This is a genomic window from Rhodophyticola sp. (genome assembly GCF_965284195.1).
Classification (GTDB): Bacteria; Pseudomonadota; Alphaproteobacteria; order Rhodobacterales; family Rhodobacteraceae; genus Rhodophyticola.
The window spans coordinates 2,855,615-2,910,764 of sequence record NZ_CBDIRM010000001.1; the positions used below are offsets into that span (position 1 = coordinate 2,855,615).

61 protein-coding genes and 2 pseudogenes (1 of these 63 only partly in view) are annotated in these 55,150 nt (G+C 59.2%); 21 read left to right on the plus strand and 42 right to left on the minus strand.

The annotated features are described in order from the left end of the window. The 4 genes in view from ACQ651_RS14310 to ACQ651_RS14325 are tightly spaced (each overlapping or abutting the next) and all read left to right on the plus strand, a layout consistent with a single transcriptional unit that may run on beyond the window. Positions 1-846, plus strand: partial view of a hypothetical protein gene (locus ACQ651_RS14310; RefSeq protein WP_430449625.1) — the 3' portion only. Its footprint begins 57 nt before the window's first position; only the last 846 of its 903 coding nucleotides appear in the window; its start codon lies off the left edge, out of view; it ends in the stop codon at positions 844-846. Next, on the plus strand, positions 834-1,487 hold the full coding sequence (locus tag ACQ651_RS14315; protein ID WP_430449626.1) for a PIG-L deacetylase family protein: 654 nt from the start codon (positions 834-836) through the stop codon (positions 1,485-1,487). Before ACQ651_RS14310 ends, ACQ651_RS14315 begins: the two co-directional genes overlap by 13 nt. Then, positions 1,487-2,089 (plus strand): class I SAM-dependent methyltransferase, encoded by a 603-nt coding sequence (locus ACQ651_RS14320; RefSeq protein WP_430450332.1) that lies wholly within the window; start codon positions 1,487-1,489, stop codon positions 2,087-2,089. The genes ACQ651_RS14315 and ACQ651_RS14320 overlap by 1 nt, the downstream gene beginning before the upstream one ends. Further along, entirely contained in the window at positions 2,086-2,625 is a 540-nt protein-coding gene (locus ACQ651_RS14325) for a DUF421 domain-containing protein (RefSeq protein WP_430449627.1), read from the plus strand. Before ACQ651_RS14320 ends, ACQ651_RS14325 begins: the two co-directional genes overlap by 4 nt. On the opposite strand, the gene ACQ651_RS14330 is transcribed toward ACQ651_RS14325, so the two are convergent. From ACQ651_RS14330 to ACQ651_RS14355, 6 genes are all read right to left on the minus strand, one after another. Further along, positions 2,622-3,239, minus strand: a complete 618-nt coding sequence (locus ACQ651_RS14330; protein ID WP_430449628.1) for a hypothetical protein — start codon at positions 3,237-3,239, stop codon at positions 2,622-2,624. The two genes, ACQ651_RS14325 and ACQ651_RS14330, sit on opposite strands and share 4 nt — an antisense overlap. 338 nt (positions 3,240-3,577) lie before the next feature. Then, on the minus strand, positions 3,578-4,585 hold the full coding sequence (locus ACQ651_RS14335) for a glycosyltransferase family 4 protein (protein WP_430449629.1): 1,008 nt from the start codon (positions 4,583-4,585) through the stop codon (positions 3,578-3,580). Between the two features lie 38 nt (positions 4,586-4,623). Then, the gene (locus tag ACQ651_RS14340; protein WP_430449630.1) at positions 4,624-5,118 is read right to left on the minus strand and encodes a ferritin-like domain-containing protein; all 495 of its coding nucleotides are present in this window, start codon (positions 5,116-5,118) and stop codon (positions 4,624-4,626) included. Beyond that, positions 5,115-5,579 carry a ferritin-like domain-containing protein gene (locus ACQ651_RS14345; RefSeq protein WP_430449631.1) on the minus strand — a complete coding sequence of 155 codons (465 nt, stop codon included), beginning with the start codon at positions 5,577-5,579 and terminating at the stop codon, positions 5,115-5,117. The genes ACQ651_RS14340 and ACQ651_RS14345 overlap by 4 nt, the downstream gene beginning before the upstream one ends. Before the next feature lie 25 nt (positions 5,580-5,604). Continuing rightward, a complete protein-coding gene (locus ACQ651_RS14350) occupies positions 5,605-6,096 on the minus strand; it encodes a DUF892 family protein (RefSeq protein WP_430449632.1) in 492 nt (163 codons plus the stop codon). 127 nt (positions 6,097-6,223) lie between these two features. Further along, positions 6,224-6,961 (minus strand): Crp/Fnr family transcriptional regulator, encoded by a 738-nt coding sequence (locus ACQ651_RS14355; RefSeq protein ID WP_430449633.1) that lies wholly within the window; start codon positions 6,959-6,961, stop codon positions 6,224-6,226. A gap of 190 nt (positions 6,962-7,151) precedes the next feature. On the opposite strand from ACQ651_RS14355, the gene ACQ651_RS14360 reads away from it, so the two are divergent. Together ACQ651_RS14360 and ACQ651_RS14365 are read left to right on the plus strand one after the other, a co-directional pair. After that, the gene (locus tag ACQ651_RS14360) at positions 7,152-9,227 is read left to right on the plus strand and encodes an HAD-IIB family hydrolase (RefSeq protein ID WP_430449634.1); all 2,076 of its coding nucleotides are present in this window, start codon (positions 7,152-7,154) and stop codon (positions 9,225-9,227) included. Beyond that, entirely contained in the window at positions 9,224-10,084 is an 861-nt protein-coding gene (locus tag ACQ651_RS14365; protein WP_430449635.1) for a glycosyltransferase family 2 protein, read from the plus strand. Before ACQ651_RS14360 ends, ACQ651_RS14365 begins: the two co-directional genes overlap by 4 nt. Here the strand turns inward: ACQ651_RS14365 and ACQ651_RS14370 are convergent. Continuing rightward, entirely contained in the window at positions 10,031-11,179 is a 1,149-nt protein-coding gene (locus ACQ651_RS14370) for a glycosyltransferase (protein WP_430449636.1), read from the minus strand. The genes ACQ651_RS14365 and ACQ651_RS14370 overlap by 54 nt on opposite strands. Positions 11,180-11,453: 274 nt before the next feature. Between ACQ651_RS14370 and ACQ651_RS14375 the strand changes: the two genes are divergently transcribed. Beyond that, positions 11,454-12,212: a PRC-barrel domain-containing protein gene (locus tag ACQ651_RS14375; RefSeq protein WP_430449637.1), complete on the plus strand. Its 759-nt coding sequence runs from the start codon at positions 11,454-11,456 to the stop codon at positions 12,210-12,212. A gap of 168 nt (positions 12,213-12,380) precedes the next feature. On the opposite strand, the gene ACQ651_RS14380 is transcribed toward ACQ651_RS14375, so the two are convergent. Together ACQ651_RS14380 and ACQ651_RS14385 are read right to left on the minus strand one after the other, a co-directional pair. Further along, positions 12,381-12,584, minus strand: coding sequence for a hypothetical protein (locus ACQ651_RS14380; RefSeq protein WP_430449638.1), 204 nt, complete (start codon positions 12,582-12,584; stop codon positions 12,381-12,383). Between the two features lie 152 nt (positions 12,585-12,736). Then, entirely contained in the window at positions 12,737-13,129 is a 393-nt protein-coding gene (locus tag ACQ651_RS14385) for an STAS/SEC14 domain-containing protein (RefSeq protein ID WP_430449639.1), read from the minus strand. Between the two features lie 228 nt (positions 13,130-13,357). Here ACQ651_RS14385 and ACQ651_RS14390 point away from each other — a divergent pair, with 228 nt between their 5' ends. Next, complete coding sequence (locus ACQ651_RS14390) at positions 13,358-14,893, plus strand: deoxyribodipyrimidine photo-lyase/cryptochrome family protein (RefSeq protein WP_430449640.1); 1,536 nt, start codon at positions 13,358-13,360, stop codon at positions 14,891-14,893. Further along, complete coding sequence (locus tag ACQ651_RS14395; protein ID WP_430449641.1) at positions 14,886-16,340, plus strand: deoxyribodipyrimidine photo-lyase; 1,455 nt, start codon at positions 14,886-14,888, stop codon at positions 16,338-16,340. The genes ACQ651_RS14390 and ACQ651_RS14395 overlap by 8 nt, the downstream gene beginning before the upstream one ends. Here the strand turns inward: ACQ651_RS14395 and ACQ651_RS14400 are convergent. Further along, on the minus strand, positions 16,300-17,271 hold the full coding sequence (locus ACQ651_RS14400) for an IS481 family transposase (RefSeq protein ID WP_430449642.1): 972 nt from the start codon (positions 17,269-17,271) through the stop codon (positions 16,300-16,302). The genes ACQ651_RS14395 and ACQ651_RS14400 overlap by 41 nt on opposite strands. Before the next feature lie 313 nt (positions 17,272-17,584). Between ACQ651_RS14400 and ACQ651_RS14405 the strand changes: the two genes are divergently transcribed. The 3 genes from ACQ651_RS14405 (at position 17,585) to ACQ651_RS14415 (ending at position 18,882) form a co-directional block, all read left to right on the plus strand. Then, complete coding sequence (locus tag ACQ651_RS14405; protein WP_430449643.1) at positions 17,585-17,782, plus strand: CsbD family protein; 198 nt, start codon at positions 17,585-17,587, stop codon at positions 17,780-17,782. Between the two features lie 128 nt (positions 17,783-17,910). Beyond that, entirely contained in the window at positions 17,911-18,522 is a 612-nt protein-coding gene (locus tag ACQ651_RS14410; RefSeq protein ID WP_430449644.1) for a LysE family translocator, read from the plus strand. A gap of 81 nt (positions 18,523-18,603) precedes the next feature. After that, complete coding sequence (locus ACQ651_RS14415) at positions 18,604-18,882, plus strand: DUF3253 domain-containing protein (protein ID WP_430449645.1); 279 nt, start codon at positions 18,604-18,606, stop codon at positions 18,880-18,882. Positions 18,883-18,894: 12 nt separating this feature from the next. On the opposite strand, the gene ACQ651_RS14420 is transcribed toward ACQ651_RS14415, so the two are convergent. The 5 genes from ACQ651_RS14420 to ACQ651_RS14440 form a co-directional block, all read right to left on the minus strand. Beyond that, positions 18,895-19,212, minus strand: a complete 318-nt coding sequence (locus tag ACQ651_RS14420; protein WP_430449646.1) for a hypothetical protein — start codon at positions 19,210-19,212, stop codon at positions 18,895-18,897. 66 nt (positions 19,213-19,278) lie between these two features. Further along, a complete protein-coding gene (locus tag ACQ651_RS14425; protein WP_430449647.1) occupies positions 19,279-20,268 on the minus strand; it encodes a YihY/virulence factor BrkB family protein in 990 nt (329 codons plus the stop codon). Positions 20,269-20,286: 18 nt separating this feature from the next. Then, positions 20,287-21,408: a DUF3618 domain-containing protein gene (locus ACQ651_RS14430; protein WP_430449648.1), complete on the minus strand. Its 1,122-nt coding sequence runs from the start codon at positions 21,406-21,408 to the stop codon at positions 20,287-20,289. Then, on the minus strand, positions 21,398-21,793 hold the full coding sequence (locus ACQ651_RS14435) for a phage holin family protein (protein ID WP_430449649.1): 396 nt from the start codon (positions 21,791-21,793) through the stop codon (positions 21,398-21,400). The genes ACQ651_RS14430 and ACQ651_RS14435 overlap by 11 nt, the downstream gene beginning before the upstream one ends. After that, complete coding sequence (locus ACQ651_RS14440) at positions 21,790-22,365, minus strand: hypothetical protein (RefSeq protein ID WP_430449650.1); 576 nt, start codon at positions 22,363-22,365, stop codon at positions 21,790-21,792. The genes ACQ651_RS14435 and ACQ651_RS14440 overlap by 4 nt, the downstream gene beginning before the upstream one ends. A gap of 273 nt (positions 22,366-22,638) precedes the next feature. Here ACQ651_RS14440 and ACQ651_RS14445 point away from each other — a divergent pair, with 273 nt between their 5' ends. Beyond that, entirely contained in the window at positions 22,639-23,895 is a 1,257-nt protein-coding gene (locus tag ACQ651_RS14445) for a cation:proton antiporter (protein ID WP_430449651.1), read from the plus strand. A 40-nt stretch (positions 23,896-23,935) separates the two neighbouring features. Here ACQ651_RS14445 and ACQ651_RS14450 read toward each other — a convergent pair whose 3' ends face one another. Continuing rightward, a complete protein-coding gene (locus tag ACQ651_RS14450; protein WP_430450333.1) occupies positions 23,936-25,990 on the minus strand; it encodes a catalase in 2,055 nt (684 codons plus the stop codon). 271 nt (positions 25,991-26,261) lie between these two features. Here ACQ651_RS14450 and ACQ651_RS14455 point away from each other — a divergent pair, with 271 nt between their 5' ends. After that, positions 26,262-27,053, plus strand: a complete 792-nt coding sequence (locus tag ACQ651_RS14455) for a hypothetical protein (RefSeq protein ID WP_430449652.1) — start codon at positions 26,262-26,264, stop codon at positions 27,051-27,053. A gap of 8 nt (positions 27,054-27,061) precedes the next feature. On the opposite strand, the gene ACQ651_RS14460 is transcribed toward ACQ651_RS14455, so the two are convergent. The 3 genes from ACQ651_RS14460 to ACQ651_RS14470 form a co-directional block, all read right to left on the minus strand. Further along, positions 27,062-28,417, minus strand: a complete 1,356-nt coding sequence (locus tag ACQ651_RS14460; RefSeq protein ID WP_430449653.1) for a Y-family DNA polymerase — start codon at positions 28,415-28,417, stop codon at positions 27,062-27,064. 107 nt (positions 28,418-28,524) lie between these two features. After that, positions 28,525-30,021 (minus strand): sensor histidine kinase, encoded by a 1,497-nt coding sequence (locus tag ACQ651_RS14465; protein WP_430449654.1) that lies wholly within the window; start codon positions 30,019-30,021, stop codon positions 28,525-28,527. Between the two features lie 141 nt (positions 30,022-30,162). Continuing rightward, positions 30,163-30,873 (minus strand): nucleotidyl transferase AbiEii/AbiGii toxin family protein, encoded by a 711-nt coding sequence (locus ACQ651_RS14470; RefSeq protein WP_430450334.1) that lies wholly within the window; start codon positions 30,871-30,873, stop codon positions 30,163-30,165. Positions 30,874-31,204: 331 nt separating this feature from the next. On the opposite strand from ACQ651_RS14470, the gene ACQ651_RS14475 reads away from it, so the two are divergent. Continuing rightward, positions 31,205-31,675 (plus strand): ETC complex I subunit, encoded by a 471-nt coding sequence (locus ACQ651_RS14475; protein ID WP_430449655.1) that lies wholly within the window; start codon positions 31,205-31,207, stop codon positions 31,673-31,675. Positions 31,676-32,608: 933 nt separating this feature from the next. Here ACQ651_RS14475 and ACQ651_RS14480 read toward each other — a convergent pair. The 12 genes and pseudogenes from ACQ651_RS14480 to ACQ651_RS14535 all read right to left on the minus strand — a co-directional run bounded on the left by ACQ651_RS14480 (position 32,609) and on the right by ACQ651_RS14535 (position 40,466). Then, entirely contained in the window at positions 32,609-32,872 is a 264-nt protein-coding gene (locus ACQ651_RS14480; protein ID WP_430449656.1) for a DUF2933 domain-containing protein, read from the minus strand. A 482-nt stretch (positions 32,873-33,354) separates the two neighbouring features. After that, complete coding sequence (locus tag ACQ651_RS14485) at positions 33,355-35,094, minus strand: relaxase/mobilization nuclease domain-containing protein (protein ID WP_430449657.1); 1,740 nt, start codon at positions 35,092-35,094, stop codon at positions 33,355-33,357. 244 nt (positions 35,095-35,338) lie between these two features. Then, complete coding sequence (locus ACQ651_RS14490) at positions 35,339-36,097, minus strand: lytic transglycosylase domain-containing protein (protein ID WP_430449658.1); 759 nt, start codon at positions 36,095-36,097, stop codon at positions 35,339-35,341. 4 nt (positions 36,098-36,101) lie between these two features. Continuing rightward, positions 36,102-36,440 carry a DUF736 domain-containing protein gene (locus ACQ651_RS14495; protein ID WP_430449659.1) on the minus strand — a complete coding sequence of 113 codons (339 nt, stop codon included), beginning with the start codon at positions 36,438-36,440 and terminating at the stop codon, positions 36,102-36,104. Continuing rightward, complete coding sequence (locus tag ACQ651_RS14500; protein ID WP_430449660.1) at positions 36,428-37,030, minus strand: S26 family signal peptidase; 603 nt, start codon at positions 37,028-37,030, stop codon at positions 36,428-36,430. The genes ACQ651_RS14495 and ACQ651_RS14500 overlap by 13 nt, the downstream gene beginning before the upstream one ends. Further along, complete coding sequence (locus ACQ651_RS14505; protein WP_430449661.1) at positions 37,027-37,548, minus strand: DUF2840 domain-containing protein; 522 nt, start codon at positions 37,546-37,548, stop codon at positions 37,027-37,029. The genes ACQ651_RS14500 and ACQ651_RS14505 overlap by 4 nt, the downstream gene beginning before the upstream one ends. Beyond that, on the minus strand, positions 37,545-37,709 hold the full coding sequence (locus tag ACQ651_RS14510; RefSeq protein WP_430449662.1) for a hypothetical protein: 165 nt from the start codon (positions 37,707-37,709) through the stop codon (positions 37,545-37,547). The genes ACQ651_RS14505 and ACQ651_RS14510 overlap by 4 nt, the downstream gene beginning before the upstream one ends. Then, positions 37,706-38,845 carry a replication initiator protein A gene (locus tag ACQ651_RS14515; RefSeq protein ID WP_430449663.1) on the minus strand — a complete coding sequence of 380 codons (1,140 nt, stop codon included), beginning with the start codon at positions 38,843-38,845 and terminating at the stop codon, positions 37,706-37,708. The genes ACQ651_RS14510 and ACQ651_RS14515 overlap by 4 nt, the downstream gene beginning before the upstream one ends. Positions 38,846-38,850: 5 nt before the next feature. Beyond that, positions 38,851-39,132, minus strand: coding sequence for a helix-turn-helix transcriptional regulator (locus ACQ651_RS14520; RefSeq protein WP_430449664.1), 282 nt, complete (start codon positions 39,130-39,132; stop codon positions 38,851-38,853). Positions 39,133-39,313: 181 nt separating this feature from the next. Beyond that, complete coding sequence (locus tag ACQ651_RS14525; protein ID WP_430449665.1) at positions 39,314-39,814, minus strand: DUF2285 domain-containing protein; 501 nt, start codon at positions 39,812-39,814, stop codon at positions 39,314-39,316. A 130-nt stretch (positions 39,815-39,944) separates the two neighbouring features. Then, positions 39,945-40,193 (minus strand): annotated as a pseudogene (locus ACQ651_RS14530) (transcriptional regulator domain-containing protein); the annotation flags it as partial. Positions 40,194-40,202: 9 nt separating this feature from the next. Next, positions 40,203-40,466 carry a DNA -binding domain-containing protein gene (locus ACQ651_RS14535; protein ID WP_430449666.1) on the minus strand — a complete coding sequence of 88 codons (264 nt, stop codon included), beginning with the start codon at positions 40,464-40,466 and terminating at the stop codon, positions 40,203-40,205. A 225-nt stretch (positions 40,467-40,691) separates the two neighbouring features. Between ACQ651_RS14535 and ACQ651_RS14540 the strand changes: the two genes are divergently transcribed. The 3 genes from ACQ651_RS14540 to ACQ651_RS14550 all read left to right on the plus strand — a co-directional run bounded on the left by ACQ651_RS14540 (position 40,692) and on the right by ACQ651_RS14550 (position 42,032). Further along, positions 40,692-40,904 carry a helix-turn-helix domain-containing protein gene (locus ACQ651_RS14540; RefSeq protein WP_430449667.1) on the plus strand — a complete coding sequence of 71 codons (213 nt, stop codon included), beginning with the start codon at positions 40,692-40,694 and terminating at the stop codon, positions 40,902-40,904. A 140-nt stretch (positions 40,905-41,044) separates the two neighbouring features. Further along, complete coding sequence (locus ACQ651_RS14545; protein WP_430449668.1) at positions 41,045-41,686, plus strand: LysE family translocator; 642 nt, start codon at positions 41,045-41,047, stop codon at positions 41,684-41,686. Between the two features lie 4 nt (positions 41,687-41,690). After that, complete coding sequence (locus tag ACQ651_RS14550) at positions 41,691-42,032, plus strand: putative quinol monooxygenase (RefSeq protein WP_430449669.1); 342 nt, start codon at positions 41,691-41,693, stop codon at positions 42,030-42,032. A gap of 111 nt (positions 42,033-42,143) precedes the next feature. Here ACQ651_RS14550 and ACQ651_RS14555 read toward each other — a convergent pair whose 3' ends face one another. The 6 genes from ACQ651_RS14555 to ACQ651_RS14580 form a co-directional block, all read right to left on the minus strand. Next, positions 42,144-42,464 (minus strand): DUF736 domain-containing protein, encoded by a 321-nt coding sequence (locus tag ACQ651_RS14555; protein WP_430449670.1) that lies wholly within the window; start codon positions 42,462-42,464, stop codon positions 42,144-42,146. Positions 42,465-43,168: 704 nt separating this feature from the next. After that, positions 43,169-43,942, minus strand: a complete 774-nt coding sequence (locus ACQ651_RS14560) for a VOC family protein (protein WP_430449671.1) — start codon at positions 43,940-43,942, stop codon at positions 43,169-43,171. 62 nt (positions 43,943-44,004) lie between these two features. Then, a complete protein-coding gene (locus tag ACQ651_RS14565; RefSeq protein ID WP_430449672.1) occupies positions 44,005-44,505 on the minus strand; it encodes a GNAT family N-acetyltransferase in 501 nt (166 codons plus the stop codon). Between the two features lie 111 nt (positions 44,506-44,616). Beyond that, positions 44,617-45,699, minus strand: coding sequence for a ribosome small subunit-dependent GTPase A (gene rsgA / locus ACQ651_RS14570; protein ID WP_430449673.1), 1,083 nt, complete (start codon positions 45,697-45,699; stop codon positions 44,617-44,619). A gap of 268 nt (positions 45,700-45,967) precedes the next feature. Next, entirely contained in the window at positions 45,968-46,402 is a 435-nt protein-coding gene (locus ACQ651_RS14575; protein ID WP_430449674.1) for a VOC family protein, read from the minus strand. Between the two features lie 251 nt (positions 46,403-46,653). Then, on the minus strand, positions 46,654-46,968 hold the full coding sequence (locus ACQ651_RS14580) for a hypothetical protein (RefSeq protein WP_430449675.1): 315 nt from the start codon (positions 46,966-46,968) through the stop codon (positions 46,654-46,656). 18 nt (positions 46,969-46,986) lie between these two features. Here ACQ651_RS14580 and ACQ651_RS14585 point away from each other — a divergent pair, with 18 nt between their 5' ends. Then, complete coding sequence (locus tag ACQ651_RS14585; RefSeq protein ID WP_430449676.1) at positions 46,987-47,340, plus strand: DUF6544 family protein; 354 nt, start codon at positions 46,987-46,989, stop codon at positions 47,338-47,340. Further along, positions 47,330-48,301, plus strand: a complete 972-nt coding sequence (locus tag ACQ651_RS14590) for an alpha/beta fold hydrolase (RefSeq protein ID WP_430449677.1) — start codon at positions 47,330-47,332, stop codon at positions 48,299-48,301. The genes ACQ651_RS14585 and ACQ651_RS14590 overlap by 11 nt, the downstream gene beginning before the upstream one ends. Positions 48,302-48,479: 178 nt before the next feature. Here the strand turns inward: ACQ651_RS14590 and ACQ651_RS14595 are convergent, their stop codons facing one another. Continuing rightward, positions 48,480-48,929 carry a MarR family winged helix-turn-helix transcriptional regulator gene (locus tag ACQ651_RS14595; protein ID WP_430449678.1) on the minus strand — a complete coding sequence of 150 codons (450 nt, stop codon included), beginning with the start codon at positions 48,927-48,929 and terminating at the stop codon, positions 48,480-48,482. 79 nt (positions 48,930-49,008) lie between these two features. Here ACQ651_RS14595 and ACQ651_RS14600 point away from each other — a divergent pair, with 79 nt between their 5' ends. After that, positions 49,009-49,455, plus strand: coding sequence for a hypothetical protein (locus ACQ651_RS14600; protein ID WP_430449679.1), 447 nt, complete (start codon positions 49,009-49,011; stop codon positions 49,453-49,455). A 73-nt stretch (positions 49,456-49,528) separates the two neighbouring features. Here ACQ651_RS14600 and ACQ651_RS14605 read toward each other — a convergent pair whose 3' ends face one another. From ACQ651_RS14605 to ACQ651_RS14620, 4 genes and pseudogenes are all read right to left on the minus strand, one after another. Continuing rightward, positions 49,529-50,470 (minus strand): DUF2493 domain-containing protein, encoded by a 942-nt coding sequence (locus ACQ651_RS14605; protein WP_430450335.1) that lies wholly within the window; start codon positions 50,468-50,470, stop codon positions 49,529-49,531. 351 nt (positions 50,471-50,821) lie between these two features. After that, on the minus strand, positions 50,822-51,904 hold the full coding sequence (locus ACQ651_RS14610) for a DUF7146 domain-containing protein (protein ID WP_430450336.1): 1,083 nt from the start codon (positions 51,902-51,904) through the stop codon (positions 50,822-50,824). Between the two features lie 62 nt (positions 51,905-51,966). Next, positions 51,967-54,072, minus strand: coding sequence for a ParB N-terminal domain-containing protein (locus ACQ651_RS14615; RefSeq protein ID WP_430449680.1), 2,106 nt, complete (start codon positions 54,070-54,072; stop codon positions 51,967-51,969). Positions 54,073-54,207: 135 nt separating this feature from the next. Then, a pseudogene (locus ACQ651_RS14620) lies at positions 54,208-55,149 on the minus strand (DUF932 domain-containing protein); the annotation flags it as partial. Position 55,150 lies beyond the last annotated feature (1 nt).

Below are 55,150 nucleotides of genomic sequence, written 5' to 3' on the forward strand. Positions count from 1 at the left end.
CGTCTTTTCGAAGGCCATGTGGATGCGTGGCAAATTCTGTATCGGTATGGCGGCCGTGATCAGTTCGAAGCGCTGGAACGCGGAGATGGCTCCCATACCATCCTGGGTGTGTGGAATGCCGAGGGCCCGGGCTACACGCTTGAACCGTCCGAAAAGGGCCTGACGGGCGGCAAGAGCTACGCTTCCGGTGCCGGTATTCTGACCCATGCGCTTGTCACGAGCGCCGCTGGAACGCCGCAGACACAGCTCCACTTGATCGATCTTGAACAGAACCCGGGCAGTGTTGATGAGTCTTGGTGGCGTGTTTCGGGAATGCGACACTCCGATACCCATCGCGTTGAATGGCGCGAAACAGAATCTTTGACAATAGGGAACCCCGGCGACTACGAATGCGAGCCATGGTTCAGTGCTGGCGCACTGCGCTTTGCAACCGTGCAGATCGGCGGCCTGACAGGGTTGCTGGACGCGGTCCGCGATCATTTGACCCGACTGAACCGCGCGGACGATATCGTTCAGCAGCGGAGACTTGCGGCACTCCATGGCGAAGCGAGCGCAGCTTTAGCATTGGCGCTTTCCGCCGGTCACACATGGATGTTAGAAGGTGACGCCTTCGACAAGACGATCGTCGCGAACCTGCGCAACGTGGTCTACGCGGCTTGCGAGCGGGGGATCGCTCTGGCGCAACAGGCCTGTGGGACCGCGGCTTATTTCGAGGACAGTCCGGTCTGCCGGTTCGCACAGGATCTTGGTATGTATATTCGTCAGCCTGGGCCCGATGCGCAGCTGGCAAAAGTCGGAGCGGCGGTCGCGAGCGGCTCGCTGGATGTTTGGCCTTGCGCGCCCTGAACCTCGACGGTGTGCACCATGCGGTCGTGGTGGCTCCGCACTCCGATGACGAGACGATCGGCGCGTTCTTTACGATCTCCGCGCTGCGCCGACGTGGGGTGCGGGTCGATATTATCGTCGTGACCGATGGATCGGCCTCGCACCGCAACAGCCGCGCCTACCCTAGGAAAAAGCTCGTTGCCCTTCGGCAAGCGGAGACGCGCTCGGCCATGCAATTGGCAGGTGTGTCCCCTGCACATGTTGCCTTTCTCGGTCTACCGGATGGTGGGCTGCGGGACCTGTCGAGGGAGGAACAGTATTACGCACTGCGCCGCTTACGTGCGCGCCCGCGGCCCGATCTTCTGATCGTCCCCTCGGAACATGACGATCATCCTGACCACCGCACCGTCGCTGGTCTGTGTGACCGCTCCTGGCCTACCGCCATTCGACGGTTGCGCTACGTTGTCTGGCCGTCGCAAAGCTCTTCAGTGAACACTTTTGGAAGCGAAACTGAACTCTATGGCTCCGCGGCAGCGAAACGCGCAGCGCTTCGCCGATATCGCAGCCAGACGGAATTGATACGCGACGATCCGGACGGGTTTTGCCTGACCCCGGAGATGATCGCGCGGATGTGCCAGCCCTGTGAGCGGTTCGCATGTTGATGAGGGAACGCGCCACGCTCGATCATTTCGATCGGTTGTTTACGGGCGCGGCAGACCCTTGGGGCACCCGCACGTCCCGCGACGAAGCTCATAAGCGAAGGGTTGTTCTTCGGATGCTGGGGACCCAGACACACGGTCGCGTCCTTGAACTGGGCTGCGGCAACGGAAGCAACAGTCAGGTCCTAGCCAGCCGAGCACTATCGCTCGATGCCTGCGATGGATCGAAAGCCGCGCTTCGCCGCGCCGACCAAACCGTGGGCGGCCTTTCGCGGGTTAAGCTGCATCACCTGCCCCTGCCCAGCCGTTTTCCCAGATCGACCTACGATGCCATCGTCATTGCGGAAATGCTTTACTATCTCGACGATCGCACCCTGGCCTTCGTCATGAGAGAGATCGAGCGAAGCCTTCGGCCCGGCGGTTCCCTCGTCCTGTGCCATCATCATCGCCAGTTCGCGGATGCAGCTCAGAAGCAGCCAGGATTTCATGCCCGTTTCACAAGGCGTTCCCGGATCAACTGGCAATCTGGTACGCGGCACCGTACGTCGCGTTGGGAGGCCCAGACCTTTTGGCGGCCAAGAAACCGGATTGGAGATACGAGATGACCATTTTGCCCGAAAGCTGGAGTGATCTGTGGCAGGCGATTGCCGGAGGTATTCTCGCCTATGGCGCGATCCTGATCGCGGTACGTCTGGTCGGCCTGCGGAGCTTCGCAAAAATGGCACCGCATGATTTTGCGGTCACGGTGGCGATCGGCTCGGTTCTAGCTAGCGCCGCGTTGGCCAACTCCACGCCACTCCTCATTCCTCTCGCCGCCATCGCGGTGCTGTTTAGCCTACAATGGGTGATGTCCCTCCTTATCACACGATCGGATCGCTTCGAACGGCTGGTGATCAACGATCCGGTGCTGCTGATGCACGGATCCAATGTCCTGCATGAGAACCTGAAACGAACCAAGGTTAGCGAAAGCGATCTGCACGCCAAGCTGCGCGAGGCCAATGTGACGCAGTTCGATCAGGTGCTCGCGGTGGTCTTCGAGACTACCGGAGATATTTCAGTCCTGCACAACGATCGCAGCGATACGCTGGATGAACGTCTGCTTGCGGGCGTTCAGCGCAGCGAAAACGAGAGGGCCCACTAAGGTGCGAAGGCTGACAACAATGCGACATCGTCCTGATGCCGCGCCGCCTCCTGACCCAGTTGGTCATAGCGCTCGGACCGTGCCTGGACCCGATCGCGCTCCATCTGATGATCGATCATGCCGTGTTGTGAGACAATGGTACGATCCCCTTGCCCGCAAACACTGGGCCGCTCGTGAACGCGGCCTTCGAAAAGCACGTCACGCCGGATCAGACGATATTGGATATCCGGAAAGAGATCGCTGAGGCGATCATCGACATAGTTGCGCCGCGGGAAGCCAACGGCAAGATAGCCTGACATCTGGGCAGCGCTCGCAAGATGCGGCAGGACTGCGCAGAAGTCGGCCGAGACGTCTTCGTCCGTGTCGAGATGGAACACCCATGAACCCTTTGCAGCCGAAGTTCCCACATTGCGCTGAGCTGCAAAATTGCCATCGAGAGGCCGTCCGAAAAGACGGACTTTGTCATCCGAACGGTCGCATTTCGTACTGCTGTCCAGAACGATAACGATATCGGTGAACGTACGTTCGTAGCGATCACGGAGGCCCGGCACCGCAGGATCGCCTGCCCGGGCCAGAACGACCAGGCTGACAGAGGTCTGTACGAAGCTCTCCAACGGTTTGAATTCAGGAACATCGCGCGGGTCATCCGCAAGCCAATGCTGTGAATGCCAACTGCCTGTCAGCCACCGATTATGCGTTGTTCCTGCGATCCGGAGAGTACGGACTGTCGCACGCCAATGGCCATGTCCAACAGGTCGTCGTCCTGTAGGGAACGACTGGACCGCAGACTGAAGCAAGTCTGACTCGTCCGCGTGACACAGCGACCCGTCGATAGGAAGCCGCATGTCGCAATATCGGCAACGTCTCCAGCCGGGAAAATCTTCGGTCCAGGACCGGGCGCCGCAACAGAAGCACCGGGTGTCCACTGACGAGACTGGCAAGTGCGCCGCGATCACGCCCGCAGTCTTTCCGGCCTCTGAAGCAGGGAATGGTATGCGTTGAGATACCCGTCTACCATGTGCTCGGATGTAAAGCGCCGCTCGAAGGCCTGCCGCACTTTGCGGCGATCGAGTGTCTGGGCGCGCGCGACCGCCCGGACCGCACCCTCCACCGAGTCAACAATGAAGCCGCTGACGCCGTCATCGATGACCTCTTCGACACTGCCATTGCGCCAAGCGACCACGGGCGTTCCGCAAGCCATGGCTTCGATCATCACCAACCCAAACGGTTCCGGCCAGTCAATGGGGAAGACAAACACGGATGCTTCGCCCAGAAAGGCCTGTTTCTGATCCTGTGCGATTGGACCCAGATAGGTCGCGGACTCGTTAAGAAGCGGTTCGACCTCGGTCACGAAATAATCCGGATTGCCGACATCCACGGTGCCGCCGAGCCGGATCGGCAGCCCCGCCCTGCGGGCAATCTCGATGGCGAGATCAGGCCGTTTCTGATCGGTCATGCGGCCGAGAAACGCGCAGTAGCCACCGGCCCCGTCATCGAGTTGAAGCTGATTTGCGGGGATACCGTGGTGAACGATATCGAGACAGTTGGACGTTGGCAGCGCAGTCGCCTGCGCCTTGGAGATCGCCACCACCTTTTGATTTCCGAAATGATCGAAATAGACCTGCCGGTCGAGCTCGTCGGCGCGCCAGTGGATCGTCATGATGGTCTTGTGCCGCCAAGGCCGCAACACGGCGGCGTGGTAAAGCTCGGTGTGGCAATGGATGATGTCGAATTCGCCCGCCCGCGCCGCGACTTGGTCGAGCATCACGCATTCCTTCGCAGAGGGCATCGAGGGCGGCGCATCTTTGATCGCAGCGACAGGCAAACCTTGCGAAACAAGATCGGCCTCCGTGTTCGAACCCTCGGCAGCGAAGAGGGCGACGTCGTGCCCACGGGCAACGAGTCCGTTCGTCAGATCGCAAACGACCCGTTCGGTGCCGCCATGATCGGATGGCGGCACCGGAAAAATCAGAGGGGCGATCTGCGCGATCCGCAACCTTATGCCGCCGCTTCGTTGATGCCGGAGGTTGCCAGTTCAGTCATGTGGCGATCGCCGCCATAGCAGGCGTCGAGACACTGCTCCAACGTACTTTTATCTTCGTTAAGATCAAGACGGCCCGCAAAGGCGGCAACGCATCCATAGCCTGCGATCGCGTAGTGCGCCATGCGCTGATATTGCGTGATGATCATCGCATCGCGTGCATCATCGTCACCGAACTCTTCTTCCAATGCATGGGCCTTCGCCTCTTCGACAAGCCCTTCCATCCCTTTGCAATGTTCTCCATCGGGGTCTTCATCATGGCCACGCACGATCCCGGCGACCTTGTCCATGCCGTCCCGAATACCTTTCACGCCGGTTCTCAACGCTTCCTTCAATTCCTCGTTGGTCGCCGCCTTGGCAAGTTCCGTTGTGACATCGGCAGATTGCTTGTTGGCGCTGTAGATATCCTGCAGCTGGTCGATATAGACGTCTTTGAGGCTGTCCATGCTCATGCGATTTCCCTTCGTGTCGAGGGGGTATCGTTGTCTTCAGCGAACAGCTCAAGCTCCTCGATATGCGCTTCGAGGTTCCTGTGCTGCTCGGTTGCAAAAGAGAAGGCGGGGCTCGAGGCATCCATCGGTCGGATGGCCTGGTCATAGGCATCGAGCAGTTGCCGCTCGCCGCGAATGACTTCGGCCACCACGGCGGCGTCGTCGTCAGAGACCTTGTCCTTCAATCCAAGGTACTGACGGTGGGCGGATGCGAGGATCGTGCCGTCATCCTCGAGGTCGATATCGGCCGAGGTCAGATACTCGCGTAGCTCAGAAGCATGGCGCGCTCGTCTCTTTTGTAGCTCTTCGAACAAAGATTGAAGGCGTGGACTATCAACAACCTCCGCGGCCTTTTCGTAACCGTCCCGGCTATCGATCACGGTCGTATAGAGTTCTTTCAGTGCGTCGGTTTCGGAATTCACGTTCTGTACCTTTCTTTAGATGGGATCAATTCGGGCGGGGTTGCACTTTGCCGTTACCGACGATTTCGCGAAGCTGGTCGCAAATCGCACTTAAGGACTCGCCGCTCTTTCTCATCGCGTCGATCGCGTCGGCCCGGCCCAGTTGATCGGCAAATTCGGAGAGAAGATGGAAGCGCTGCGCTTCGTAAATCCCGATCTCGCTGCTGGAAAAAATGATGGCCACATCCACAAGCGATGGCTCCTCGAGCCCCTCGATCAGATCGAAAAAGTCGTCCACCATCGCTGGAACCGCTGTCGGTTCGCGCTGGCCGACCGCGCGTGGCAATTGCCGCAATGCGGCCTCGCTGCGATCGGCGTTGTCGCGAACGATATCGAGATAGAGGTTCAGAAGTTTGCGCAGGTCCTCATTCTGGGTGGCGGTCACCATTGAAGGAATGTGCTGCGCCAGAAAGCAGGCGCTGGAGTAGACGTCCCCGAGGCGCCGGGAGAAGAGATCCTGGGCGGTTTGCACGAACATAGGCACCCTCCTGAACGGTCGGCTGCGGGCAGACGACAAGGTTGAGGAGCAGTAGGCACTGCGCGTGCCGTATGTGCGTCAATCTATCTTGATAGAACCGTGTTTAGTGGCGCGGATTGAACGTGGATCATTTGGGGAACCAGGAGGTGTCGAGTTTCGCGTAGCGGTCGGAGAAATCGACCATGGATTTGAGCCTGTCCTCCTGCTCGAGCGTCAGCGTGTCCCCATCCCGGCTGATGAGACCTTCGTCTTCCATCTCGCGGATCGTCTTGCTGACATAGGTATGCGTCAGGCCGAGCGCGTCGCCCATCTCATGCTGGTTCATCGGCATGCGGATCATATCGGTCATCTGCTTGTTCGTAATCCGAAGCCGTGAGATCAGGTCGAGGAAGAAGTAAGAAAGACGCTCCCGAGCACTCATCCGTCCCATGGCGCGTAGCGTGTCAATGACACAGGCGTGGTCGCGATTGGCGATCGAGAACATCAGCGCGGTGAGCTTGGGCGATTCCTTGAAGATTGCGTCAAGCTTGCGCTTTGGGAACGGGCATAGGCAACCGTCTTCCGAGGCGCGAACATTGCATGTGGCTTCGGTGAAGGCGATGTCAGGGAAGCCGATGATGTCACCAGGATGGAGAACGCGCACGATCTGCCGACGCCCATCGGGCATGTCCGTATAGGAATAGAACCAGCCCTCCTTCACAACATAGAGGTATTTGAGCTCGTCCCCTTCGCTGTAGACTTCCTGATGACGGTGGTAGCCGCGCTCATGTTCTTCAAGCGACGCGAGTTGGTCTTCGGCGGTATCGTCGATATCGATGTAGTACGAGAGCTTCTCGACAAGGCAGCTTTGGGAATCGTCCGACATTCTGGTCCTTTCTCACAAGACCAGGTTCAGTCGTGGTCTCCATGTGCATTCGAATTCCGGTCTAGGACAGACGTTCGTAGACCGCACAATGTTTTGGTATCAGCCGGTCGAAGCGACCAAACCATATTGTCGCAGTCTAACATCAATATAGCGCAATGTCAGATCGTCTGTTCACGATTAGTCATGTGGCATGTTCATCATGCATGTGGCATTGCAGGGCTGCCTTCGGGCTCGGAACGTTCCCTATGGGGTGACGCCGGATACGGGTGGGCATATCAAGTATTTGCTCGAATTGGTGGATGCGGCGGAACGTCAATCGCCATCTTTGGAGCAGCAAATTATCGTCCGGCGATTCGTCAACGATAAACTCGGCGCGCACTACGCAGAGCGGGAGGAGCAGATTTCAGCCCGCTCATCGATCATTCGCATCAACGGCGCGAGCGACGAGTATGTCGCCAAGGAGGACCTGCGGTTCGAACTGCCGGTTCTCGCAGACCATCTCGAAGCGCACATCCGCACCCTTCCTCGCCAGCCTGACGTCCTGCACGGTCACTATGCCGATGGGGGAGAGCTCGCCGTCGAGATGAAGCGCCGTCTCGGCATACCGGTCGTCTTTACCGCGCATTCCCTTGGCCATGTCAAAGCCAGGACTCTTGGCAGCGATGGTCTCTTCGGCACGCTTCGAGACCGCATCGACATGGAAGAACGCGTGATTGCTGCGGCTGATCGGATTATCACAAGTTCGATGGACGAGGCGGAACTGCAGTACGGCTTCTACTCTTCGGTCCGGCCAGAACGCGTTCGCGTCAACCCGCCCGGTTGCGATCTTGAGAGGTTCAGAAGCTGCTGCGATGGGAGCCGGATTTGCAGAGAAGCGCACAACCAATTCCTGATCGATCCCGACAAACGGCCCATCCTCGCGCTGGCACGGCCCGTCCATAAGAAAAACCTCGCAGGGTTGGTGCGCGCCTTTGGCGAGGACCTCCGGCTGCAGGACGCGGCAAACCTGATCATCTATGCCGGAACCCGCGAGAAAATCGCCGAGGAGGATACGGAACCGCGCGAGGTTCTGACGGAACTGCTCACACTTATCGACGACTATGATCTTTGGGGAAAGGTCGCCTTTCCCAAAACGCACCGGGAGGAGGATGTGGCCGGAATTTATCGCGATGCAGCGGAGCGGCGTGGTGTGTTCGCCAATGTTGCGCTGAACGAGCCTTTCGGCCTGACGTTCCTGGAAGCGGCAGCGTCGGGCCTGCCGGTCGTCGCGACGAACAGTGGCGGGTCCAACGATATCCTTGCGCGGTGCCACAATGGGGTTCTCGTCGATCCAATAAACACGCATGCAATTGGAGAGGCGATCTTGGGCCTTCTCAGTGATAACGACGTGTGGGACCGGGCGGCGCGCAATGGGTTGTCGGCCTGCGATTTCTATTCCTGGGATCGTCACGCAACGGAGTATCTGGCAGAACTCGCCCCGTTTGTCGCCCCCCAAGAAACCGTTCGACTTTCTCGATCGCAGCGCCGGTTCGACACCATGCTGGTCTGCGACATCGACAATACGCTGACGGGAGATCGAGCGGCCCTTCACCGGTTGGAAACCTGGTTGCGGTCTCACTCCGATACCGCTTTCGGGATCGCGACCGGCCGGTCGCTCCATAGTGCGATCGACATCATACGGCAGTGGGACATTCCGACACCGCAGTTTCTGATTACCTCGGTCGGCTCGGAAATCTACTGGATCCAGGATAACGCGTTTCGTGAGATCGAACGTGAAAGTGGCTGGCCCCCACTTGGTCGCGGAGCCTGGGATCCGGATGGTATCGAAACTACTCTTGAGCGATTTGACTGGCTAGAGCCGCAACCGAAGCAGGAACAACGCAGCTTCAAGCGCAGCTACTACCTGTATGAGATCGACCGATGCCGCGACGTTCGAAAAGCACTGGAGGAGGCCGGGCTCGAATTCGAGCTGATATATTCGCATGGCCGGTTCTTGGACTTGCTGCCGGGTGGTGTGTCGAAGGGCCATGCGATCCACCATGTCGCGAACCGGCTTAGCATCTCACCTTCCGACATCTGGGCCGCCGGGGATTCCGGCAACGACATCCACATGCTCGAAATGGTCGGCAAACCGATCATCGTCGGCAATCATTCTTCGGAACTTGCCCACCTAAAGTCGCATCAGGCGAGTTATTTCGCGAAAAATCACTTCGCGGCGGGCGTTCTAGAAGGTCTGGCGCATGACTGGACCCGGGGGATGTCGTGACCGCGAGCATTTGCACCATTGCGCGGGGGAGAGAGTCGCATCTGCGCCATCTCATCACCGGCATGACCCGGCAAACGGTAGCACCAACGGAACTGGTCATCGCTCATATGCAGCCCGACCCGTTCGCCGAGCTTCCAGACACGGATTTTCCCGTCCGCCAAGTGCAGGTGGACGGGTCTCGCCCCCGACTGGCGGCGGCGCGCAATGCTGCCGCGAGTACCGCAAAGGGCAAGGCTCTGATATTTCTCGACGTGGACTGTATTCCACTGCCCGGTCTGGTCGAAGCCTATCTGGACGCTATGGCGGTCGACCGCTGTCTCATGGGAGAGACACGGTATCTGGCCGAAGACCATCGACCCGGCACCATGACGTCTGAAGCTCTCTGGGGGGTGAGCGAACAACATCCGGCGCGACGGTTTGAAGACGTCCTGGGGCGCGGTATCCGACGGATACCAATGGCGACGGAATTCTGGAGCCTGTCATTCGCACTCCAGGCTGAAACCTTCTGGCGGCTTGGTGGTTTTGACGAGATTTTTGAAGGGTATGGGGGTGAGGATACTGACTTTGCAGTGCGTCTCGATCAATCGGATATTGGCCTCCATTGGGTGCCGAACGCCCGCGCCGTCCATCAATGGCATGCGGTCGAAAAACCCCCGCTCACCCATCTCGAGGACATCATGCGAAACGCCAATCTGTTTCGACAGAAGCATGGGTCGTGGTGCATGGACTATTGGCTGAACCAGCTCGTCGAGGCTGGTTTTATCGTCTGGGGCGAAGACCTAATCGAAATTATCCGACAGCCGTCAGCCGACGAGCGACAGGCTGCTCTCTGCGACGGCTCGGTCCGCTACAGCTGAATCATCCGCCCAGAGATGCGCGTCGAGCGCGATCAGATGGTCCGCAATCTTGTTTGCAGCCTTGGGGTCGAACAGCGGTATGAGCTGACCCGTGCCCAGTTCGAGCGTTGCCACGATTGCATTCTGCCATTGCCGGTTGCTTGCCGGCCATTTGGAGAGGACGTGGGCCGAGCCAAGCCTTGCAAGCTCCCTACCCTTCGCCACTTGCTCATCATAATAACGCCATTCCGGGATGCAGAGAAACGGTCGCCCGACCCGGGCAATCTCATGACATGTATTGTCGCCCGCCGAGGCGACGACGACATCCGCAGCGGCAAGATAATCGAGGACATTCTCTACCCATCCGCATTGCCGCAAATTGGTAAACTCGGTCTCATGGCCCTCGAGTTGTACTGGCCCGACGGTCAGCCAAAGCGCGTCCGGTAACGCCCGGGCGGCCATGGTCAGTGAGGCATAGTTTGCACCGCTGCCGCCTCCGCCAGAAAGAGTTAGGATGATCTGACGATCCTCCGGGAGCCCGAGTTTCGTCCGTGCCTTCGCCTTTTCCGGCACCGCATCAAGACTGGTGCACAAACCGCCAGAATAGAACGTCTTGGCACGAGCCCAGTCCGGATAGTCGGGCTGTTCGAGATCAGCATGGAAGGGCGCGATCATGCCAACACAAGCCTGATAGGCCGCAGTATGGCTTGCATCGGACCGGTCGCCATGCATGCGGATTTTGACGGACGGCACCGAGCATAGCCGCGCCAGCAACGCCCATTCGACCGAAACATCATTGATCATTAGCCCGGGATTGTCGCGTTTGAAAGCACCGACGATTGCTTCTGCATTGGCCTTCAAGGCCGGTGAGCCAAGAGGCACGCATTGTGTGACATCGGGCGTTTGCTGGTTATGCAGCGCACCCGTTGCACTCGGATCGCCGATGGCGTTGGGCAGCTCGACGAAGAAGATGCGCTCGTCGAAATCGCCAAAGATCGTGCGATCCGCACTGAGTATCGTGATCGGACGGTCATCGAGATGCCTTATGATTTCTTCGCAGCGCCGTGCATGGCCGCGTCCCTGATGATGCACGAAAAAAACAAACGGACGCGACATGGGAACTCCTTCAAGAGCGGTCAGGCAGACGTCCAGACTAGGACCTTGGTGTGTCAGGGCGTCAATCCAGATTGAAGTTTGATTTGCGCCCGGTTCTAACCTTCCAACTGCGAACGGGTGGGCCTAAAGCAGCTGCTGTGGAAATCCCTGCGTACGGGATCCGGTTCATACGGGTGCCAAAATCGGGCGATTTTCGATTACGAAACTTTTAGCTGCCACAGCCATAAGTCTCGCGCTTGGCACCGCTGCCTTTGCCGATGCCCATTCCGGGATGATGGCCACCTACGACTCTGCCCAAGGTCAGGACCTCTACGCTTCCGAGCTGATCGGTATGCGCGTCTATTCGGCCGAACAGGACTTCGATTCCTTCAACGCCGATACGGTCGTGCCGGACGATTCTGAAGCGAACTGGGACGATATCGGCGAGGTCAACGAGGTGATCCTCGCCCGGGACGGTCAGGTGAAGGCTGTCATCCTTGGTGTCGGAGGGTTCCTTGGGATCGGCGAGAAGGATGTCGCCGTTGATATGAAGAGCATCAAGTTCGTCAATGAGGACGATGATCCAGACGAATTCTTTCTCGTCGTGAAGACAAACAAGGATGCCTTGACCGACGCGCCGGCCTATGAGCGCCAGCGCGAAGCGGCGATGCAGGAAACCGAAACTGCGGCTGCGCAGACTGAGACGGCAACGCAGGATCCGGCCCGTCCGATGCTTGCGACCCCTGAGATCGAACGCGACGGCTACGCGGTTGCCACGCCGGATCAGATGACAACCGAAGATCTGACTGGCGCGCGCGTCTACGGCGCTAACGACGAAGACATCGGTGAGGTCAATGAGTTGCTCCTGGATGACAGTGGCAAAATCAAAGAGGCGGTCCTCGACATCGGTGGTTTCCTCGGTCTTGGCGAGCATCGGATCGCGGTCACGATGGACGAGCTGAAAATCATGCGCAGCGAGGATGGTGGCGATATCCGCGTCTACGTCAACGCGACCAAGGAAGAACTCGAAGCCCAGCCGGAATACGACGGCTGAGGCGATAGTCCCCCCGTGGATCGATTGGTCCACATTGTACTCTGTAACGAGTGCTCAAGCGCTTCCCTATGTCCCTGGGGAAGCGCGTTTTCTTCTTAGGACCGTCTGAACATCATCGAACTCACCTCAGTTATGTGCCAATGTGCTCGAGCTATGAACTCCCGCCGCCTATTGGGCGGTTTCCGAATCCGTTGGCGGGCGTTTCGAAACGGGTAGCCGGGCAAGCCCGCTGTCACCGTCGGCCAATGATTGGGCGTAGAATGATCCTTCTTCCGAGACCGAACCGCCCTCCACAAGGGCATGTTTTATCCGCTGCTTCTCAAGATTTTGAAGGTCGGAATTTGCGCCTTCGACAGTTTTGATCTTGTCCATTGAGTGCTCCCACACGGATGTGCTCTGGTCGGATGTCTAGCCTCCATTGGCTGAACCCTCTTCAAGCTAGCTTGATACAACGCGCGGCATCGGCACCGCGCTACACGGCAACTCAGCCGTCACCTGGTCGCGGGGCAAAGACGCTGCGGTCGTTAAGTTCTCGGGTTGGCTCCGATAAATTCCCAGGCGGCGTGCTCTTCAAGAGATTTGAAGGTTCGGGCATCGACCGGGATGAGTTTATCCATGAACCCGATCATCTTCTCCGCGTTGTCCGGCGCGCCGACGACGGCGTATTTTTCAACGTTGAACAGCGAACGCCAGCGCGATTCCAGAACGTCTCCATCGAAGATCGCATCCTTGTCGCTGCCTTCATAGCCGTCGAGCTTCATGAGCATGCTGACCTTTTCGTGCCGGTCGAAGGCGTCGTTCATGTACTTCGCCAGCTCCTCGGCATCGTCGTCGGAGACGTGACCGCTGATTTCAAAAGCATAGACCGTTTCCTGATCGGTCGGAATTTCTCGAACGGAGGGCAGTGTTAAGGTCATCGTGGGCATCCTTTTTGATCCAAGGTTGTTCGATTACTCCGGCTGGTCGCTACGTGGGCAGGGCGCTGCGGAGTCGCGTCTAGTATGGAACTGTCCATGGGACCTGGCGTTCCGCTAGATTGAAGCATGGCGACGCCGCACCATGTTCACAGCCAATAAGCTGGGATTGTCGGACCTGGGCCACAGACCCGGATCATCGCCGCGAACCATGGAAAGTCATTTGCCCTTGTGAAGACGTCTACACGATCATCAAAGCACATCGATGAACCGGCCCTGACCGTTGTCTGGTACAAGAAGGATTTGCGTTTGGAAGACCACGAGGCGCTTTGTGTCGCGAGCGCGGCCGGACGGGTGCTTCCGCTTTACGTCGTCGAACCGGACTACTGGGCACTTCCGGATACCAGCTACCGGCAATGGGGATTACTCCGAGGCGCCGTCGAGAGCCTCCGGGATCAGATCGCCGACCATGGCGGCCGCCTCACCATCCATATCGGAGCGGTTGTTGACGCCTTGAAGGAAATTCGTTCCGACCACGGCCCATTTCGGCTGGTCGCTCATATGGAAACCGGCAATGCTTGGACCTTTGCACGGGACAAACAGGTTCATTGCTGGTGCCGTGATCATGACATCGCGTTCGATGAGTTCCAACAATACGGCATCTGGCGTGGTCCTGCGCTCGATCGCAACAAATGGGCGAAACGCTGGGACGCCATGATGTCCGAATCGATCCGCCCAGTGCCGGAGAAGATCGACTGGGTGTCGTTCGGAGATGAGAAGCTGCTGGAGGCGAAGGACTTAGGCCTTAAGCATGATGGCATTCAGGATCTTCAACCGCCCGGGAGGGCGGCGGCTCTGAAAACGCTTGAAAGCTTTCTTTACGACCGCGGCGAACCATATCAGAAAGCGATGTCGAGCCCGGTGACCGGAGAGACGGCGTGCTCGCGGCTTTCTCCGCATCTTGTCGCGGGCAGCCTCTCCATGCGAGAGATTTACCAGGCAACTCTTAAACGGCAGGCCGAGATTGCGGAACTGCCCAAATCCGAACGCGGCCTGTGGCCAGGCGCGCTCAAATCCTTCATCGGTCGGCTGCATTGGCACTGCCATTTCATGCAAAAACTAGAGGCGGAGCCTGAGATCGAATGGCTGCCGATGGCGCGCATCTATGAAGGGTTGCGACCGCCGCCGAATGACGACGCCCGACTAACGGCCTTCGCCACGGGCCATACCGGATATCCCTTCGTCGATGCCTGCATGCGCTACCTGAAGGCGACCGGTTGGATCAATTTCCGCATGCGCGCGATGCTCATGTCGTTTGCTTCCTATAACCTCTGGCTCCCCTGGCAGCAATCGGGCGAGGTTCTGGCGCGGCTCTTCACGGACTACGAGCCCGGCATTCATTGGCCGCAAACTCAGATGCAGTCAGGTGAGACAGGGATAAATGCGGTGCGGATCTATTCGCCGGTAAAACAGGGCTACGATCAGGACCCGACCGGCGACTTCACGCGCGCTTGGGTACCCGAACTTGCGGCTCTGGACGGGTCGGAGCTGCAGGAACCCTGGACGCTCGACAACCCCCCTTCAAACTACCCTGCACCGATTGTCGATTACCGCGAAACTACCAGGGATGCAAAGCAGCGCATCTATGCGCTGCGGCGCACGAGTGAAGCGAAGTCGGAGGCTGCTGAAGTCTTTGAAAAACATGGCAGCCGAAAACCGCGTGAACTCCGCGAACGTCGCTCGCGAAAGGCAGCCCAAAATGGTTGACTGGTCGCCTGACATCGCTGACCGCGTGAGGTCACTTAATGGGCGATCGGTTGAAAGGACCAAGACCGCCTACGTCCTTTGCTGGTTGCAACAGACGTTAAGGGCTTGGGACAACCCGGCCATTGATGCCGCGATTGACCTTGGAAATCAGTTGGGCCTGCCAGTTCTTGTGTATCATGGCATTCGCGAAGACTACCCTTACGCCTCTGACCGCCTGCATACATTTCTACTCGGCGCGAGCAGCGATTTACAGAAGAACTGCGAAACGCGTGGGCTACGCTGCGTGACCTATGTGGAACGTGACGGACAACGCGAGAAAGGTTTGGTCTATCGGTTGGCCGACAGCGCCGCAGCCGTCGTCACCGACGATCATCCTGTCTTCGTCGCCCGGATGCAGGCGCAACGCTTTGCAAACCGCTGTGAACGCGCGGTCTTTGCGGTGGACACTGCCCGTTTGGTGCCGACGCAATTGCTGCCCGATAAACTCTCGACGACGCCGGCGTTCCGCAAGGCCAGTGGCGAACTGCGGTCGCTCTACGAAGCTCATGCTGCCGACTTCGACAGCCAATGCCCTCTGTATGATGGAGAGGTGTGTTTTGAGGATGAAGGCTTGGCCGCCAAGTCCGACGCAGAGATTGGGTCGATTATCGCCGCATGTGCGATCGATCACACCCTGCCCCCCTGCGCCGGGTTTCCGCCGACAGCTGCGGCCGCTGAGAAAGCACTCACAGACTTCATTGACCATGCGCTGAAGACATATCCTTATCGCCGCAACAACCCGGCCGAAGAGGACGGCGTCTCCCGCTTGTCACCCTATCTGCATTTCGGCGTGATCGGGCCGCGCGTGATCACGGCGGCAGTTCGCGCGGCGGATGTGCCAGCCAACGCGAAGTGGAAATATCTCGACGAGCTTTTGACCTGGCGCGAATATTTTCACTATCTGGCCTATCAGGCAGACCACCCCGATAGTTTCCAGACGGTACCGGAGCGCCCGCGCCAATCGTTGCTGGACCACGCCGATGACGAACGCCCTGTTCTTTATTCCCTCACTGATTTCGTACACGGACGCACCGAGGACGAAACCTGGAACGCGGCGCAGCGCCAGTGGCTTGAGACCGGGTACATGCACAACAATCTGCGTATGTATTGGGGCAAGCAGATCATCAAGTGGACGCGGGATCCGGAGACCGCTTGGAAAACCGCCTGCTATCTCAACGACCGCCTATCCCTCGACGGACGGGACCCGGCGACCTACGGCAATATGCGATGGGTTTTTGGCATGTCCAAACCGAGCTACCGCGAACAGCCAATCTACGGCTGGGTGCCGCCGAAATCCGACCGGGCTATCCGCAAACGACCGGGAGCAGTAGAATGGTTGGAAAATTGGGCGAAGAGAAAGACTGTGTCTATCTGTCACATCCCGGCAGGTAATATGGTTGTTTCTTGAACAGTTCCGGCTTGAGTTTGTGCCAGTCCTTCATCGCCTGTAAGGGCGTCTTGCTGCCCAAGGCTGACTGCGGCAGTTGCTGGTTGTAGAGCCAGACGTAGCGGTGCAGCGTCGTCTCCAGTTCTTCACCTGATTTGAAATGGTGGCTTTGAAGCACGTCTTCGATGCGGCCATTGAAGCGCTCGACCATGCCGTTTGTCTGAGGCGACCTCGGCGGAGTAAGGCGATGTTCGATGTCGAGGGCGGCGCACAGCGTGTCGAACTCGTGAGCGCCGGTCGCGACGCGCCTGCGCAAGCCGAAGAGGCGATCGGTGAACTCCTTGCCATTATCGGTCAAGACCGTGCGGATGCGCAGCGGACAAGCGCGCTCCAGGTCACGCAGGAAGCGCCGGGCGTTGGCCGCAGTCTTGGCCCTGAATACGCGGATGAAGACCCAACGCGTCGCTCGGTCGATTGCCACGAAAAGATAGCGGCGTGAAGTTTCGTCAGCCATCTGAGGCAGGTATTTCACGTCTACGTGGATGTAGCCGGGCTCATAGGCTTTGAAGGCGCTGTGCTTCGGCTTCTGTCCCTTCGCCTTGAGATCGCGCAGGTTTCCAACGCCATGCCGACGCAGGCAGCGGTCCAGCCCAGAGCGCGAGGCATTCGGATTGAGAAACTCGCGCACCACCGCCAGCAGGTCGTCCAGCGACACCAGCAGCGTCGTGCGCAGCGCCACGGCGACGGCCTCCTGGGCCGGGGTCAGCGTCGTTTGCAGGCGGTGCGGCGTATGGCTGCGGTCGTGAACGCTGTCGCGGTGTTTCCATTTATACACCGTCTGTTCAGTCGTGCCGAAGCGTGACGCCAGGGCCGATGCAGGCTCATCGCTCGCCTGGATTGCAGCCCTTATCTTGGGCGTCGTCGTCGCCTGCTTGTGAAGATGGATCAGCATGGTTGCACTCCGTCCCGAACGTCACTCAGAACCGATCTTGCCATGAAAAACGCAGATCGCCGAGGATCTATGTGATCATCCGGGATGGAACATCTATCGATGTGCCGGACGGCATGCCGCACGATTTGTTGTAGCGCTCATTAATCGGCATCTCAAACACAGATCAACGAGCTGGTTGCGACTTCAGGAGCATCAACCTGCCTTGAAACCAGTGGCGTGCCGGCACGTTAGACTTGCTCCGACGCTATCTCGCGTCTCCGCTCGGACGAGCTATTCGTCAGGGCGTCGATCCATGTAAACCAAGGAGGAGACCATGAACTGGGATCAGATCGAAGGCAAATGGCAACAGATGAAAGGCAAGGCTCAGGAGCAGTGGGGCGAGCTCACGAATGACGATCTCGACGTCGCTGCCGGGAAGCGTGACCAGCTCGCCGGTAAGGTTCAGGAGCGGTATGGCAAGACCAAGGAAGAGGCCGAAGAAGAGGTTGATCGCTGGCAGCGGTCGCTCTGACGCTCTTTGCCGAGGTGCAAGAGAGGAACCCGCCTTCACGGCGGGTTTTTCTTGAACGAGCTTTGCCGACCGGGGCATCGTGCTTAGCATCGAGGTCTATCTACGTTTCACGCTGGAGACCTGAGTTAATGACATTGGAACAGCTTCTGATCTTCCTTCCGGCGGCGCTTCTGCTCGGTGCATCGCCCGGGGCGAACAACCTTCTGGCATTTGTCTCAGCGACCAAGGCCGGCTGGCGATTGACGGCAAAAAGTATCTTAGGCCGGCTCGCTGCATGGGCGGTGCTTGTCGTCCTGGTCTCCTTGAGTCTGGACGTGCTCCTGCGGACATCCGAGGTCGCGTTCCTCATTCTGAAATGGATCGGGGTCGCCTACCTGCTCTTTCTGGCCGTTCAGTTCTGGCGAGCGGATGTTTCGGCCGAGCTGAAGGCACCGGACGTATCCACTCTCATGCGCCGCGAATTCCTGACCTTGATGGGCGATCCAAAAGCCTATCTTCTCCTGACAGCCTTTCTGCTCCAATTCGTGTCCGATACTGCGCAGATGATGCCGCAGCTTTTTGCCCTTGGCGCGCTCTACCTGGTGGCCGAAGGGGTGGCCGCTTTGCTCTGGGTGTCGGCAGGTGCGCTTCTCGGCGTTCACGCTCTGACGCCTTTGAGACGACGGATCATCAACCGTGCATCTTCAGGTCTGATGGGGATCGCGGCTGTCCTCTTGGCCCGCAGCGAACGAACAGCATAGCCCTCAGCGAGGCGCCAACTTGTCAGGACGGTCATGCACGCAAGTTACCCTCGACAGGCAACATGATGATCGAGCAGGATCATGGATAAGAGGCGCAGTACCATTGACGACCATCAAATCGATGAGACGATGATGCGTCTCGCCGCCAAGCGCGGACCTGAAAAAACCATCTGTCCCTCGGAAGTCGCTCGTGAGATTGCCGGGAGTGATCCCGAGGCGTGGCGCCGGTTGATGGGTCCCATTCGCGATCGTGCGGTCGCCGCTGCGAAAACCGGTCGAATCGCAATTAAACAAGGCGGTCAACCTGTCGATCCGGATGACTTCTCCGGCATCTATCGTATTGCGATCCAGCCGAACTAGCGCGCCACGCGCCTACTCGCCAGAGATCTCTGCCCACCAATCAGCATATTCAGTGTTCTTGGGATGATATCGGGTCACATCCTCCGCGCCATCGTCCCACCAAACCGGTCCGCGTTCGCCGAGGCATTCCTTGGCGCGCTGCACTGCTGCTCGCGCTGCTCGCAAGTCGGCCTCGTTCGAGGCGTGTTTGACGGCGCGCCGGGCTTCCATCAGCTCCTTGACATAAGTCCGTCGCTCGCTGTCCGTTAGATTGGGGTTTGTGCAACGCCAAAGCCGGTTCTTCGCGACGAAGTATCGACCGTCTGGGGTGATAGGGTAGTCATTCTTCATGGCACTGAAATCCCCTCTTTCGCCCGGCACTGCACCTGAAAGTGCGAGCACGGGGTGAGGCGCTGATCAGGCCTGTTCCCCGAGTTTATCCGCCTTCTGCGCTCCCCGCGCGCCCATGGGTTCGTCAGGACCGGTGGTCGTATCGTGCCGGGTTTGCGCTTCCATCTCGGCATTAAGCTCCGCTCCCATGAGAATGATGAACGCAGACAACCACAGCCACATGAGGAGCACGATCACGCCGGCCAGACTGCCAAAAGTCTCGTTGTAGCTTCCGAAGTTGCTGACATAAATGGAGAACGCGATCGAGGCGACCAGCCATACCGCGCAGGCGAGGACCGCGCCCGGCGTCAGCCACTGCCATTCGGGCTTGTCCCGGTACGGACCGAACCGATAGAGGACGGCGAGGCCCAGGATCGTCAGAAGTGCCAAGAGGAGCCATCGTCCGATTTGAAGGACCAGCTCAACCCATGCCGGTAGGTCGATCGCTCCGAGCAAGGCAGGCACTGCCAATGCGGCCGCCAACCCTGCCAATATGCCGATGATCAGGAACAATGTCAGACCGAGCGTAAGCGCCGTTCGCTTGACGAAACCCCGCGTCTCTTCCTCGTCATAGGCCACGTTGAGACCTTCGATCAGGCTCGCCATGCCTTTGGATGCAGAATAGATCGCGATCGCGAAGCCGACGAAGAAGGCCAGACCCAGGCCGGCATTTTGGGATCCGGCCACGGCGACGGCCTGATCGAGAATGATCTGCGCGGCATCCTCGGGCATGAAAGAGGCGAGGGTTTCCAGTTGCGCCGTCACCTGCTCGGGTTCGAACACCAGCCCTGCCAGTGCCATGAGCGCCGTGATCGCGGGAAAGATTGCCATCAGGGCATAGAAGGCGACACCAGCCGAGATCAGGCCGACATGATCGGCCGCGATCTCGTCCTTTACCCGGAAGGCGATATCCTTCCAGCCCTTGGGCGGAATTTCCGCCGGCGTTTCCGCCTCACGTCCTCTGGCCACTACAGCTTCTCCATCACGATAGCGCTCATAGGAGCCCGGTCTGAGCATCGCCGAACAGATGACGCATCAGGACTTTGGCTTGCCAAGATCCTGTTTCTTTGCCTCATCCTTCGCGGCCTTGGTGACACGCTCGCCCGCCTTTTTAACGGTCTTTGCGGCAGACTTGGCAGCAGTTCTGGAAGACGCCTTCGAATCTGCCGTGTCTTTAACGTCCTTGGCAGCTTTTTTCACTTCTTCCCCAGCCGCTTTCGCAACCTCCGTCAGCTTGGACTTTTCTTGCTGGAACACGCGTTCGGCCTCGGCGATCGCTGCATCGCTCTGTTCGCCCAAATAGTCGTCTTCCATCTGCGTGCGCGGGAGAGCTGCAGCGACGGCGGCGCCCACAGCAAAGGCAAGCGCCCCTCCGATCAGCGGCTGATCGTCGTAAAGTTCGGCGGCACGCCGTTGACCTGTCCGGGCATGGCGTTGCGTAGCCTGGTAAGAGTCCCAAGCATGCTGCCGCGCCGTAACCACACGATTACGCGCCTCTTCGGAAAATTTCTCCGTCCCTTCAGACAGGCGATCACGAAGTGCCGCGGCCTGAGCTGTGGTGCGATCCGCCGCATCCGATACTCCTTCTTTTGCCGATTGTGCAGCCGAGGACACGGACTGTACCGTTTCCTTGACGGTCTTCCCGGCTGATTTCGCGGTATCTCCGAGCGATCCACCATCCGACCCAGAATTGTCGTCACCCAAATCCGAGGATGTGCGCGTGGTGCCATATGTCGTCTCGCCACCGGATCGCAGCCAGGCCGGTTCTGTATTACGATCCGACCGATGGTCGTTTCGATCATAGTCAAGCGCAGACCGGTCACGCCGATCCGATGCGAAGCGATATCTGCCATCGTAGTCGTCATGGCGGTCATCACGGCGCTCATAGCTTCTACGCTGCGACGCGGACCCACCGCCAAAGATCATCCAAGCGAGACCAATACCAGTCAGAGCCACGGCCATAGGGTTGTCCTTGACCGATTGCGAAACAGAGCGGCCGATATCACTGCCATTCTCGCGTAAATGGTCGGTGAACTGCCGGGCGAGCGTTTCCACAGAAAACTTGTCCTGTAAATCTTCGATCGTATTCGTCAGACCGGCGCGCTCGCGTTCGATGTCGCGTTCGATCTCTTCTGGGGTGCGGGTATCAGTCTTCATTGTAAGCCTCCTTCACGGCTTCGGCGTCGCGTTTGAGGTTCTCGGCGGTGCGGGTCGGTGCGAGGCTGCTCAACTTGAGATCGCTGGTGCCCTTGTGCGCCATCGCGTAGGCAATTCCGGCAAGCACCACGCCAACGATCAGCGCCGCCCAGCCGCCGTGTAGCCCGGCTTCAGTCAGGCCGGCGACCACGGCCGCGACGAGTACGTTCAAGGCGACAAGCGCGACCACCACCGCGCCGACGATGAGACCGATGGCGACACCGGCGGACTTCAGGTTTTCGTTGACCTCGGCCCGGGCGAGATCAACCTCGTTGCGTACAAGGGCGCTTACGTGACCGAGCGCGTCGCCAACGAGACCGCTTGCGGATTTTGACGTCTCACTCATGTCCGAGCGCCTTGTGATGTCGTGTGACCAGGCGTGACCGTGGATGTCGGCGTGCCGGAACGGTCGCTGACCGTCGAGGACGAGGTGGCCCCAAATTCCGACCGGCCTGACTGCGCGCTGCCATCGTTGCTCGCCTTCGCGAAGCGCACGGCGACAAAACCCAGAAGCGCGGCCGCACCGAGAAAGACCGTCGGATTGCGCCGTGCAAACCCGTTCAGATCGCCCACAATCTCACTCATATCCTTGTTCTTGATGGCGTCAGACACATCTGCGATCCCGTCCGCAATTTGCCCGAGGGTCCGCTCTTGCGGCGATCCCGATCGCATCTCGTCAGCCGCCTTCCGCAGGGCCGAAGCAACGTTGTGACCTTCTTCTGCCACGCTGTCTTTGTGGCTTTCAGCATAGGAGACGGCCTTGTCTTTCATGTCGGAGGCGTGAGACGCGGCCCTTTGCGACACATCGGATGCGATTTCTTTCGCATCGTCGGCAACCGACGTTGCGTCTTCGGTTTTCGATGATCGAGAAGGTGGGGTTGTCTTCGCGGATTTGGTAGGGGGGGTTGGGTCAGCCATATCGTCCTCCTTGTTTGCTATGCGATGAAGTTGAGGATCGCGAGAACAACCACGACCAGTCCGATAAGATAGAAAAGATTGTGCATCTGCGCGGGCTCCCTGAGTTTTGTTGGCAGCTTAGAGAAACCTGGCTGGTGCATTTCAATGTAGATTGACGGTTGCCGGCCTATCGCGCCTAGCCTGTGGAAATTGGCATACTGGACCCGTCGAGAGCAGCCGGGAGGACGTTCCCGGTTCGGCCACGGTTCAATAACAAAGGCGGGGAGTGGCCATGTGACATTGCAAAACCTGTTCGAGTTCAGTGCCTACCATCTCTGGCTTGCCGTCATTGGTGCCGTGATCGTTCTGGCCAGATGGCTGCCGCGACTTGTCTCCGACCGCGAACCTGCCGCCGCGCCGCTGATGATCCTGCTATCCGCACTCGCAGCCTTGATCATTCCGGAGCTTCCGCCCGTTCCCGATCCGCGGTCGCAGCCCAAACTCTGGGAGAGTGCGAGCGAGATTTGCGTGATTGCCGCCCTCTTCGGTGCGGGTATGCGCATCGACCGCCTCGGCCTCTTGAAGAAGTGGCGTCCAACCCTTCGCCTGCTGGTGATTGCCATGCCGCTGACGATCGCGGAAACGGCAATTCTCGGAGTTTCCTTGGGCGGGTTCACCCTCGCCGGGGCGTTGTTGCTCGGTGCGGTCCTGTCCCCGACCGATCCGGTCTTAGCCGCTGACGTTCAGGTCGGACCGCCGCAGGAGGGCGAAGAACATCCAGTGCGGTTCACCCTGACCACGGAAGCGACGCTGAATGACGGGCTGGCGTTTCCATTTGTCTATCTTGCTATGTCGGTCTTCGTCTATGGGGTCGCCGATACGGGCTGGCTGACAAACTGGCTGGCAATCGACGTCGCTTACAGGATCGCTGTGGGAACATTCCCCGGTTGGGTGTTCGGACAGGCTTTGGGTTATCTTCTCTTCTCGGTCCCAGGGGATGCCGCTCTGGCCGAAACCGGGTCAGGTGTGGTTGCAATTGCGGGTGTATTCCTGTGCTACGGTGCGACAGAGCTTGTCGAAGGCTATGGGTTCATTGCGGTTGCTGTCATGGGTCTTACCCTCCGCCGCGCTGAAGAGGACCACCACTTTCACAAGCGGCTCCACGACTTTTCCGAATCCATCGAGCACGCCCTGACCGCCCTTTTACTGATCGCCTTGGGCGCGGCGCTACCGCTCCTCCTGCCGGCCCTCGCATGGTCCGATATTGTCCTTGTGGTATTTTTGCTCGTCGTGGTGCGTCCAGTATTCGGATGGGCGTCAGGAACTGGGATGTCGTTGCCGAGGACGGATCGGGCGGTCATTTCCGTTTATGGCGTTCGCGGGATCGGATCGATCTATTATTTAGGCTATGCTCTTGGGTCCGAAAACTTCGGAGACGCTGACCGCCTTTGGGCCATCGTCGCGTTGACGATTGTTTTGTCGACCATGCTGCATGGCTTCTCGGTAGGCTGGGCGATGGATCAGATCAGCAGACGACGGTTACGCACCTAGCTACGAAAGCGTGTCTGCGAGATACGCCACGCACAAGCCTTTAGCCGTCCCGATCCCAAGCCCGGAGTTCTTTTAATTGGTGAAAGAACGCGTCCAGAGATTCGACGTCGGAGACCGCGAAACACCCTTCGATCGCGTTTGCCTCCAGGCCAGCCGCTTCGAAGAGCTTCTCGGCGTCATCCGTAAAGGCAATGAACTTTTTATGCGCGACAGCGTCGCTCACGAAATCCCGTGCCTCAGGAATGTCTGCGAGCTGCTCGGCCCCGTCTGCTGTCAAGATGACTGCAACGGCATCGAACAGGACGGACGGTCCGCCCTCGATTTTCTCGTCGGCTTCCAGCTCGCCATCGTCGCTCAAGCGCACACCGACGACGGTTGGAGCAACGATCTTGCAACTGCCGCCGACATCTTCGACCCACGATTGCAAGCCCGAGACGAGATCGGCATCCGCACCCTCTGAGACAAGAATGCCCAGCGTCCGTCCTGCAAAACTGTTGGGACCATTCTTCAGAATACTTAACGCATCCGAAGCGTCCAGGGACTGATCGGGCTTAACGAGGGGTTCAATCGCATCGGGCAGGTCCATACCAAGCGCGTCAGCAACGCTTTCCGCCAGGCCGTCATCAATGTTGCGCAGATGTGCGACAACGCGTTCGCGAATATCGGCGCGTTCGACCTTGCTGAGTTCGAAGGCCAACGCATCTTGCATGTGCCCCTGTTCGACCTCCGTCTGGCTGATATAGAACTGCCGTGCCTGACTGTAGTGATCGGCGAAGCTCTCCGGGCGCAGCCTAACCGCTTCGCCGCTCACCTCCTGCGGATGGTGCTTGTATCCGTTCTCCGGATCTTCTCGAGGACCGCCCTCGTCAGTGCCCCAGCTATTGGGTTCGTAGTTCGCGCGACCGCTCGGGTTGCGCATGGCCATGTGGCCGTCCTGCTGGAAATTCGCGAAGGGGCATTTCGGAGCGTTGACCGGAATATGCGTGAAGTTCGGCCCGCCGAGCCGCTTCAACTGCGTGTCGAGATAGGAGAAGTTCCGTCCCTGGAGCAGCGGATCGTTTGTAAATCCGATCCCGCGCACGACGTTCTGAGTGCAAAAAGCCACCTGCTCAGTCTCTGCAAAGAAATTGTCGACGTTCTCGTCCAGAACGAGCCGCCCAATGATGCGGACAGGCACCTCTTCCTCTGGGATAATCTTTGTCGGGTCGAGGACGTCGAAGGCGAAACTGTCGGCGAATTCCTGATCGAAGAGTTGCACGCCGAGTTCCCATTCCGGATAATCTCCAGCCTCGATCGCATTCCAGATGTCCCTTCGGTGGTAGTCCGGATCGGCACCATTGATCTTCACCGCTTCGTTCCAGAGTACTGATTGCATGCCGAGCTTCGGCTTCCAGTGGAACTTCACGAAGGTCGATTGATCGCCCTTCAACAGCCGGAAAGTGTGCACGCCAAAACCTTCCATAAAGCGCAAGGATCGGGGGATTGTCCGGTCGGACACGTGCCACATCACCATGTGCATACTCTCGGGCGTCAGCGAGACGAAATCCCAGAAATTGTCATGCGCCGATTGCGCTTGCGGAAAACCGCGATCCGGAGCCGGTTTGACCGAATGGATGAGATCGGGGAACTTGATCGCGTCTTGGATAAAAAAGACCGGAATATTATTGCCGACCAGGTCCCAATTACCTTCGCTGGTATAAAGCTTGACCGCAAAGCCGCGCACATCGCGGACAAGGTCCGGCGAGCCTGCGCTGCCGGCCACGGTCGACAGACGCATGAAGGCGGGCGTTTTCGTGCCGACTTCGGTCAAAACTTTCGCGTCCGTCACGTCGGACAGGTCGTCGGTCAGTTCGAAGTAGCCTCGCATTCCATAACCGCGGGCATGCACGACGCGTTCGGGAATGCGCTCATGATCGAAGTGGAAGAGCTTCTCGCGGAAATGAAAGTCTTCGACCAGCATCGGACCGCGGGTTCCGGCTTTCAGGTGGTTCTGATCATCGGCGACCGGCACACCCTGTTGCGTCGTCAGAGGGTCGTAGCCATCCGCCGTCGTCTGGTGCGACGCACCACCCTTGTTGAGTTCAACGTCATCCATTTTCGCCATCAAGCATCCTCCAGTCACGCGCGCCAAAAAGCGCAGGACCGTCGAGACCTGCGCGGATTTGATAAGAAGACTACTTTGTCTGATGGAAGCGGTTTCAATATAGCTTGACGGCACGCTGATCCGATCGACGTGGCAATCCATGAACAGGCGCAGATCCTGATCAATCATTTGCTCAAACTGTCCGCGACCGATCGCTGAAGAGCCGCACGTGAGGCGCTGAGTAATATGTCTTTGGTCGCCGTGACAATTTAAGGGAATAGAAGTGGGTTTGATTGTCACTTTGATCGGGCTCTTGTTGATCGGCCTCGTCGTCTTCGACTTCTTGGTCACGACGATCGGTGCAGCGTCCTTCAGCCCAATCTCGAAATGCGTCGCACGCGGCGCCTTCGCCGTCGTGAGACGGTTCCCGGATGGGGACCTGAAGCACCGGCTGTCTGGTGTTGCTGTGATGACGGCGATCGCAACCTGGTGGATTGTCGGACACGCGAGTGGATGGACGCTGGTATTTGCCGGGGTTGGACACGCAGTGGTCAATTCGGACACACAATCTGCAGCGTCGCTGATCGGTATCGCGTCCCATGTCGGTCATCTCCTGTCGACCGTCGGGGGTGGCGTGACTGAACCCCGAAATGCAGCTTGGTCTCTTCTTGGCGTGCTCGTCGGTGTAAACGGTATGGTGGTACTGACACTGTCCGTCAGCTTTGTATTGTCGACCACGCAGACCGTCGCGCGGGGTCGAGCGTTGCTCACCAAAGTCGACGTTGTCTCCCATGAGGGCGAACATGATGATCGGATGTTGTTGTTCGAGGTCGCCGATCTGGTCGCCATGCTAAATGCAGCGCCATTTGCGCTCTATTACTCTGCCGCCGACGCGGAAAGACGCCTGCCATCAGGTCTGACAAAACTCATGGATGATTGGCCACCGAGCAGTCAAGGTCATCTCCGTACCATTCTGGACGAACTTCCCTGGCTGGAATTGAGCGGGAACCAAGCCGATGTAGCGTCTGAATTCCGGTCCTGGGCCGCGCGCTATTCGGCGTCGCCGGGGCAGTGATCGTTGCGTTAGAAGGAACAGAAGTGGGTCTGTTCATCCGGTACGGGTGCGGAGTTGAAATCTTCCCGGTCGGGTATCCGCCCAAAGGCAATTTTCGCGCCCAGGTACCCGCCGGGAACGTCTGCCTTCGGCCCCAAAGAGATGGCTTCGGGCCCCAGACCATGCCGGAGCCGGTCCATGACCGCACTCACGCGTTCCCATTTTCGGCGTTCCACCGCGTTGGACCGGTCATGCGCCGCGGCGCCCGGCAGGTCAAACAGATCGCCCGTGGCCGACGCGTCGTCGACCAACCCATGCAACATCACACTGACTGAACGTGGTTTGAAGCCGCGCGAAGACCTTGCCTCGTCGAGCCCAGTCGTAACCGTCTTCAGGAAACACTGATCGTCCTGTGCCGGGGGAAAGCCGTATTCTCGTTGCCAGCGCAGGTTGTCGCCCTTGCTTGCGGTGCGAGTTCGGTAGCCGCCGCCGCGGAAGCTCAGCGTGAGCTTTGTGGCCCGAAGCTCAGCCCGGCGAAGACGGCGTCCTGCGCTGAGGCATAGCTGGCGCGCACAGATTGCAATCTTTGCGTCGCCGCGCCAGTCCAATGGTAACATGCGTGAATGGCCGAACATCCGCTTCTTCGTTTCCGGACGCTCGGAATGATAGCCGTGCAACCCATTCCAGAAGCGTTCACCTTCGACATTGCCCCAGATCGCACGAGCCTGTTTTGGAGCGAGCGCCCAAAGCCCCGAAAAATCTGTTACGTCGGCCGCAGCCAGGCGTTGTTCAATCCCTTCCGAAATACCAGGCATCTTACGAAGCTTCAGATCGCTCAACGCTTCAGGAAGATCGGCACCCTGAAGCAAGGCGAAACCATCCGGCTTGCTTTTTTCGGCGGCGATCTTGGCGAGCAGCTCGGTCGGGGCCATTCCGATAGAGCAGGTCAGCACGTCACTGAAATTCTCTGCGAGCGCACACTTGATACGCTCCGCTACGCCCTGACCCTCCGCCGCTTCGCTGGGCAGCAATTCGCAGACCAACTCATCAATCGACCGCACATGGGCAATAGGGAGACAGCTTTCGATCACCTCAAGGATGCGATCATGCAGCCGCACGTAGACGTCGTGCCGCGCAACGACGAACACCATCTCGGGAATGGCCGCGCGCGCTTCTGCGATGGAGGCATTGCCTTTGAGCCCACGCGCCTTCGCTTCCCGACTGATGGCAATACACCCGGTATTCGGCGAATCGAGCGGTACCACGCCGACGGGACGTCCGCGCAGGTCGGGATTGAAATGTTGCTCGGCGGTCGCGAAAAAGCTGTCGAAATCAAGATAAAGTCGTTCAATTCCGCAGGCGTGACCGCGCATGTGATCGGTCATGCGGCTCTCCATCGGGATAGAACAATACAAGAACAATGCCGCTGGTGACAAGCTCAATTATTGCGTAGCGTGCTCAGATCAAACGCAACTAAAATTATCGATCTCCATTACATCCTGCCGTTGATGTAAGACATTGGAATTGTCAGCCGCGTTCGATACACGTCTACGGTCTCTTCAGACTTGATCTTTGCATCGAGATTTTCGGTCAGCTGCGCAACCAGCATGGAGCCGAGCTTTGTCGATGGAATATCCACGGCTCTGCGCTCAGTTGCTTTTTGATTTTCCAAAACGATGGCGATCTCGGTATCGGTTAAATCGACCGAAAGGCGAATCTCTGTGCCAGTATCCCGTTCTACGCCGTATTTCAGGGCGTTCGTAACGATCTCATTTAGGATCATCCCCAACGTAATCGCTGTATCGCTATCGAGCGCGATATCACTCCTAGGCAGTGTGAGAGACAATTCATTGTCAGAAATGCCTGCCGACTGTCTAGCATATGTGGCCAACCGCTCAACGAGCGACTTCAAAAACACGCTCGTGCGATGCTGGTCCATCTGCATAAGACCATGCGCATCGGAGATCGCCCGAATGCGCGCACCGGCACTTGCCAGCGCTCCGGCGGCCTCAGAGGGATCAATCGTCTCACGACGTTGCAGTTCATTCTGTTCGAGGCGGAGCATGGAGGTTGCAATTGCAAGGCTGTTTTTGATGCGGTGGTTCGCCTCGCTCACAAGGGCCTTCTGCAGCTCAAGCGCGCGGGCTAGAGATTGGCGATTTTCTTCGAGATCCGTAAGATCGACGAAGGTTCCGACAAGCTTCTCTCTGCGATCATCCGGGTCCGTAGCCACTTCAGCACGTATGCGCAGGAAGCGCTCAGCACCGTTAGGAAGCGGAACACGATAATCGAACGAGGCGATCTCACCCCTTTGGGCATTGAACACCCGCTCAACCTCTTCGTAGACGCCTGGTAAATCGTCTGGATGAACGCGTGCGAAAAAGCTCTGCGCGTTTGGACCGGCCTCACCTTCAGCGAACCCGAACATTGCATCGACTACCGGGCTACGAATGAAGACATCGGTTTCGCGATCATAGCTGAAGTAGCTCACTGCTGCCGTGGACTGCGCGGTACGCTTGAGCGAGTCTGACAGCCGTGCGGCAAGGACGTCGCGCGTGACATCCTTCGCAACTTGCAAAATCGCGACCACGTTCCCATCCTGCTCGACCGGAGACATGGTCATCTCCCAGTGATGCTCGACATATGCGCCGGAACGGTCGTGTAGATCGTAGCGATATGGCCCGAGACTTTCAGCAGTGCCCCTCTTCTTGATGCGCCGAACGGAGTGTTCGATCGCGGCCTTCGCAGCGGCCCCTTCACCATCATCGCTCGGTGGGAACGCCTCGAACAATGGCAGGTGCTGGACCGCTCGACCGACAGAGTCGGACATGACGGCATGAGCCTGGTTACGCCACAGGAGTGTAAGATCGGCATCCGTCCCGAAGAGAAGGGCCGCAAAAGGCGCTTGCGCAAGCGCTTCGAATATAAGCCCATCTACAGCGCCGCTAGCGATCACTTCGTCTGTTGCTTCAATATCCGAAATTGCCATTACTCACCCACTTCTCGACCAATACTAGCGTGGATTCTGCTCTTGGCGAAAGGCTTCTATGACAACGGATTTTTCGAACAGTGCGCGATTGTTGGTCAGGAGATACGTTGCAACTCGATGCCAGCGTTACTCGTTAGCGGCCTAATCGCTTGATCTGCTATCCCATCGCGCCGTGAACGGTGCGCTCGCCAGCATCAGCACGACAATCGTGACTGTGATCATGCCCGCCAACCAGATTTCACCAATCCCGCAGATCAGCCCCAGGGCGCCAGCGCTCCAGATACTCGCAGCCGTGCCCGCACCTTTTACGAAGTCGCCGTCTCGGTACATCGCTCCGGCGCCTACGAAAACAATCCCGGTGATCACCCCTTGCATCACGCGGGTTGGATCTACCGTTGCGCCTTCAGCCCCCTGGGCGGCCAGAAGATCTTGGGTCGCCACCAGAAGCGCAGACACGACTGAGATAACGACATAGGGTCGAAAATCGATCGGTTTCTCCCAGAAGGTACGTTCTGCGCGTATGACGCGCGGATTGGCGATCGGCGTCTGCAGATCATTGATTGCATCGGAAATTTCGCAGGTGACCCTATGGCGCTCTGCAGGTTCACCTTTCGAGCGAGCACCGAATTCCAAGAGCACGGCCGGGCGGACATAGCCTGCGCCGCTGCGAACCGCTTCGTATTCCAGGATGATGTTGTCGTCGTTCAGAACAGCCTTCGCGGCCGAGCCAGACGTTTGGGGTTTGCTAGTCAAAATTCGAAGGGGCTCGGTCTCGACCCATGTCGAGAGACGGGTCCGAACGGTTTCAGTCCACTTCCTGGCTTGCGGGCGGCTTGGCGCATATAGAAGTATCGATCGCGTAAGGCCAGCGCATCAGTTTTCATCTATGCGCATTCCTCAATTTCCAATCATTTCCATCGTAGGGAGATGCTTATGCGCTTTCTGACCGATACATTCTTATCTTGAAAATTCATCGTCTCCCACCACATCGGTAACCGCCAAGGACCAAGGCGACGACGCAGATGCGATCATGTCATGGTCCTTACGAACGCGCATCGCTTTGAGCGAGGGATGTGGTTTCGTACGCGCTGATATTGGACTCTGAACCTCCAGTTTATCGGAGCGGGTCAAGCCTCATCCTTTTGTCGCCCTTAAACCGATGCGTTGGCACCGGAGATTAGAGATGATTGGACAAGGTAGAAAGAACCAACCAGGGAACCGGCCCGAAGTCGGCAGCGTTGCTATTCACGGTGACGCTCCTTGCGTGCGCATTTTCAAACCTTGTCGCAGTGTCATGCAGGCGGGCCGTGCCAATACCCGGCATTGGGTGCTGGAATTCGCGCCACGTTCCGCGCCGTTCATCGAACCGCTGATGGGTTGGACTGGATCGCAGGACACGCTGCGGCAGGTTCGGCTCAAGTTCCCCACTAAGGAAAGCGCTGTCGCCTTCGCGGAGCGGCATGGGTTGCGTTATTCAGTGCATGCGCCACCCGAAGAGCGACTGCAGTTGAAGAGCTACGCGGACAATTTCCGACCCCGCCGTTGGCGCAACAAACCTGCTCCCAAAACTGCGTTGCCTTGCTCAGCGTCCCGCAGTCGATCGACCCCCATACATCCCAAACAGTCAGCAACACGAAAGGAGATGACATCATGACTGTACGCATATTACTTCAAGGCAAAGCATGAGGGGTGAAACGAGAGCGGCCGCGAAAACAAGCGCGCTCAATAGCCCTGTTTCCACGATCCCGACCTTCATCAAAACAATGCGCTCCGATCCATTTAAGCCAATCGATCCCTGGCATCATTGACAAGAGCGCGCTTAGTACACACAGGGCGATGGAGCCCATAATCGCGATTGTAAAAGTGATAGGAGGGCAGTCCGCCCATCCCATTATAGTTTCCGTTGGTCGAAGTTCCAAAGTAGGGAAGAACACCAAAAGCGCATTGGCAGTAAAAAACGCGCACAGCGTCACTACTTATTTTCTGGGATGCTTGGATGCCCATTCAGCCACATCGAATATCCGTGGCGCCAAGGCATACCCAATGTGAAAGAAGACGTAATAGGTGGCAAACTGCGTCACCACGTAGCTGGGTGATGTTATAGGCGCGATGCTTAGCCCCGCGGCGGTCGTCAAGCTCAGCCAATGAGGAATGCGGAACTGCCACAACAGCTTTGCGACCAATCCGAAAGAGCGAGTGAATACACGAACCAAAGAACACGATAGGGCTGGATCAATGCAGAAAGAAAAGCGGTCCCAACGGCGGTGGGGTCACCGCTGACCCCCCCTTTTAGGACGATCATGATGAATGCCCATAACAGATAAAGTAGAGTTAGTGCACGACGCGCCGGTCCGCATATCGGCGCCAAGATCGCTCGATTGCATTGGATAGGAACAAGCCGGAGGCAAGAAAAATTCCGGCATCCGAAACGGGGTCGCGAAGGCAATCGCATAGTGCATGAAGCCAACATCACCGGTGTATTCCCCAGTGTTGTACGTGGCGTACATCATGATAACGAGCACGATTGAAATCGCCTTAGCGATATCGACCCACACCAAACATCCAGGCGAAGTGAGCATGGGACTGCCTAAGACTGTTCGGCCTCCACGGTCGGTACGCGCAAATGAGCAGTTCGGCCGCCTTGCTGGGTTACATGTCGCAGATGCGGCGAAACAGTCTCCGCTGCTTCATCCCGCTTCGAGCCGTGACCATGACAAAGCCCGCCGATAAAGCGATGCAGCAACAGATGCGCGCCCACGCAGAGCAGAAGCGGGGCGAAGACTGCAAGGTTTTCGGTGACCCCCGATACAGTTCCCCCGGCGATGAAGAAAGCCGCGATGGGAATGATCATTACGGCACAGCACGCTATCATCGCAAACCGCGACAAGCGGGAGTTTCCAGTGTTCATGCAAATACCTTTCGTTCTCGTTTGAAAGGCGCATACCTCATTCCCGCACTGGAGGGTCAAATGAAAAACTTACGCTCCCAAAAGATGTTGGCGCGAGCCCGCGAGGATTCGATACAGCTGTCGTATAAAAACTTTTCAGCAGCACAAAGGGGCTAGTCGCGCTAAGGCCTAACAAGTCAAGAACCAGGCTCTTTCCGTTTGTTCGCCGCATGATCTCTCGCTGGCAGTGAACGGACAAAGTCTGGCAAGCGATTCTCTGGCGGGCCTCGGCGAGGGATTTCTTGCGAAGGAATTTCTGCTGAGCCATGGAGGTGTGCTTGAATAAGCGGTGACGTCGAAGCGGCCATTAATCGGCATCGCAGCATTGGTCATTATGGGTTCAAAGCCACCATCATATGCTGGACGATTGGCAAACCATATTGGCGCTAACGACCAATCCCGCGGCTTTGGCCAAACTCCCAATCAATGCCGCCATTTCCTCGGGCGATGCCTGAGATGTGCTTGCCGAGATGCCTCTCGACCGACGGCGTCCAGGGCACGAGCTGGAAACCGAGGCCGTCGTCGATCATGGCGAACCGACCCGAGGGGAGCGCGATGCGGCGTTGATAGATGCCCGCGAAGTATTCGCCGGTTGCCGAAGGCGCGTATGGGCGGCCGATTTCATCGGCCAGCTTGTCACCGACCGCATCCAGCTCGCGCCTGCGCAACGTGTTGAGCAGGTCCCGATTGAAGATGACGCGTTGGCCCTGCCGCTTCGCCAGCCCTTCCGCGATCAGATGATTGGCGCGCCGTTCCAACGCGTCGCCGACCTCGGCGCCGAACCCGCGTTCGGCGAGAGGAACAGGCTCACGAGCGATCGCCTGCCGGTCGAGCCAGGTCGCGCCCGATGCGGTCACTTGTCGGTCGAGCGAGATGTCGGAGCGGACCGCAAGCCCCACGCGGCGACGGCCCCTCGCATCGTCGAATTTCCGCAACTCGACGATCGATCCAGGTGCGCCGTCTCCCGCCGCATCGATGTGCGGCAACCGGACATGATGGGTCCGTCCATCGATGCCATCGATCACTGCGTAGGCCGACCCTTTGAGTTCATCGTCCAGACCGCGATCGACCAGTCGGCCGATGACCGGGTCGTCCAGGCTTTCGCCCGCCAACACGTAGCTTGACGCGCCGCGCTCAATGCCGCGCTCGGTGAGCCCGCGATGGATGCGCTTGATGATGTCGCCGCGCTCGCCAAGTTCGCGAAGGGTCGCCTCTGCGCTCTCGTCCATCACCCACTGACCGGGGCCGATCTGACTGGCGAGGCCGAGGGATTCGAGCTTGCGCATTCGTCCGACCTTGAGCGCGTGGAGTTCGTCCGGTTGGCGTCCGCGCCGGGGCGCGAGGTCGATGATGCCGTGGGGATTGGCGTCGCGCTGGAGTTGGCGGTCCAGTTCAGTCCATCGTTCGCTATCGATCTGGCGTTCTAGCGTGTTGTGAATGTCTCGATCGGTGCGATAGCCCAGCTCCCGCGTTATCAAGTCCTGGGCACGGGCGCGCATCCCTTCCTTGATGTAGTCGCGGGAAATGACGAGGTCATTGCCATCGTCGGCGCGGCCGCGCGCGATAACATGGATGTGCGGGTGCTCGGTGTTCCAGTGATCGACGCCGACCCAGTCAAGCTTGGTGCCCAGATCCTTTTCCGCCTGGCGCATCAGATCGCGGGTGAAGGATTTGAGGTCGGCCATATCGACGGCATCTTCCGGCGAGACGATGAAGCGGAAGTGATGCCGGTCGTCTTCGCAGCGTTCCGCGAACGCTTTCGGGTCGATCTCATCGGTGTCCGGTCCGAACAGGAGGGCCTTCTCTCCGTCGCGCGTCACTCCTTCGCGGCGAAGATAGGAAAGATGGGTGGCCAGCGGCGCGCCGTGGCGGCTGTGCCGGACGACGCGCGTTTTGATGACGGCGATACGCGAACGGCTGGTCACCCAGCGATTGGCCTGGATGCTGGCGCGCTTGCCGCGTCCGAAATAGGAGCGATGGCCGGACGTGATCTTGCCCGAACGGGAGACATGTCCACCGGCCCTCTGCGCCGAGGCAAGTGCTTGGGAGATAAAGGGCCGCGCGCGCTGGGTGGACGAGGAGCGGATGCGGCCGGGCCGGATGCGGAAGTCGTCTTCGCCGCTCATGTCCGGAGACCCGCACATCGCGCGAAGCAATTGAAATCACGGCAAAAGCGGGAGTAGCGCAGGCTGCGCAGGATGCGGGAACATCGCAAAATCGTCGCGTAAGTTCCTGAAAACACTCCCCACAACCGAGGCGCACATCGCGCCCTTTTATCTCGCCATCCCCCCTCCCTTTTGCTGACCTTCCCCCTCAACACACGCCGAACTGCGCTGCTGTATCCGGGAGTGCGAAAGACGATGGATACCGTCATGGCGTACGCTCATCGCGGGATTGAGCAACAAATACGTCATCCGGTTGCTCGCCTCGCGCGTTGTCGTCGTGCACTGGCGGCGTCTGTGAAACGCCAGACGTTCTGCGTTCCGGCTGCACGGAAGTCGCAGCCGGACTGCTGTTCGAGCGATCAACGAATAGCGGGGCTTCGCGCCAATCTGGCGGTACAGGGACGCTTGTCGTGGTGCCATTGAATGACGCCAAACCAATCATCGGTAACAGCCGCGCCATGTAGAGGCGCGTTTCACGAGGCAGCGTACGTCCGCTATCGAGATGATCCTGATAGCGCTGCGGACCCGCATTGTAAGCCGCGAGGAAGCCCGGCGATCCGAAGCGGTCGTACATCTCGCGCAAGTACGCCGTGCCGCCAAGAATGTTGTCACGCGGGTCGAAGGGATCGCGGCCGAGGCGGTGGCGAATGCGCAATCCCGCCCAGGTTTCGGGCATGATCTGCATCAGTCCCATCGCACCCGCGCTGGAAACCGCCCGCACGCGGCCGGCGCTTTCGACCTGCATGACGGCACGTATCCAGCGCTCCGGAATGCGAAATCTCAGCGACGCCTCTGCAATATGCGCGGCATACGGATCGGCGGCCGGGCGGTCGATCGAAGCGCGCTGCGCGACCGTGACCGACGGCATGGCGGTACCAGAGAGAAGACCGGAAAGGAGAAAGAGGACGACGAACCGGACGGTTTGATGCCGTCCGGCGGTCGTGCGATGATGAGCGTTACGCACCGCCTTACCCCTTTTCGCGGCGTTTGGGCTGCCGGTTCCAGGTCAACAGAAAGGTCTCGTTTTCGCCCACCGAATAGAACAGGTTGGCGTGGATCGGATGCGGCAACGTCGGATCGTCGATCAGCACCGAAATATAGTCGCCGGCCTTCTCGCCGGTGCGTTTCCAGCCCGCGCCGACTTCGAGGGTTTCGTCTTCCGCGCCGATATGGACGCGATAGTCGGGCGCATTTTCTGCGTCGGTTTGCTCGGCAGGTGTGAGTGTCAGGTCCGCGTCGAGCGTGAGCGTCTTGAGCGTGCCGCGATAGCCGTCCTTCGTGCGGGTGAACTGTCCTATATGTGCCATGGGAATATCCTTTCAGCTGGCGTTGGGGAGAGATTGGGTGTGCGGGTTCGCAGGTTCCGGCGGGCCGTGGGTGCGGCCTGTGTCGTCCTCATCGGTCCAGAGCGGGGTCGCTTGGCCGATGATCGAACTGGCGGGAACGGGACCGAAGTAGCCCCGTCGAGGCTGTTCTCGACCGCGCTGTTCATGAGGAAAATTTCGTCCGCGGCGATGCACCGGCAGCCCCGCCAGACCGGCATCGGTCGCCCTAACGTGTCGTGTTCCAGTGCGTCGCCCATCGTGACGCCGCCGACGGTGATGATGCGGCCGATACGGCAAACGGTTTGCCCTGGCACGCCGACGACGCGCTTCAGGAGCGGGACATTGGGCGGCAGATAACCGCGCTCTGCGAAGAAGTGCTTCAACGCTTCGGGTGCTTCGATGGCAACGAGATCGTGTAGTCGAGGTTGCGCAACGGGACGGACTCGATAGAGCCCGACCGGCACCGACGGAGTGACGTTCCAGACCAGAGCGTCTGGCGTTTCGACGAACGCCGGCAACGCGATCCCGCCAACAGCGATTGCGGCGGCAAGGGACCAAATGCGCCGCCTCATCGGCTCGCCCTCCGCCTTTTTAGCCACGCGGAATGACGGGCCCTGGTGTAGGTGCGAGGCTCCTGGCGGGCGGCCAGCCGGTTATGGACATGGTGCCAATGGTCTGGTGCGACATGCACAGGATCGATGTCGAGCGCCTCGATCGCATCGACGATCCGCAACACGCGTTCGACTTTGGGCCATCCTTTGGCAGACAAGAGAATATCGCCGCCGGGCTGCACCGACGCGAGCGTCTGGTGCGCTTCCCCGCGATGTACGGCGCACACGATGTCGATGCGCGATAGGATCGTGCGGTAGTCGTTCGACTGCCAACGAACGAACGCGAATGTGCTGTCCGGTGTAAAACTGACCACGCGACGACGGCGATTGATGATCTCCTGTTGCGCTTCGCGACCAAAACGGATCCAGTATTCGATGCTCTTCTCGATCCAGATCAGTTCGACATGGGTGAGCGCGTCGCGCGCACGCCCCGTGACGTGAGATCGGTCAGCAGCGGATGGTGTCGATCTGGTGGTCATCGCGCGTTCTCATCGTTGTCTGGGAACGCGTGCATGAACGCGTCGCGCAACATGTCGGCCGCGGTGACGCCGTGCCGAAAAGCTTTAATCTTGATGCGGCCACCCAGCGCCAGCGTCGTTTTGCCGGCACCGCCCTTCTGGTTGAGCAAAGCAACGATCACCGCTCTGCTCTCTTTCCGGGAACCAAAGCCGAGCCGGTCGCCCTACGACCGGACCCGGACCGCAAATTGTTTGGCGATGAACGAGCGCTGTCTGCGGGACCGCCGGAGCGGTTCTCCACAGCTGAACGCCCACTACAAGAGTTAGATACTGGGTTAGACTCTAAGTTAAGGGCGCGACTTTCGGTTTGATCTTCGGAAGTTAGCGCCGGTTTGGGTTCCCGATAGCACGACACCCCGGTTCCTAATGGCACGATAGGCCGGGTTCCCAATGGCACGAGGCCGTCCACAACTTGCCCACAGGGCGCAGGCTCGAAGGCGAGCAGGGTCTTGCCGTTGATTTCGATTTCGATCGAAAGCTCGTAACCGGGAAGCGGCTGACGGCGAACGATGTCGCGCAGCTCGAAGGCGAAACGCTTGAATGGCGAGAGGCTTCCGGATTTCAGATAGAGATGGCGGAACTCGAACCGCCAACCGTTCCGCTGCCGTCCGCCGTGCTTTCGCACCACGCGGTAGAGCCAGCGGTCGAACCCTCCCGTGAGGGAGAAATAGGCACGGTCGAGGGTGAGGATCAGCGCATCGTCGAGCACCGCACGATAGAACCAGTCGGGCACGATCAGTTCGATCCCTGCGGGATTGCCGAGTTGGTCGGTTCGCTCGACCCATTCGTTGATCCAGGAGAAACGGTGACGCCGCCCCGACGTCGGTTGGCGGATCGTGGTCGCAACGGTGGTCGATTGCAGGCGGTCGAGCGCGGCTTTGAGGCGCTGATAGTCTCGCGCGCTGACGCCGCGCCCGATGAAGGTGAGGATTTCGTAGGGCGTTGCTGCCATGAGGCGAGATGTGCGCAGACCAGCGTCCCGCGCCTCGACCAGGTGGCTCGCAGCCCAGATCAGGATGTCTGCGTCCCAGATCGTCGCCATACCGTGTTCCGGAACCGCTTCGACCCGGATCACGACATCGGCCACGGCATAGTCGATCGGCCTAGTACGGTGCCTTTTGGACAGGCTGAAAAAAGGATACGCCATCAGGTCCTGCGCATCACGCGGTGCCGGGTCGGCGCTGCATGTGTAGAACAGCTCCAGCTGGGCGCGTTCGGACGTGGTTTGTGGTTTTCGCAACATGACCGGGTCGCTCAAGGCGCTCAGCGAGGGTCGTCGCCAGTTGACGAACGAGTCTGGTCGTCAGGACGCTTGGCGGGGAGGATCGATCCACGCGGATCGGAGGTCGAGGTGACCGCGCCGCGGTCTGCCCAAGCCTGCAAATCTTCCACCGAATAGACGACGCGTCCGCCGAGTTTGCGGTAGCTGGGACCTGTCCCGTAAGTGCGATGCTTTTCCAGGGTACGGCCGGACAGGCCAAGGAAGCGCGCGGCTTCGGGGGTCCTGAAGTAGCGTGGGGGGAGCTGGGCGGCGTTTGCGGACATGATCGGGCCTCCGTGGGTTCAAAAGCGCTGCCGAAGACCGGCGGCGATTGAAGGCCACGATGGAGAAGCACTCCGGGCGCAGGGAGGTGCGAAGAAGGCGTGCGCTATTTCGCACAGCATCCTTGCTGTGCACGGGCTACCTCAGTTCATATCGACTGATGCGATGGTGGCGGGGACGAAATCAAACTCTCCGGCGATGGCGCAGAAGATCGCGGTAGCCATGATCGATCATGGCGCGGCCGTCTCGTACGAGGCGGATCGTTGCGTAACGGAGCGAGGACTCGGCCCACAGTTCTGTGCCGACGCGTCGTTTGCCGAACAGGGTTTCGGCAATCTGCCGCCGCGAAGCGTGCACCGCGTCGCCATCGGCCGCACGGATCATGAGGATCAACCTGGCGCGGCGCTGGTCGCTGAGCCGCGTATCGGGCGCAGTTTGACCGTTCGCGGCCCGCCAGAATCGTTCCGCCGCTGCAAGGCGGTCTGGGGCGTAGGCGTCAATCGGGATGAGTGCGGTGACCGCGCGGGTGCGATCTGTTTGTCGGAAAAACACGGAATAGACCGACGATTGCCCGACGCCGTGATGGGAATAGAGGCCGTCGGACGCCAGGCGCGACGTTGTCGATCCCGGTACGATTGGTGCTGCAGTCTGCAAACCGGGCACCGCCGGCATGGGGGTCAGCATGACAAGTGCGGTATCGACTTCCGGTGCCCAGAAGGTCGCTGCGCCGCGCGCAGATTGCTCCGGACTCGTCGCGAAATCGCAACCCCCATTGCTGCCGGATCAGATCGTCGACAGTACCGTCATCGCTTGTTTCCGTGGCGAGCGCGGCAAACTCGGTCTGATACCTAGCGTTGCGGCGCAGGCATTCCCAGGCCAAGCCTTCGGTATCGAGTTCATCGAGATAATCGTAGGCGGCGTCGGACCGCCACTGGTTCCTGTCGAGCACCATCCTCTCCTCCAGCGTATGCAGGCCATGGTGGGCGTTTAAGTCGCCATAATTCCAAAGGATTGCAGGTTTGAGAAGCCGGTATCCGGACAAGGGGCGATGCCGTGACGGCATCACCTCCGGCTAATGTTGTCGGCTGCGTAGAAGGTGCCGGTACCCGTGCTCGGTCATCCAGCGGGCGCGGGTCAGGTGGGTTTCGTGGATATGGTGGGCGCGGCCGGGATCAGCGGCGGGATCGATATCGAAAAGCACCTGCACGACCTCGCGCCAGTCGGCTCCGTCCGCATCAGCGTCGAGCAAACGCAAATAGAGTTTGAGATGCCCACGATCGTAATCCGTCAGTGTGGAGCCCTCGGGGGGCTCATCGAGATAGTCTTCGTTGCTCACATCCTTCCCCCGTTTTCAACGATAGCAGTCCTATCTTTCGCTGTTGACCATACCGGGACCGAAGGTTCGTTGTAGGGCGTCCGATGGCATCGGGTGATGGCAGCACGGCATCCTATTGTCATCGGATGGCTCATGGTAGTCCGATATGGTATCTATCCACGCTGGAATACATATTATAGTTGATAAACTTATAGTGTGTAAACCACGATCTTCCTGCGCATGGATATGCGCAAGCTCGTCGGTAGGAATTTCGCTCGACTGCGTCGGGAGAAAGGCCTGACGCAAGAGCAGGTCGAAGAGCGCTCGGGCTTCAGCCAGCAGTATCTGAGCAGCCTCGAAAACGGTCGTCGAAACCCGACAGTGATCACGCTGTACGAATTGGCGCAGGCTCTCGATGTATCGCATCTGGATTTGGTTCAGCCGACCGAGTTTGAGTGAAGATTGATAACTGCTGTGCGGACAAGGTGTGAGTTGGCTGCGTATGCGCGAATGGCGGCTTTCGCGAGCACAAAATGATTTGCCAGATAGGGTGGCTTAGAACATAGTGTGAACAACGCTGTCCACGGAAAGGCCAAGCCATGCAAGACGTGTCCCTCTATTTGCCCGGTATCCTTCTGGCCTATTCGGCTTTTCTTCTCGCCATCGCCAGCCCCGGGCCGAACATCCTGGCCGTCATCGGCACCTCAATGAGCGTCAGTCGCGGGTCTGGAATGGCACTGGCCATGGGGGTTGCGACAGGCTCGTTCACGTGGGCGCTGCTCACGGTCTTTGGCCTGTCAGCGATCCTGGCCACCTATGCCTCGGCGTTGCTGTTCATCAAGATTTTTGGCGGCCTTTATCTGCTCTGGCTGGCCTACAAGTCTTTCAAATCTGCCATGTCGCGCCATGACATTGAGGCGAAGGAACTTGCCGGGGGGCGTCGCACGCCGCTGGGGTATTTCCAGAGAGGCTACATCATACAGATGACCAACCCGAAAGCCGCGCTGGCCTGGATCGCGATCATCTCGCTGGGTTTGAAAGAGGGCGCGCCGCTTTGGGTCGGGGCCGTGATCGTACTGGGCACCTTCGCGCTGTCGATCCTTATCCATCTGCTCTACGCGGTCGCGTTCTCGACACCTGTGATGGTGCGCCTCTATGGTAAAGCCCGCCGGGTGATCCAGGGTGTTCTTGGGACCTTCTTCGCGCTTGCGGGCTTGCGGCTTCTGACAAGCCGGAGCTGATCATGTGACGCATTATCCAGAAGCCTCCGCCGCCAATCTGAACGACGGTTTTGTCGTCGCCATCAATATCGTCGCGAAGAAAGGCGAAGCGGATGCCGTGGCAGACATTCTGGAGCGGCTGATCGCGCCAACGATGGCAGAGGAGGGTGTGAAGTTCTTTATGCCATATCGATCACCTACCGATCCGAACGCGTTCTTCGTCTACGAGCTTTACCGCGACGAAGCCGGATGGGATGCACATAACGATTCTGACCACTTCCAAAGCGCTGTTGAGGAGTTGCTGCCGAAAGTTGAGGTCCGAGAACGGGTTCCATTTGTCCCCTATGTCGATTCAGGACAATTATAGCGAAGCCGACATTCGCTTGAGCGTAGCAACTCGGCAAATTTGGGCTCGAGTTCCATTTTAGACGAACGAAAGGCCCCGCCCGGGATCCGGGCGGAGCGTCGTATCGGTGGCTCAGTCGCCGTTGCGGCGGCTGGGGCGGGACCAGATGAGGCTGTAGCCATCATCCACGTCGTCGAAGAGGTTGGCGTAGATCGGAGCGGTAAAGCTCGGATCGTCCAGCTTGAGGCCGAGATAGTCGCGACCCTCGTTCGAGGTCTTCGACCAGGCGGCGCCGATTTCGGCGCGGCCAACCAGGACGCGGTGGCTAGGAGCGTTCTCGCTGCTCTGGCTGGTTTCGGGGACGATGCGAACGTTTTTGGCCTGCACGTTGAGGGTGACGATTTCGCCGGTGTATTCGTTGCCGGACTTCTTGAAGGTGCCGATGGTTGCCATTGTCTTTCTCCGTTTGCTCTGTTTTCGAGCCCGCACCATTGCGGCCTCGATGGCGATCGGCGGGCCGGAGGCGACCGACGGCTCACCCAGCAAGGGCCGCAACGTCAGTGGAGGACGGCGACGGGAGACTTTCTTGCTTCGCGAGGAATGACGGCGCAGCCGGCAAGGGAAGAAAGTGGACCGGGACCGTTGAGCCATAGGCGGTCGAAGCGAAGCCGTCCTTCGGCCAGATCAGCTCATTGAAGAGGCCGTTTGGAGCGGTCGACCCCGACAGAGATCGCTTACGGAGAATTTGGAAACCGATGACACCGAGAGAGTCCGGCTTCTCGCAGGTCAAATCGCTATTTCGCAAACATGCCGAGCACGATCCGCTGTTTCGTCAGCCATGCCGTCAAGTTAGCGAAAACTTGGCCACCGTATTCCCGGCACCTCCCGCGGCTTCGGCTCCAACTCGGAGACCTGCGATATGGGACGATCGCACACTGTCAGAGAAATGAACGTATTCCCTCGCCGCGCCGTCACTTGTGATAAAACAGCGGGAATCAAGATGGATAGCCACACCCATCCCCGTTCCGGCAATAACCGGTGACTAAGCGTAGCTCGCACGCCCGACGCCAGGCTCGGGCGAGGCTGTGCCGCGATGCGCCTTAGATCGGTTTGCCTCGGTGTCGGATCAGCGGTGCGGATTGCCGAAAGGCAATCATTCAAGGTGAGCCAGTTTGAGCTTCGCTGAGCCTAAATATCGCACCGTCAGTATCACAGAGGATGAGCCCGTATTTTTCAGAGGGACCAGTGGCGTTCTTTGCTAAGGAACGAGCGCCAAGCGCCTCGGCGGTTTGCCACGCTTTTTCAGGCGAGCTTACATTGATGCTCGGCAACCAGGTTGCTTGCGAACCGGTGTATTGAATTTCAGGTCGGTGGAATGCGAGCGGTTCCCTCAAGGGGCCGACGATGGCGATGCCGCGATGCTCAGGTTTTTGCGACTGAGGGACGCGCCACCCGAAAACCTGCGCATAAAATGCCTCAGGAAAACCAGCTTCTTCAGACAGGTACACCTCGGGACCAAATTGCTGGTGCGGAACAGGAAAATCGTGTCGGGAAAGAGAGATACCGACAAGCGCGCCCAAAGGATCACGTACAAGCGCATTGCGCCCTACGCCGGGAACGTCGAACGGTTGCCGGACGATTGCGCCTCCGTGTTTTTCGGCAAGCGCCACAGCCGCGTCCACGTCGGCAACTTCGACATAGGCGATCCAGCCATTCTCAAAGCTTGGCGGTGTTTCGGCAAACCCAGCACCTGCTTCATCGCCGGAGAGAGCGAGAACAAAATCCTTCTCTCCTCCGCCCCATGCGAAATCAGTTGCACGCTCGAATTGATAGCTCCAGCCTGCGACACTTTCATAAAACGCTATCGTCCGTTCCCGGTTCGAGGTGAAAAGATCATGCCATACGATCTGACCGGTTTTTGAAGTTGTCATCGGTTCTCTCCTGAAGGCTTTTCCCTTGCTGATATTACGGACCGTCCGGACCTTGCCCTAGTTCACTGACGTTTTTCCGGACCGAACGCTGGATGGTGAACCACCTCGCCGCGTGGCTCAGTGTCATCGAAAGGCAGCGCTTGAACGACTTCGGGCGGGCATCCAGCCACGGTCATTCCCGGAAATGTTCTGAAACCAAACCGGGAGTAGTAGGCTGGATCACCAACCAGAGCCGCGCCGCGTTTCGTGTTCCGCAGACGATCAAGAGCTTCTTTCATCAGGACCGATCCGACACCTTGACGATGCCGGGACGGCAGGACAGCAAGCGGGCCAATCAGGCTCCATCCCCCCTGATCGCCGATATACGCATCTGAAGCAGCCAGGTATCCGATGATCTCGTCGTATTCGACGGCCACCAGAGACAGGTCAAGGGCATCGGCTGCGCGCAATGCTTCAACGATACTTGCTTCGGTTCCCGTGGCTTGTGGAAGGATCTTCAGCGCTTCCGTCACGAGCCGGCTGATCGATTTCACGTCCTCGGCGCGTTCGTTGCGGATCAGCATTTTGTGCCCTCCTTGAAAGCAAACAATAGGAGGGCTGCAGCGCGTTTCATCGTTGGCGGCATTTCGCGTCGATGTTGTCCGGTTTGAAATATATGTAATCGGGTCACTTCATTATTTTCGTTTGTCATTTTGTCTCACGTGGGTTCGCACCATTTTGCCAAAGGCCTTATCCTTGGCCTTGCGCTCAAACAGGGTCGCAGAGTTGAAGGCGTCCTCTGCGACCAGCTTGCGCCAGCGGGCCAGCCGAGCTGGATCGATCTTGCCGGTTTCAACAGCATCCAGAACGGCGCAGCCCGGTTCTGTCTCGTGTTGGCAGTCCTTGAAGCGACATCTGCCGGACAGATCAGCGATGTCGGAAAACAGGTCTTCGATACCCGATGCCGCATCCGTCAACTGTAGCTCACGCATGCCCGGAGTATCCAAAATCAGGCACTGATTGGGCATGGCGTGCAACTGGCGGCGCGTGGTCGTATGGCGACCTTTGGCATCATCCTCGCGGATGGATTGTGTCGCAATGGCCTGTGTCTCCAGCAACGCGTTTGCCAAGGTTGACTTGCCAACGCCTGATGATCCCAGAAATGCGACCGTCGCGCCGGGTTTGCACCAATCAGCGAGCTTGCTTTCGGGTTCATCGCCTCGCGCATCCAAAGCCACGACCGCGACAGCCTCGGACACCGCCTTGGCTTCATCGATATAGTCTTGGGGCTCGGCGATCATATCCGTCTTCGTCAAAACGATGACCGGTGTAATCTTCGCCTCGAACGCGACGGCGACATAGCGCTCAAGCCGGGCGATGTTGAAGTCCTGATTACACGACGTGACGATGAACGCCGTGTCGATGTTGGCGGCGATCAACTGTTCCTCGCGACCTGTTCCCGGCGCGCGTCGTTTGATCAGACTTTTACGCTCCAGCACACGGCTGGATTTCGGGTTGTCGCGATCAAACAACAACCAGTCGCCGACTGTTGCATCGCGTCTGGGCGGTAACGTCTCATCAATACCATCGCCGAGAATATGAAGACCATTGCGGTGCACTTCAAAGATACGAACAGGCGGTGTTTGCGCCAATTCACTTACATCGAGCTGTTGAGAGAAGTGGGGCTGCCAACCAAGAGTGTTCAGAAAAGGAGGCTTATGCTTTGCGTCCTGAACGCCCGATTGAGCCGGGAATAATTGAGAATAGTCACGTGTCATCGTGAATGGTCTTTCATGTCGCGAACGCGAGCAGGGCTCGGTTCATCCAGTAGGGAAAGTGTGGGCAAAATTTCCGGGATCGTTGCCAGCCTATGGCACCGTTCGCTGCTCTTTAATTTTGCATCGGGAGGACTTTAGCCTCCCCACTTTACCGGGACATCAAATCTCCATCGTGACTAAGCTAGAGATACTATCTTGATCTCACAGTTTCAATATCCTCTTCCGGGATTCGGCATGATCTGCTTCGCGTGCACCACGCGCGATTGGCTTAGCCTTGGAAATCGATCACCACCGATGGTGCGCTGCGCCGTGCCTCACCATGGTAAACGGCTTCAACGTTGTTTCCGTCAGGGTCGAGCACGAAAGCAGCGTAGTATCCTGGGTGATAAGCCCGCTCGCCGGGTGCCCCGTTATCGCGCCCTCCATGGGCCATCGCCGCACGATAAAATGCATCCACCGTCGTGCGGTCCTTTGCTTGGAAGGCCAGATGGTGACGTCCCGTCAGCACACCTTGCGCCGCTGGGCTACCAACCGAGGATACGACGAGTTCGTCAGCCCAGAAATAGTTCTCGGTCGTACCAACAATGGGGATCTCCAACACCGCCAGAACGGCCGTGTAGAAGTCTTGGCTGATCTCGAGGTCGTGTACCACGAGCTGGAGGTGGTCGATGAGCCGACCACGATGTAGTTGAGTGGTTTCCATGATCGTCCTCCATGTGTAAATGGGCTTCTACAGATCTTTTGGCAGTCCTTGGCAGCACGACGGAAAATGGGACGCAAAGAAACGAGTGTAAATTGAATGAATTAAAGCAACCGGTCGTTCACCTGCAGACTATACAATGCGAAAGCGCAACTCGCTTTGATCTTGGGCAATTATCTTGCAGAAATGGGCTATTGGCCAGGGGACTGCCATCAGCTCGTTTGGGCTCCTCCTTCCTGACATTCGCTGGTCGATCACCCTATCAGCCTTTCTGCAATGCGGGACGCGGCCTCTTCACTGCGGATCAGGTGGGTGTAGAGCGCCATGTGGTCGGCATCGCGGATGATCTGGTTCCGGTCGGGCACCCTCCAGCCATCGAGCAGTTGCCGGGCGAGGGCGTGGGGCGTGGAGCGGTCCTGGCGTCCGAGGCAGGCCAGGATGTCGTCCGGATCGATGGCCGGATCTTCCGGTGGGTCGAGCAGCGGCCGAAGCTCCGCCAGCTGGGCATCCGTCCAGCCGGCCGCCCTGACGGCTGCGGTCATGCCCAGCCTGCCGGAGAGATCGCCCATCACCACCACCTGATCGACATGGCCGGACCCGGCGAGCCTACTGCCGGGGAGCATATCCGCTGGGAAGAGGCAGGGCCCGATACGGCGCGTGCGGTCGTCACCCATGGCGCGCTGGAACAGGCGGTCGAGATCACGCTCGCCCCCGACGGGCTGTCGCGATCCGTGATCATTCAACGCTGGAGTTCGGAAAACCTGGACAAGAGCCGCCGGCTGCAACTCTTCGGTGGACATCTGTCGCAGTATCGCGAGTTCAGTGGCAATCGGCTACCGACCTGTATCGAGGGTGGCAATGATTTCGGGACGGAGGAATACTTCCCCTTCTTCCGAACGGAGATACCGACGTCCGATTGGGATCGAGCGCATGAGCCGTAAACGCCTCCTGATTGTCAGCGTAGGAACACTTGTCGCGCTCGGCGTGGCCTTCTGGGCGACGCTGACTGTTCTGGCCGGTCACGATGTGCGCGCGCGGATCGAAAGCATCGAGGCACAGCAGAAATTTACAGATACCGGCAATGGGCCGGTGGAATATGCTGTTGTCGGCGAAGGGCCTCCCGTTCTTGTCATTCACGGCGCGGGCGGCGGCTTCGATCAGGGATTGCTGTTCGCACAGACTTTCATCGGCGAGGGCTATCGGTGGATCGCACCCTCGCGCTTCGGGTATCTCGGCAGTCCGTTGCCAGAAGATGCTTCGACCCCGGTGCAGGCCGATGCGTTCGCCGCGCTCCTCGACCACCTGGGGCATGAACGTGTCCTCGTTCTGGCTGTGTCCGGCGGCGCACCTCCCGCCCTGCAATTCGCATCTCGTCACACGGAACGCGTAAGCGGCCTCGTGCTCATTTCGCCCGCGCCCTTTACACCGCATGGCGCTCTGGATGGCGAGCGCCCCGTTCCGCCATGGATCTACGAAGCGTTGTTCGGCAGCGATACCGTCTACTGGACCTTGTCGAAACTTGCACCGGGCCGATTGCGCGAAGCATTCGACGCCCGGCCGGACCTGCTAGATGGACTCTCTGACGAGGAGCTTCGCCGGGTCGACCGCATCGTCACATCGTTTCTGCCGGCCTCGCGCCGGATTGAGGGGATTGGCAACGAAGTCGCCGCGATCGATCCGGACACGTCTTACCCGCTGGAAGATATCACCGTGCCGACCTTGATCGTGCATGCGCGCGATGATCGCATCAATCCCTTCGCAATCGGCATCGGTCTGTCTCGACAGATCGGGAATTCGGAACTCATTTTGTTCGACCGCGGCGGCCACTTGCATCTCGGGCATCACGACGAAATCAGGAGCCGTGTCCGAGCTTTTCTGGATGGCCTGTCTTCACCCGAATGATTGATGACAGAGGCTCGGAGCCGTCATCCGATGCCTTCGGTCAGTTGATGCGGGGTCGCCTTCAGTGCCGCTCGACAGCTTCATGTCTGGCTCGGGGGCTGCGTCCACCATGGCGCCGGTGAGGGGGAGCGCTATTTGCCAAACTCGTCTGTTCGTCCTCGCTGCTTGAGCGTCGAACTCATCGCCGGGCGGTTTCTGTCGGGTGTTTTCGAACGGCGATAATTTTCTGCATCAAGGTCAGGAACTGCCGACGCTCGTCCTCTGACAGACAGCGAAGTGCGTCGGCATTCTCCGCCATTGCCGCCTCCAGCGCCGGTTTACGCAGACCGCGCGCCCGCGCGGTGAGCCAAACCCGTTGGGCCCGCCCGTCCGACGGATCCTTCTTGCGAACAACCAGCCCGTCGCGTTCCATCCGGGCCAACGTGTTGGCCATTGTCGCCTGTTCGATATCGAGCCGTATCACCAGATCCTTCTGCGTCAGTCCGTCCTTTTCCCAAAGCTCCAGCAGGGCCGGGAAAGTGCCCGTCGTCAGACCCAAAGGCTTGATCCGCTCCGTAAGACCGCGCGCGAAAAGTCGCGCCATGTGATTTGCGAGATATCCCGCCGATTGCTCCTTCACGAACTCCATATGTCTCCAACCCACTTGAATAGCTTGCTATGCAATGATATATAGCCTGCTATATACTCCTGATAAAGCGAGCGACGCAATGACCAAAACCATTCATCCCATCGCAGGCAGCATCGCCCTGCTCACGATTCTCACTTTCTGGGTCTCCACAGCGCTGTCGGAACTATTTGCGAGCGCTTCCGTCGTCACCACCGTAAAGACACTGATCCCTTGGGGGTTCGCGATCCTCATTCCTGCGCTGGCGGCGGTTGGGATCTCGGGCTTTCGTCTGACGAAGAAGCGTCGGGGGCCGCTGGTCGACGAGAAGCGGAAACGCATGCCCTTTATTGCCGCGAACGGGATCCTGATCCTCATTCCCTCGGCGCTTTACCTGTCGTTCAAGGCGCAGGCAGGCGCGTTCGACATGAGCTTCTACACTGTGCAGGCGGTGGAACTGATCGCAGGCGCGGTGAACATCGCGCTGCTGGGTCTCAACATGCGCGACGGATTGCGGCTCACGGGAAAGCTGAGCCGTCGCTCGGCATGAGCAAGTGTTGTACGAGAAAGTAGGATTAAATGCGGCCATAACTCACGCCGCAGAAACGATATTCGAGCGACGTTTATGGGTCGCCCTTTTTGCGGAAATCAAGGGCCGTGATGCCGAGCTTGCGCGCCTTGTCTGCGAAATTGTCCTGAATACCGGTGCCCGGGAAGATGATGACCCCGATCGGCAGGGTATCGAGGATCGCATCGTTGCGCTTGAACGGGGCCGCCTTGGCATGGCGCGTCCAATCGGGCCTGAAAGCGACCTGCACAACCTTGCGGGTCTCTGCCCACTTGGCGGCAATCAGTTCGGCACCCTTGGGCGAGCCACCATGCAGGAGGATCATGTCAGCGTGCTTGGCGTGAACCTTGTCGAGCGTGTCCCAAATCAGCCGATGATCATTGAAATCCATCCCGCCGGTGAAGGCGATCTTGGTGCCTGCGGGCAGATGCACTTCGGTATCGGCGCGTTTCTTGGCGGCCAGGAAATCCCGGCTGTCGATCATCGCCGAAGTCAGGTTGCGATGGTTGACCCGTGATCCGGACCGGGCGGACCAAGGTGAGCCGGTCAGGCGCAGGTAGTGGTCGGCGGCGTTATCGCGATAGACCTCCATGCAGTCGCGGCGTTCGAGGAGCGATTGGCCGACTGCGATGAGATGTTCGAGCTGCACGGCTTTGACCTCGGAGCCGTCCTGTTCGCGCTGTCCGCGTTTCTGCGCCTGTTCGTTGTCGTCGAGCTTGCGCTCGATCCGGTCGGTGGCGCGGTGGAACATGTTGACGCTCGACCAGAGCAGTTCGTTAAGATCGGTATCGAGGCTGGTGTCCGCCATCGTCGTCACGAGGGCATCGAAGATATCGGCGACGGCGCCTTCGATTTGGTTGTCCTCGGGGACGTCGCGCGGATCGCGATCGTTCTCGGAATGACGGTAGCCGTGCAGTTGGACTTCGGTGCAGATCGCGTCGGTAGGTGATGCGCTGTGGTGCGGCTCGTCAACGGTCTCGCGGGGATCGGTGAACATGGGAGGCTCCTTCATCGGGTGACCGCGACCGCCGCGGCCTTCATGGCGACGAAAGACGGCGAGCGGGGCGGACCTGCACCCGGAGCGACGGGCATGATCCCCAAAAGTGGCTGCCGGTTTTGGGAGAAGATCATGCCGAGAAGGCGTGGAGGGCCGGAGCGCAGCGGAGGATGGCGAAGCCCGGTTCTTTTGGCTCGCGATGGAACGGCCCGTAGGGCCGACGGAAAAGAACCGGGCGCAGGCATTGCCGGTCCGCACCGTTTGCCGTTCTGTCGCCCTCTCAGAAGGCCAAGGTCGTGGCTCTTTCCGATTAGGGTGCTCGCGTCCCGTGACCGATCCCGGCTCGATGGGTCAGGCCCGCTCCGCCTCCTTCCCGGCGACGCCTGAGAAGTTCATGAAACGCGCGACATCCTCCGGTGCGATCTGGTTGCGCATGGCGCTGCGCACGGCATCGATCCCGAGAAGGCGCAGATCCTCGTTGAAGTCCCCGAGTTGCGGCGACAGCGTGATGGCCTCGATATCGGCCTTTTGCGCCCGGTCGACCAGGGCCTCCATTGCGCCATCGCCTGCCGGGTCGTTGTCACGGGCGATATAGAGTCGGCGCAGTGTCGCCGGGAACAGGATGGCCGTGAGATGAGCGGCAGAGAGTGCAGCCACCATTGGCATGTCAGGCACGACCGTCCTCAGCGACAGCAGGGTCTCGATGCCTTCGCCCGCCGCCATGACATCATGAGCGGTCCCGAACCGGACGGCATGTCCGAGAAGATTGCCCATTGCACGGCGCGGCGTGTCGATCGGGGCCTTGCCAAGATTGCTTTCGGACAAGCCATTTGGATCAAGCCAGGTGCGATGCGCTCCAGTAATCATGCCGTCGAGATCGGTAACCGCGGCAACGAGCGCGGGCCATGTCTCGGTCTCGGAATGGCTGTCAGGCCGATAGTAGCACCGTGGGTGGAAACGCAGGTTTGCGGTTTCGTGCAAAGCCGTAATGCCGCGTTTGTGTAGATACGACTCTGCGAGCGTGCCCGCAATCGGCTTCGCCATGTCGAACAGCCGCCGGGCGGCTTCCGGCGATCCGGCTGGAACCGGTGCGGGTCGCGGGTTCGGGTCGCTGCGTGGCTCGGGCAGTGGCAAGCGCAGAAACCGTCGCGCCTCTTCGGCGACGTCCGCAAAATCAGCCAGCCCACAGCTCTCACGGATGATGTCGAGCAGGTCGCCATGTTCGGCGGTGGCGGCATCGGTCCATTTTCCGGCGGCACCCCTGCCGCTAACGGGCCCAATCAGACGAACGAACATGGAATGGCCGGGCGTGCCGCTCACATCGCCAATCATCCAATAGCGCCCTTGGCGCTGGCCCTCGGGAAGATAGTGCCGACACACAGCCTCTGCATTGCGGGCTAAGGCTTCGGTCAGATCGGAGATTAATCGGGACATGACGGTTCCTCCAAAAGAAAAAGGGCCCGCCTTGCGGCGGACCCAGTGGGGGAATGCTGTCGTCATTCCGCGGCTTCGAGTTCTTCTTCCTGCTCCTTTGCCTCATCGTCGGCCGGTTCGAGCTCTTCGTCCGTGGCCGTTTTGCCGTCGTTTGCCGCCGATTGCGCTTCGCCACTGGCTTCATCGCTATCGTCGACGATCTCGAACTCCGGTTCATCGGGCTGTTCGATCAGCGGCGGTGTCCGCAGGGGAGCAGGCAACCAGTCGGTGCCCGCGAGCAGTTCCTCGGCAGCTTCGACCATGTCGGGTTTCTTGAACCCGGCAATGCGCTCGGCATCCTTGTCGCCCTTCGCATCGCTGACGGCAGACAGTATCTGTGCCTTGGTAATCCGACCGAGATAGCTGTCCGCTGTAGCAGTCCAGCCCGCCTTTGCCATGTCGAGACCGAGCGTTGCCGCCAGCACGTCTGCATGGGCGAGTGCACGCGGTTTGCGGTAATGCGGTTCCTGCACCGCATTGACCGTCATTGCCACGCAATGGGCGAAGAGAGCCTCGCGGCTGTCGCTGTCCCATTCGGTCAGCGCGTCCCACAGGTCTTCCGGTGCTTTCGGGAGGTTCGCGGCCCAGGTCTCGATCCGCTGATCGATGGCCTGCGCATAGGCCGTGTTGCCGAGCCCTTCGGCCTGCGCCCCGAAATGCGTGGCTTTAGGCGTGATCTCGACACAGCTGTCCTGGCCGTAATGGTAGAAGAGCTGCAATACCATGGAGTGGAGACAGGCGAGCATGGTCAGTTGCGGATCGCCCGCCAGCGCATTGCGCAGGGCCATCGTGCGATGGACGGTCAGATCACAGATCAGGCGGTCCGAGAGCGGCTTGGTGCCGTCGTCGTCATCCTCGTCCAATTCCGCCACCGCATCGGCTCCGTCGGCGACACCGTCCTCCGCGGTCGGATCAATCACCTCACTGTCTGGGTCATCATCTGCCTCGACTGCTGGCTCGTCTTCCGCCCGCACATAGCCGCGTTCGACCCGCAGACTGCCCGAGCCATCGATGCTGACGAACGCGCCTGCGACGGCGTAGTCCTCCGGCTCGAACCGGATAGGCCGATCCTGCAACGCCTCCATGGCCGTCTCGACCTCACCGAGCCGAGCGTCGATCTCTTCGGGGAGTTCGTCGGCTTCGGCGTAGTCGTCTTCGAGCTTCTCATATTCCGCTTTGAGCGCGGCGTAGGTCTTGTCCTCGTCTTCGCTCATCGGCTCGGCTTCACCACGAATGCGGCGCAGGTCGTAGGTATGGCCATATGGAAAGTCGGTCGCGACCTCGATCCATTTCCAGCCCTCGGCCCGGATCGCCTCGGCGTCCTCGTTCAGCTTCTCAGCTACCATGGTTTCCAGCAGGGCCGCATCCTGAAGCCAACCACCATCGTCTGTCTGGAACAGATCGCGAAGAACTTCGCCGCCCGCTTCGATGTAATTGTCGAGGCCAACAAATTGCGCCCTCCGGTCGGAGGCGCGGACGGCGCCTTCGGTCAGCATGCGCCGGATTTCGTAAGGTTGTTTGGAATAGTGCTGCTTGAGCGCGTCCCAGACCTGTTCCTGTCGCTCATGGTCGGGATTGACTGTGAACGCCATCAGCTGATCGAGCGTGATGTCTTCGTCGGCGTAGGCCTCGAGAAGCGACGGCGCGATAGATGCGAGTTTAAGGCGCTGCTTCACGACATTTGCCGAGACGAAGAACGCGGCCGCAATCTCCTCTTCCGACTTGCCTTTCTCGCGCATGGCCCGAAAGGCGCGGAACTGATCCAGCGGATGGAGCGGCGCGCGCTGGACGTTCTCGGCGAGACTGTCTTCTTCGGCCAATCCATCAGTGCGCACGATGCAGGGAACGGGCGCTGTCCGGTTGAGCCGCTTCTGCTTCACCAAAAGTTCGAGCGCGCGGAAGCGGCGACCGCCTGCCGGGATCTCGAACATGCCGGTCTCCGCGCCGCTTTCATCTAGCACCGGCCGCACGGTGAGGCTTGCAAGCAGCGTGCGCCGAGCGATGTCCTCGGCCAGCTCGTCAATCGACACGCCGGACTTGATTTGACGGACGTTCGACTGGCTCAGCAGCAACTTGTTGAAGGGAATGTCGCGCGAGGCGCTGAGGGTGATTTTCTTGGACTTGGTCATGGATTTTCTCCGCGACGGGCGGTCCAGAGACACTCTCTCGACCTCCAAACCCGTCACGAAAATCCCGGCCCACCTCTTCCTCTCAGGAGAGATGGGCCGGGCGCCGGCGATTAAGTTGAGGCGAAACAGTCGCGGCTAGGTGGTTTGCTCCAGCAGTTTCTTGGCGCGGGTCTCCAGGGTGAGACGCGCATCCTGCTGCGGCTTGGACCGCGCCACGGCGGTGATGCCCTGGACGAAGTCGAACACGCTTTCGGGCGGGCGACCTTCTTCGGCGAGCACCGTCTCGACGATTTTGCCGCTCTCCGCCTTGGAGAAACCCCGCTTGCGCAGGAAGTCGGTCCGATCCTCGTCGCTGCGCGCGACGATCCGTTCGCGGGCGGCGCGGATGCCCTGAATGAAGGGCTGCGGTGAGGAGTCGGCAAAGTTCGCCAAAGCGGGCGCTGCTTCGTGCGCAAAGCGATTGGCGGCGTATTTGGAATGTCGGATAGAAATCTCCTGGAAGTCTTCGACGCCCCAGAGATTGCGGTTCTGACAGACGGCGCGCAGGTAGAAGCTGGCGATGCCGAGCGTCTTGGCACCAACCTCCGAGTTCCAGCAATAGAATCCGCGGAAGAAGAGATCGGGCGAGCCGTCCGGCAGGGTTCCAGCTTCGATCGGATTCAGATCGTCGACGAGGAAAAGGAAGACGTCCCGGTCCGACGCGTAAAGGGTCGTCGTGTCCTTGGTGACATCAACATTGGGATTATAGATGCCGGTCGACCAGTCGAGCACGCCCGGCACCTTCCAGCGCGTGTCGCCGACGCCGTCGCCCGCGATCCGCTGAACTGCCAAGACCAGTTCGTGGTCGTAGATACGACCATAGTCAGCGCCTGTGACGGCACGCAGTTCGGTCCGGCCATTCGCGACTTCCATGGTCTTGACCTGCTCGGCGCGGTGATTGGTGAGTCCGTATTGCAAGTTGATGCCCGCGAGCGGCGCTGGAAGCTGACGCAGATAGGCGGCTGGCGCGCCGACAAGGCTCGCCAGTTGACCAAAGCTCCAATGGGTTGGCGCGACCGGTGCTTCCGCATCAGGCAGT

Coding starts and splice junctions, on each gene's coding strand:
- ACQ651_RS14320 (WP_430450332.1), top strand. CDS start 1,487: ATGAGGGAACGCGCCACGCTCGATCATTTCGATCGGTTGTTTACGGGC.
- ACQ651_RS14325 (WP_430449627.1), top strand. CDS start 2,086: ATGACCATTTTGCCCGAAAGCTGGAGTGATCTGTGGCAGGCGATTGCC.
- ACQ651_RS14340 (WP_430449630.1), bottom strand. CDS start 5,118: ATGAGCATGGACAGCCTCAAAGACGTCTATATCGACCAGCTGCAGGAT.
- ACQ651_RS14350 (WP_430449632.1), bottom strand. CDS start 6,096: ATGTTCGTGCAAACCGCCCAGGATCTCTTCTCCCGGCGCCTCGGGGAC.
- ACQ651_RS14355 (WP_430449633.1), bottom strand. CDS start 6,961: ATGTCGGACGATTCCCAAAGCTGCCTTGTCGAGAAGCTCTCGTACTAC.
- ACQ651_RS14360 (WP_430449634.1), top strand. CDS start 7,152: ATGTTCATCATGCATGTGGCATTGCAGGGCTGCCTTCGGGCTCGGAAC.
- ACQ651_RS14370 (WP_430449636.1), bottom strand. CDS start 11,179: ATGTCGCGTCCGTTTGTTTTTTTCGTGCATCATCAGGGACGCGGCCAT.
- ACQ651_RS14375 (WP_430449637.1), top strand. CDS start 11,454: ATGGCCACCTACGACTCTGCCCAAGGTCAGGACCTCTACGCTTCCGAG.
- ACQ651_RS14380 (WP_430449638.1), bottom strand. CDS start 12,584: ATGGACAAGATCAAAACTGTCGAAGGCGCAAATTCCGACCTTCAAAAT.
- ACQ651_RS14385 (WP_430449639.1), bottom strand. CDS start 13,129: ATGACCTTAACACTGCCCTCCGTTCGAGAAATTCCGACCGATCAGGAA.
- ACQ651_RS14395 (WP_430449641.1), top strand. CDS start 14,886: ATGGTTGACTGGTCGCCTGACATCGCTGACCGCGTGAGGTCACTTAAT.
- ACQ651_RS14400 (WP_430449642.1), bottom strand. CDS start 17,271: ATGCTGATCCATCTTCACAAGCAGGCGACGACGACGCCCAAGATAAGG.
- ACQ651_RS14405 (WP_430449643.1), top strand. CDS start 17,585: ATGAACTGGGATCAGATCGAAGGCAAATGGCAACAGATGAAAGGCAAG.
- ACQ651_RS14410 (WP_430449644.1), top strand. CDS start 17,911: ATGACATTGGAACAGCTTCTGATCTTCCTTCCGGCGGCGCTTCTGCTC.
- ACQ651_RS14415 (WP_430449645.1), top strand. CDS start 18,604: ATGGATAAGAGGCGCAGTACCATTGACGACCATCAAATCGATGAGACG.
- ACQ651_RS14420 (WP_430449646.1), bottom strand. CDS start 19,212: ATGAAGAATGACTACCCTATCACCCCAGACGGTCGATACTTCGTCGCG.
- ACQ651_RS14425 (WP_430449647.1), bottom strand. CDS start 20,268: ATGCTCAGACCGGGCTCCTATGAGCGCTATCGTGATGGAGAAGCTGTA.
- ACQ651_RS14430 (WP_430449648.1), bottom strand. CDS start 21,408: ATGAAGACTGATACCCGCACCCCAGAAGAGATCGAACGCGACATCGAA.
- ACQ651_RS14435 (WP_430449649.1), bottom strand. CDS start 21,793: ATGAGTGAGACGTCAAAATCCGCAAGCGGTCTCGTTGGCGACGCGCTC.
- ACQ651_RS14440 (WP_430449650.1), bottom strand. CDS start 22,365: ATGGCTGACCCAACCCCCCCTACCAAATCCGCGAAGACAACCCCACCT.
- ACQ651_RS14450 (WP_430450333.1), bottom strand. CDS start 25,990: ATGGATGACGTTGAACTCAACAAGGGTGGTGCGTCGCACCAGACGACG.
- ACQ651_RS14460 (WP_430449653.1), bottom strand. CDS start 28,417: ATGACCGATCACATGCGCGGTCACGCCTGCGGAATTGAACGACTTTAT.
- ACQ651_RS14465 (WP_430449654.1), bottom strand. CDS start 30,021: ATGGCAATTTCGGATATTGAAGCAACAGACGAAGTGATCGCTAGCGGC.
- ACQ651_RS14475 (WP_430449655.1), top strand. CDS start 31,205: ATGATTGGACAAGGTAGAAAGAACCAACCAGGGAACCGGCCCGAAGTC.
- ACQ651_RS14480 (WP_430449656.1), bottom strand. CDS start 32,872: ATGATCATTCCCATCGCGGCTTTCTTCATCGCCGGGGGAACTGTATCG.
- ACQ651_RS14485 (WP_430449657.1), bottom strand. CDS start 35,094: ATGAGCGGCGAAGACGACTTCCGCATCCGGCCCGGCCGCATCCGCTCC.
- ACQ651_RS14495 (WP_430449659.1), bottom strand. CDS start 36,440: ATGGCACATATAGGACAGTTCACCCGCACGAAGGACGGCTATCGCGGC.
- ACQ651_RS14500 (WP_430449660.1), bottom strand. CDS start 37,030: ATGAGGCGGCGCATTTGGTCCCTTGCCGCCGCAATCGCTGTTGGCGGG.
- ACQ651_RS14505 (WP_430449661.1), bottom strand. CDS start 37,548: ATGACCACCAGATCGACACCATCCGCTGCTGACCGATCTCACGTCACG.
- ACQ651_RS14520 (WP_430449664.1), bottom strand. CDS start 39,132: ATGTCCGCAAACGCCGCCCAGCTCCCCCCACGCTACTTCAGGACCCCC.
- ACQ651_RS14525 (WP_430449665.1), bottom strand. CDS start 39,814: ATGCTGACCCCCATGCCGGCGGTGCCCGGTTTGCAGACTGCAGCACCA.
- ACQ651_RS14540 (WP_430449667.1), top strand. CDS start 40,692: ATGCGCAAGCTCGTCGGTAGGAATTTCGCTCGACTGCGTCGGGAGAAA.
- ACQ651_RS14545 (WP_430449668.1), top strand. CDS start 41,045: ATGCAAGACGTGTCCCTCTATTTGCCCGGTATCCTTCTGGCCTATTCG.
- ACQ651_RS14555 (WP_430449670.1), bottom strand. CDS start 42,464: ATGGCAACCATCGGCACCTTCAAGAAGTCCGGCAACGAATACACCGGC.
- ACQ651_RS14560 (WP_430449671.1), bottom strand. CDS start 43,942: ATGACAACTTCAAAAACCGGTCAGATCGTATGGCATGATCTTTTCACC.
- ACQ651_RS14565 (WP_430449672.1), bottom strand. CDS start 44,505: ATGCTGATCCGCAACGAACGCGCCGAGGACGTGAAATCGATCAGCCGG.
- rsgA (WP_430449673.1), bottom strand. CDS start 45,699: ATGACACGTGACTATTCTCAATTATTCCCGGCTCAATCGGGCGTTCAG.
- ACQ651_RS14575 (WP_430449674.1), bottom strand. CDS start 46,402: ATGGAAACCACTCAACTACATCGTGGTCGGCTCATCGACCACCTCCAG.
- ACQ651_RS14580 (WP_430449675.1), bottom strand. CDS start 46,968: ATGGGCGATCTCTCCGGCAGGCTGGGCATGACCGCAGCCGTCAGGGCG.
- ACQ651_RS14585 (WP_430449676.1), top strand. CDS start 46,987: ATGGCCGGACCCGGCGAGCCTACTGCCGGGGAGCATATCCGCTGGGAA.
- ACQ651_RS14590 (WP_430449677.1), top strand. CDS start 47,330: ATGAGCCGTAAACGCCTCCTGATTGTCAGCGTAGGAACACTTGTCGCG.
- ACQ651_RS14595 (WP_430449678.1), bottom strand. CDS start 48,929: ATGGAGTTCGTGAAGGAGCAATCGGCGGGATATCTCGCAAATCACATG.
- ACQ651_RS14600 (WP_430449679.1), top strand. CDS start 49,009: ATGACCAAAACCATTCATCCCATCGCAGGCAGCATCGCCCTGCTCACG.
- ACQ651_RS14605 (WP_430450335.1), bottom strand. CDS start 50,470: ATGTTCACCGATCCCCGCGAGACCGTTGACGAGCCGCACCACAGCGCA.
- ACQ651_RS14610 (WP_430450336.1), bottom strand. CDS start 51,904: ATGTCCCGATTAATCTCCGATCTGACCGAAGCCTTAGCCCGCAATGCA.
- ACQ651_RS14615 (WP_430449680.1), bottom strand. CDS start 54,072: ATGACCAAGTCCAAGAAAATCACCCTCAGCGCCTCGCGCGACATTCCC.